The organism is Cupriavidus necator, assembly GCF_040578825.1.
Taxonomy (GTDB): Bacteria; Pseudomonadota; Gammaproteobacteria; order Burkholderiales; family Burkholderiaceae; genus Cupriavidus; species Cupriavidus necator_E.
Genome location: NZ_JBEFLI010000040.1, coordinates 1 through 57351, shown reverse-complemented (window position 1 = coordinate 57351; position 57351 = coordinate 1). Strand labels below are relative to the sequence as shown.

The following is a 57351-nucleotide window of genomic DNA, read 5'->3' as shown; positions in this document are numbered from 1 at the left end:
CGCCATCGTCCAGGAACTCGAACACCAGCGGCTCGCCCTTGGCGTTGCGCAGTGCACCGTCGGTATAGGTCCAGCCGGCTTGCGCCAGCAGACGCCGCGCCAGGCGCAGGTTGTCGCGCAGCGAACGCGGCGCCGCGGTGCTCGGCTGCGCCACGCTCGGACCAAACACTTCGGCCGGCAGCTCGGCGCGCATCGGCTCCAGCAGCGCCAGCTCGCCCGGGCCGGGACGGCCGTCGAGGGTGGCGCTGGCAGCCAGTTCGCTGTTGGAGAACCAGCTATCCAGCCGCTTGTAGGCGCCGAAGAACAGTTGCCGGTTCAGCCATTCGAAATCCAGCGCGAGGATCAGCGCCTGGCGCACGCGTACGTCCTGGAACACCGGCTTGCGCATATTCATCACGAAGCCCTGCATGCCCGCGCCGTTGCGGTGGGGGAACTCGGTCTTCATCAGCTCGCCGTTGCGAAAGCGCGTGCCCTGGTAGCTCTTGGCCCAGTTCTTGGCGCGGTATTCGACGATGGCATCGAACTCGCCCGCCTTGAAGGCCTCCAGCTTGGCGGTCTCGTCCTTGTACAGGCGGTAGACCACGCGCGCGAAATTGAAGGTGCCGCGGCGCGCTGCCAGGTCCTTGCCCCAGTAGTTGGGATCGCGCTTGAAGACGATGCCGCGGCCGGCGTCGTAGCGCTCGATCAGGTAGGGGCCGCTGGTGATCGGCGGCTCGAAGGTCAGCTTCGCGAACGGCACCTTGGCCGTCCATTTCTTCGAGAACACCGGCAGCGCGCCGACGATCAGCGGCAGCTCGCGGTTGCGCTGCTTGAACTCGTAGCGCAGCGTGCGCTCGCCGGTCACCACCACTTCCTTGACGTCGGTGCACATGCTGCGATAGCCCGGGCTCGAGGCCTTGCTCATCAGCATGTCATAGGAGTATTTGACATCCGATGCCAGCACCGGGTCGCCGTTGGAGAAGCGTGCCTGCGGGCGGATGCGGAAGGTGACGGACATTTCGTCGGGCGCCACCGTGACGTCGTCGGCCAGCAGGCCGTAGGCGCTGGCGGTCTCGTCGGCGCTGCTGACCAGCAGCGACTCGAACATCAGCGCATTGAGCCCGGGCGCCGAGGTGCCCTTCAGCGTGAACGGGTTGAACTTGTCGAAACTGGTGCGCCGGTCGGGATTGGCGAGCGTCAGCGTGCCGCCGACCGGTGCATTCGGATTGACGTAGTCGAAGTGCCGGAAATCCGCGTTGTACTTCAGGTCCCCGTGCAGCGCGAAGCCATGCGCCGCCATTGCAGAAACAGGAAACAGGGAGACCCCCGCCGCCAGCATCATCGCCAGCCAATACCGCAGTACCGCATCCCGCCGGAAGCACTGCCATGCCGCCTGAAGCGGCCAACGTGCTTGAATAGGCATCCCGTTGGATTCCTCCACTATGACCTCTGGGGGTCCCGGCGTTCTGCGGCCGGGCCAAGTATGAGACAATTTTACATGCGTCCGGGGTGGCCCCAGCCATCCGGACATTCCCTCTGCGCGGCGCAATAAAACGGCCGCAGGACAGCAAAGGCATGCGCACGGCCGCACGGCGGACGCAGGAAGCGTGCCTGATACACCACCTTGGAGAACTTATGGGATTTCTGGCAGGTAAGCGGATCCTTATCACCGGCTTGCTCTCGAACCGCTCGATCGCCTACGGCATCGCGTCGGCGTGCAAGCGCGAAGGCGCCGAGCTCGCCTTCACCTATGTCGGCGAACGGTTCAAGGACCGGATCAGCGACTTTGCCAAGGAATTCGGCAGCGACCTGGTGTTCGAGTGCGATGTCGGCAGCGACGAGCAGATCGCCGCGACCTTCGCCGCGCTGGGCCAGCGCTGGGAGAAGTTCGACGGGCTGGTGCACTCGATCGGCTTCGCGCCGCGCGAGGCGATCGCCGGCGACTTCCTGGAAGGCCTGTCGCGCGAAGGCTTCCGCGTCGCCCATGACATCTCCGCCTACAGCTTCCCGGCGCTGGCCAAGGCCGCGCTGCCGCTGCTGTCGGACAAGGCCTCGCTGCTGACGCTGACCTACCTGGGCGCCGAGCGCGTGGTTCCCAACTACAACACCATGGGCCTGGCCAAGGCCTCGCTGGAAGCCAGCGTGCGCTACCTGGCCTCGTCGGTCGGTCCGCGCGGCATCCGCGCCAACGGCATCTCGGCCGGCCCGATCAAGACCCTGGCCGCCTCGGGCATCAAGGGCTTCGGCAAGCTGCTCGGCCACTTCGAACAGGCCGCGCCGCTGCGCCGCAACGTGACCATCGAAGAAGTCGGCAACGTGGCCGCCTTCCTGCTGTCTGACCTGGCCAGCGGCGTGACCGGTGAGATCACCTATGTCGACGGCGGCTTCAACGTGGTCGGCGCCAGCGTGACGGACGCCGAATAAGCCTGCCCTTCAGGCTGGAACGAGCGCGCCGGGCACCGGCAGCCAGGCTGATGCAGATCAGCGGCTGGCCGCAGGAACTGCGCCAGGTCGGGAGGGAAAGGGTGGTCTCGCCGCGCGCTGACGGCTATGCCGCCGCGGTAGCGCCGCGCCGGTCCATGTCGAGCAGCGACCAGGCATAGATCACCAGCCCACCGAGCGCCAGCAGCAGCCCGACCCAGCCGGTCGAGGTCCAGCCATAGCCGGCGGCAATGGTCACGCCGCCCAGCCACGCGCCCAGCGCGTTGGCCATATTGAAGGCCGAGTGATTGAGCGCGGCCGCCAGCGTCTGCGCATCGCCCGCGACGTCCATCAGCCGGATCTGCAGCGCCGGGCCGAGCGCCACCGCGGTGCCGACCAGCAGCACATTGAAGGCCGCCAGCCACGCATGCGGCGCGGTGAAGGTGAAGGCGGCCAGCACCAGCGCGGTCCACGCCAGCACGCCGCCGATGGTCGGCATCAGCGCCTTGTCCGCCAGCCGCGCGCCGGCGAGGTTGCCCGCCACCATGCCGATGCCGAACAGCGCCAGCACCACCGGGATGCCCGCGGCCGGCATATGGGCCAGTTCCAGCATGGTCGGCTTGATATAGCTGAACACGGAGAACATGCCGCCAAAGCCGATCGCGCCGATGCCCAGCGTCAGCCACACCTGCTTGCGCCTGAACGCGGACAGCTCGCGCAGCGGGCTGGCATGCCGGTCGGCCGGCACGAACGGCACCCAGCGCCACACCAGCAGCGCCGTCAGCGCGCCGATCGCGCCGACGATCAGGAAGGCCGTGCGCCAGCCCAGCCAGGTGCCGACGGTCGCCGCGATCGGCACGCCGACCAGCGTGGCGATGGTCAGCCCCAGCATCACCAGCCCCACCGCCTGCGCGCGCCGCTCGCGCGGCACCAGGCTGGCGGCGACCAGCGAGGCCACGCCGAAATACGTGCCGTGCGGAAAGCCCGTCAGCAGCCGCGCTACCATCATCGACGGGTAGGCGGGCGCCAGCGCGCTGGCGATATTGCCGGCGGCAAACACCGCCATCAGCGCGATCAGCAGGTTGCGCCGCGGCCAGCGCGCGCCCAGCACCGCCAGCAGCGGCGCGCCGATGACCACGCCCAGCGCATAGGCGCTGATCAGGTGGCCGGCTTCGGGGATCGAGATGGCGAGGTCGCGCGCGGCATCGGGCAGCAGGCCCATGATGACGAACTCGCCGGTGCCGATGCCGAAGCTGCCGACGCCCAGCGCGAGCAAGGGCAGGCGGCCGTCACCGCGGGACGCTTCGGTGTCCGCGCCGGGAAGATGGGAGGACCGGGAGGAAGACTCAGGGAAAGACTGGGCGCCGCGGACGGTATCCGCGGCGGAATGTGCATGTGGGGCGGCCATGGACAGGATCGCAAGGTGTTCTTCGGATTGCCGCCCGCTGACGGGCGGGGTCCGTGCCCTCGCCTCTGCTGCTCCAGCGTGCTCCTGTGCGGCGCGCAGGGCGTATTGTGCGACAAATCGGCGAAACGTGCCGTGGCCGCCTCAGGCCACACGCCCGCGGGGGTACCGGCAGCACTCAAGAAGGATGATTGCCTCGACGGCCGCGATGGTGACGGACCGGATGTGCGTGACCAGCCCTACTTGGTCACATGGGCCACGCGATGCCACCAATACTGCAGCGAGTGCTTCGACATGCCGAACACCGGCTTGTGGTGGATGCCCACCCGGATAATGTAGCCATAGAGGGCGATCAACACGCCCAGGAAGACAAGGGACCAGATCAACATTCCAGCTCCTCAGCGCGTACTTCCCTTCATGCCCTCAGCCTCCATCGCGGCATGCCACTCCTCGTAAGCCTCGATCGGCTCCATGGCCTGGTCGACAAACGCGCTGGCGCGTTCAGCGGCGGCGGATGCACTGAGAGGGATGTCGGCCTGGCTGTCTTCCTCGGTACCGGGAGGCGACAACATGTCCTCGAGCATGCTGCGCAGCTCCGGCGTATTCCATGGCTGACCCAGCCGCGCCTTTCTTCTCAGGTAGTGACGGATCTCCGAGTCTTGTTCGTCGATAAGCGGAAGCCCTCGGAACGTAGCGGCCTTGTTGTGATCGATCATATGCGCCTCCCGACATGGTCTGCGCTTCCAATACAGGCATCTCGAATCTCGACGCCTTCTGTTGAACCGCATCGGCCGCGGGTAGTCATGGTTCCGCGCCCGCGCGGCAGGGTTCGCTTATTTCTTCTTTTTGCTGTCGTCGTGCCCGACACGGGACTGGACCGTGCTGAAGGGGCTCGCCGGCACCGACGGCTTCTTCGGCTGCTTGGGTTTCTTGGCTTCGCGGTTGCCGCGTAATTGACTCTTGGCCATGGTGGGACTCCTGTTGACTTGCCTGGAGAATCTGGCAATCCCAGCATACGCGCTAATGCTCCGGGAAAGGGAATATCTTTCCGGTCGCGGCGGTAAAGATCGCTATCAGACGGATTCTGGACGGAAACGCAAGCCGGTTCAGGAAAACGCGCGCATACTGGGTTCGTCAGCACCGGCCGGCGAACCGTGACCGGACAGGAGTCTGCCATGGCACTGATTTTTCCCAACCCGAGCCGCAGCCACGATGCGGCACGGCACTGCGTTTGCTTCTGGGGCTACGACAACGCGCGCGAAGTGGCATTCCAGGTCACTGACGATATTCTTCTGCGCCTGAGCCACCAGGCTGCGCTGGAAGAAGCCGCCCTTCTCGCCACCTTCGACCAGCACCGCGACCAGATCCTGGAGCTCGCAAGAGATATCTACGAGCCCGGGACGCGCACCACCTACACAATTGCCTGAGGGCAGCCGAAAGCGAGGGCAGCGCAATGCCATGCGGTGACAACGATGGTGAATGAGAGCGTGCCCGCACAAGACTGGGCCAGTGAATACCGGGGCTTCGAAATCCGCGTCGTGCTGGTACGCACGTCGGAGGATATGTTCGACGCCTGGTTCCAGATTGAGGGACCGATGAAGCCACCAGGCGTGGCTGCCATCGGCAAGCGCGTAAAAGTGCATGGCGGGCCGTTCAGCAAGCGCTGGGCGCACCTGGTCGGAGAACTCGCCGGCAGGGCCGCGGTGGATGTGATTCTTGGGGTGGAAGAGTGAAGCGGGGCTGGTGACTGGCGCGTCAGATCACGAAAAGGCTTGGCGCGTCCTAGAGGATTCGAACCTCTGACCGCTCGCTTAGAAGGCGAGTGCTCTATCCAACTGAGCTAAGGACGCGAAGGCGTGCATTCTACCGCAGCGCCGGGCCAGGGTGACAAGCGCGTAATGCAGGCGGGCCCGACTAGCACAACATGTCAGGACACCACCCGCGGCTCGCTGCGCGTGACGTAGCGGCCATTGGCCGCGGCGCCGTCATTGCGGGCATCGCTGCCGGCATCGCTACCTGAGGGGTGCATGGACACGCAGTTGCGCCCCTTCAGCTTGGCGTCGTACAGCGCGCGGTCGGCGCGGCGCATCAGCGCGTCGGCGCCCTCGCCGGGCTGGCGCGCGGCCAGGCCGATGCTGACGGTGTAGGCAATCGGGTCGGGCTCGGACGGGCACGGCGCGGCGCGCACCGAGGTGGCCAGCCGCATGCACGTGTGCCGGCCGTTCTCCAGCGGGGTATCGGGCATCACGATGGCGAATTCCTCGCCGCCCAGGCGGCCCGCCACGTCGCGGGGGCCACAGGCTTTGCGCAGCAGCCCGGCAAAATGCCGCAGCACGCTGTCGCCGGCCAGGTGGCCGTAGACATCGTTGATTGCCTTGAAGTGATCCAGGTCGACAAACGCCACCGTCAGCGGCCGGTGCAGGCGCTCGGCCTGCAGGCACGCCGCCTCCAGCTCTTCCCAGAACGCGCCGCGCAGCAGCACGTCGGTCAGGTCGTCATGCCGCGCGCGCCGCTCCAGCATGCGGCGCAGCCGGTCGTGCGCCATCAGCGCGAAGCTGACCGAGATGCCCACCAGCGCAAACACGTTGAGCATGGCCAGCTCGCCATCCCACGGCATCGGCCGTGGCAACGCGCCGCCGTGCACCACCTCGGCCAGCGGTCGCGCCATGGTCCAGGCATTGATGGCTGCCGCGGCGATAGCGATCAGCACCAGCGACAGCGCCGCAAGCCGGCCGGTGCCGCGCGTGGCCGGCACCGATGGCACGATGCTGCGCGCAAGGTCCAGCAGCAGCACGATATGGCAGCCCGTCAGCACCAGCGCCATTTGCGGCATGGCAGGCAGCGTGGCAAGGAATGGCGCCGACAGGTAGTACGGGGCGAGTTCAAGCCAGGCCACCGCGGCGGCAGCCGCCAGGTTCAGCACCAGCAGCGGCGCGGTGCGGCCAGACCGGCCCGCAAAGTGCCGCGCGCCCACGGCCATCACGGACAGCGCCGCCAGCAGCGCCAGGTCGGTCGACTCCGGCATCAGCCACAGCGGCCGCAATACCTGCACGGCTGACAGCACCGAAGCCAGCGCGACGAATACGTTGCCCAGCGCCCACGACGTCAGGCCGCTGCGCTCCATGCCGGCGGACCGGCGCAATACGACGCTAACCACCGCCATCTGCAAGGCGAACAGCCCCGCGATGAGCACAACTATGTGCGACTGAAACATCTTCATTCCCGTCCAAGGCGACAAGCGGCGCACCGCATGGCGCCACCGTTCCCATTTTTATGCCGGTCCTGCGCCGGACCGTGTTATCGATTGCCGCATATCCTGTATCCGGCCGTCCCGACGGCTGCCGGGCGGCGGGCGCAAACGCGCCGATGCGCTGTCCGGGGGGACCGGGCGCCGTTCTTGTTGTGGTGATCAGATCAGTCCGGAAGGAATACGCAAACCGGGCGTTCCCAATAACACGCCGGTCGGACTGGAGCGGTGTGCGGATTATCGCAGCGCGCAAACCCAAGTCAAGCCAAAGCGCCCCCGCCAGAAGGGGGAGCATGCCCGGGCACTTCCCTGCGGTGACCCGCGCGCCACCATATAAGTTTGACCGCGGTCGCGAGAGCGGGCTACAATGGCCGGCTTCGGGGCGTAGCGCAGCCTGGTAGCGCATCTGATTTGGGATCAGAGGGTCGCATGTTCGAATCATGTCGCCCCGACCAGTTTTAGCTTTGAGCAGTTAGCATTGAGAACAACGGCCTGGACAGCGATGTCCGGGCCGTTTTTCTTTGGGCGATGCAGTCGGGTGCAAGCGCGCGCGCTCACCACCTCGGCACCATGTCAGGCCAGATCAGCGCCGCCGCGGCCAGGATCAGGAACATCGCCACCAGCACCAGCCCCCGCATGGGCCGGTCATAGCGAGGCTCGCCCTGCGGCACCCATGGCTGGGCGCTTTCGTCCCGGGAATGCTGCGCCGGGCGGGGCGGTGCCGGCGCGAGCCCAGGCGCCTGCTTCGCGACACGCGCGACGAAATCAGGCTGGGCCAGCAGGAATCCCATCGGGGTAGCCTGGGTCACCGCCCCCATGTGCCGGAACAGCAATTTGGAGAGCGCAAGGCAGTCGTCCAGCGCAACCTGCGGGCGCGGCCGGAAGATGCGCAGATGGTCGCACAGGGTATCGAGCTTGTGATTGGGCACATGGAAGTACTGTGCCCAGCGCACCTGCCGCACCGAGCAGCGCCAGCGCTTGCGATGTACATCAGGCACGACTTTTTCAAGCATCCGGACATTGAACTCGGCACCGTGCGCGACCAGCACATCCGCCTCGTCAACGATGGCGCGGATGGCGTCCACGTCGAAACGCTGGCCGCGCAGCATCTCCGCGGTCAGGCCGTGCATGCCGGTGGCAGCGGCACTGATGGGCACACGGGGTTCCTGCGAACCGTAATACTCCGTAATCTCGCGCACGAGGCTGCCCGCCTTCGGCGCCACTTCAACTAGCAGCAGGCCGATGCTGACAGGCTCGTCCGCTGGCGTGAGCCCCGTGGTTTCGGTACTGACGATTGCGACCCGCATGGGCACTCCGGTGTGGCCGTCCGCTACGCTGGTTGACGGCGGCCGCTCTGATCGTTTTGCCTCTAAGGTTAGTGCGGGCGTGCCAAACGTCATATCAACCAGATGGGCTAGCCGATGGCGCCGGCCAGACGGATACCGGCCGGCGCAATGGCCCCATCCGGCCGGGCCGGGCCGTTCAGGCGGGCTGCTGCTGGTCTGCCGCGTCGGTGCGCCGTCGCTCCAGGTTGCAGTACACATCGGCCGCCACCAGCCCGAACAGCGCATGGGCGAACAGGCTTTCCCAGCCGCGCGCCTCGTCGAACCAGTTGAAATAGCGGCCGAACACGTAGAAGTTGATCATGTAGACCACCACGCCGAACACAATGCCGGCCACCGACGCGAGGGCCATGCTGGAATCGAGCCGGAACGACGACAGGATCATGGCCAGCACCGCCGACAGGATGATCGACAGCGCGAAGTGCACGGTAAATGCCGACAGCACCACCGTCCAGTTGAAGGCGTCCGCCGACAGTGCCTCGCGCCCCAGGATGATGGCAGCCACCATCTTCACCGTGCCCCAGGCACCCTGGTACAGCAGGAAACGCGCCGTCAGCAGCTCCAGCACCATATAAACCGCGCCGGCGATCAGGCCCGCCACCACGGCGGCGCGCCAGTCCGGCGTGCACCGTACAAAGCGGTGCGATTGCAGATGGAGTTCCATGGGAACCTCCTTGCGAAAGCCGGCCCGCGGGCCGTACCAGATAGTTCTAGCTCATACCGCGCAAATACCAAGGCACCTTCGCGCTTACAGGTGGATCATGCAGCACCCATAACCCGCCCGATATCGCGTTGCGCGTACGCGTGCTTGCCCACACTACGCCACCGCGACGGGTAATGCTGCAGGTGCGTACGTGGTATACTCCCATAGTAGCCCCCGGGGTGTCCGTGCATCCCTGTAACCGGGCGTTCTCACCAGCGCGCTCGGCCGAGCGCACAGCAGCCGCCGGCGCGGTCTTCCGCGACGACAAGAACTGGCGAACCACCGGGTACACCTGCCCGCCCACCCTGCGTAGCGAACGGCCTCCCCGGCCGTCACCGGCAAGGCCGGCGTCCACGCAATCCGCGCCCGCCGGACGAATCCGTTGACAGGATCGCGCTGCAGGACTGATCAAGCACCAGGCCACGCGCGCCTCAGACCGCGTGCGCTGGCTTCGAACAACCCCAGAGGCATGCTTCGCCGTCAACGGCGCATTGTGCCCCGGCCCGCGCCGCGCCAGGTTGGCCGGACGAGCCGACCGGAATTTTTGATAACGCAACCATGCAGCCTTCGCTGGCTGCCGCAAAGGAAGACAGATTGGCTAAGGAAGAACTCATTGAATTTGGCGGCGTGGTGTCGGAAGCCCTGCCTGACAACCGCTATCGTGTCACGCTGGAAAACGGCGTGGAAATCTGGGCATACGCTTCGGGCAAGATGCAGAAGCACCGCATCCGCATCCTGGCCGGCGACCGTGTCACCCTGGAAATGTCGCCCTACGACCTGACCAAGGGTCGCATCAACTTCCGCCACAAGTCCTGAGTTTCTGTACGGGCGGGGCGCCGCGCAGGCCGCCTCGCCCGCTACCCTTGCGCGCCGACGCGCTGTCACACCGCTGACACCGCGCCCGGACACACTCGCGGGCTGCCCGACAGACAGACTGTCATGCAGCCTGTTTTCGTTTACGGTTCCGTGCTGTTTTATGCATGACGCCTTGCGCTGCGCCTGCGCTTGCGCCGGTCGGGCCGCTTCACCATACTCGAAGCACGCATACTGCCCGCCCCGACATGAACCTGATCCTGTGGCGCCACGCCGAAGCCGAAGCCCTCCCCGACGCGCTCAGCCTGAGCCGCCATGCCGACCTGCAGCGACCGCTCACGCGCCGCGGACGCAAGCAGGCGGAATCCTCCGCCAAATGGCTGCGCGCGCATCTGCCGGCCGATTCCCGCGTGCTGTGCAGCCCCGCGCTGCGCGCGCGTGAGACGGCGGCAGCCCTGACGGGCGAGGCGGAGATCGTCGAAGCGCTCTCGCCCGGCGCCGACGTCAGCGCAGTGCTGGCCGCCGTCGAATGGCCGGAGCGCCCAGAGCACGTGGTGGTGGTAGGACACCAGCCGTGGATCGGCCGTGTCGCCAGCCTGCTGCTGGCCGGCACCGAGATGGACTGGAGCGTGCGCAAGAGCGGCGTCTGGTGGCTGACCGGCCGCACTCGCGAAAGCGAAGCACAGACCGTGCTGCGCGCCGTGATCAATCCAGAGTTCCTCTAAGCACAGGCTCGGGTATTTCGGAGGCGGTGCGCCGCCTCACACCTCTGCTGTACACCTCAGTCGCCGCCGAGCAGATTCGGAATTTGCTGATGGCCGGCGGAATCTCCCGTCACTAGAGTCGTTACGGCGCCGCCCGCCGCGGCGCTCACCCGCGCCCATCCCCCGGGCATGGGCGCCGACCGCAGGTGTCACGGAGATTCCCTCATGAACGGCCCGACCGACCGCCGGCCCTCCACCCCAGCCCCCCCGGCGCACACGTCAGCGCACACGTCAGCGCACACCTCGGCGCACACGTCCGCCCACGACACGGGGCACGACCCGTCACACGAAGATTCCCAGCCGGCCACTGTGACAGCGGGCGTCACGGAAGCGTCATCCCGGGGTCACGGCACTGTCACCGGGCCTCACTACATTGCATCGCAACAGTTTCGTCACCAAAAGGACATACTGATGCGAGACCTCCCGACGCCTACTCAGCCGCTCTTCGACTCTCTGCCCAATGGCCTCGGCGGCCAGACGGCGCGGAGGCGTCTTCCTCGTCAATCGGATACGCCAAATGAGTCGCCTGCTCTCAGCGTGGCGTGGGCGCGCCACCAGGACGAAGTAGTCGAAGCGCAGCGCCTGCGCTACAAGGTATTTGCCGAGGAGATGGGCGCACGCCTGACGTCCTCGGTGCCCGAGCTGGACATCGACATGTTCGATGCCTACTGCGACCACCTGATCGTGCGCGACCTGGCCACGCTGCGCGTGGTCGGCACCTACCGAGTCCTGCCGCCGCACCAGGCCAAGCGCCTGGGCTGCCTGTACGCGGAATCCGAATTCGACCTGGTGCGCCTGGCCCATCTGCGCCCCAAGATGCTGGAGCTGGGCCGCTCGTGCGTGCATCGCGACTACCGCTCGGGCAGCGTCATCATGGCGCTGTGGGGCGGCTTGGGCGAGTACCTGCAGCGCTGGGGCATCGAGTCGATGCTGGGCTGCGCGAGCGTGCCGATGAGCGATGGCGGCCACTATGCGGCCAGCCTGCACCGCCTGTTCACCGAGCGCTCGCTGGCGCCGATCGAATACCACGCGTTCCCGCGCCTGCCGCTGCCGGTCGAAGACCTGAACCAGCAGCTCGAGGTCGAACCGCCCGCGCTGATCAAGGGCTACCTGCGCCTGGGCGCGAAGATCTGCGGCCAGCCTGCCTGGGATCCCGACTTCAACGTGGCGGACTTCCTGACGCTGTTGCGCGTCAACGACATGAATCCGCGCTACGCCCGCCACTTCCTGGGCCTGAACAACGCCGCCTGAGCGGCGCCGCCCTGTCACCCACGATCGCCACGGCCGCCTGTGCGGCGGCCGCCTTCCGCGCTGTTAGTCGTAGATGACCTTGTAGCGCTTGCCGATCCGCTGCCACTCGTCGGCCTCCTGAGCAAGGCTGTACTCGATCAGCGGATTGGCCTCGATCCACGCCTTGGGCAGCTTCACGGTGAAGCCCTCGTCCAGCACCTCGGCAAGCTGGCTCACGCGGATATCGGGCAAGGCCACGTCCGAACGGCGCCGGCACAGCACGAAGGCCAGCCGCAGGCTGAACAGCATGCGCCAGTCGACAAACTTGCCGCTGCCTGAGAGCTTGCCGAGCTTGCCGGCATGGCCCAGCAGCAGCGTCGCCAGCCGGGCCTGGTCGGTCTTGGAAAACCCCGGCATGTCCGCGTGCGTGGCGATATAGGCCGAATGCTTGTGATAGCCGCTGTGCGAGATCGACATGCCGATCTCATGCAGGTTGGCGGCCCAGCCCAGCAACAGCAGGTTGTCCTCGCGCCGTTCGTTGGCGGGCTCCGGGAACTGTGACAGCAGCGCCTGCGCGGTGCCGCGCACGCGCGCCGATTGGGCACGATCGACGCCGTAGCGACGCATGAACTGGTCGACCGTGACCGTGCGCATGTCCTCGTGGTGGCTGCGGCCGAGCAGGTCGTACAGCACGCCCAGGCGCAACGCGCCGTCGGTGACGTCCATGCGGTCGATATCGAGTTCGGCGAATACGCCCAGCATGATCGACAGGCCGCCCGGCAGCACCGGGATGCGGTCCGCCTTGAGACCGGTCAGCTTGACGCGGTTGGTGTTCTCGGCCTTGATCAGCGCGCGCTTGAGCCGCTCCAGCCCTTCGCGCGTGATGCCATGCTCGGACGCGCTGTCGTTCATGCCGTTCAGCTCGATCAGCTCGGCCAGCGCCCGCGCGGTGCCCGACGAGCCCACCGCCTGCTCCCAGCCGGCGGCGCGGTACTGGCGCACCAGCACCTGGATCTCGCGGCGCGCGGCCAGCTCGGCCTGCTTCATCGCGTAATCATCGACATTGCCGCTGGGGAAGAACTGGCGGCTATGCGAGACGCAGCCGATATACAGGCTTTCCATCAGCTTGGACTGGTAGCCGCCGCCGATGATGAATTCCGTCGAGCCGCCGCCGATATCCACCACCAGCCGGTTGCCCTGGCACGCCGGCGCGTCATGCGAGGCGCCGAGGTAAATCAGCCGGGCCTCTTCGCGTCCGGCGATCACTTCGATCGGGAAACCGAGCGCGGTCTCCGCCTCGATCAGGAACTCCGACGCGTTCTTGGCCACGCGCAGGGTATTGGTTGCCACCGCGCGCACCTGTTCGGGCGCAAAGTCGCGCAGGCGGTCGCCGAAGCGCCGCAGCGCGTCGATGCCGCGACGGCGCGCCGGCTGGTCCAGGTATTTGTCGGGCGTCAGGCCGGCGGCCAGGCGCACCGGCTCGCGCAGCGCATCGACCTGGAAGATCTGGCTGGCGGGGCCATTGGCGGTAGGGGTCTCGTCCACCCGACCGATCATCAGGCGGAAGCTGTTCGACCCCATGTCGACGGCAGCCAGCAGGCGTGGTGAGTTGTTCATCGTCTGGTTGGAGGGCTGGTTCGCGTTGGCGTAGCGCGTTCAGCGCGACGGCCGCGGGTGCACGGTAGTGCCTCCGGCCGGCGCTTGCGCACCGGAAAAATATGTCGTTCTAATGTCGGCATCATGACAAAATCTAAATGTCATGAAAGTGACACGATTCTATGGAAAAGTCGCCACATTACCAAAAGAAGGTGGTCATGCTCATGTCGACGACTCCGTCCAGTACGCTGCTGAATCGCGAACTGGGCATTCTGGAATTCAATGCCCGCGTGCTGGCGCAGGCTGCGGACCCAAAGGTCCCGCTGCTGGAGCGACTGAAGTTCATCTGCATCGTGTCCAGCAATCTGGACGAGTTCTTTGAAATCCGCATGGCCGGCCTGAAGGAACAGATGCGCGACAACGCATCGGGGCTGACGCCGGACGGCCTCTCCTTCCAGCAGACCTATCAGCTTGTCACCGAGCGCACGCAAAGGCTTGTTGCTTCGCAGTATGACATGCTGCAGAACACCATATTTCCGCTTCTTGAAAAGGAAGGTGTCTTTTTCCATCTGACCACTACCTGGACCGATGCCCAGCGCGAGTGGGCGCGCGAGTTCTTCCAGCGCGAGCTGGCGCCGGTGCTGACCCCGATCGCGCTGGACCCGGCCCACCCCTTCCCGCGCGTGCTCAACAAGAGCCTGAACTTCGTGGTCGAGCTGTCGGGCAAGGACGCCTTTGGCCGCGAGGCCGACCTCGCCATCGTGCAGGCACCGCGTGCGCTGCCCCGCGTGGTCAAGATGCCGGAGAAGCTGTCGGCCTACCCCTTCGGCTTCGTGATGCTGTCGTCGTTCATGCAGGGCTTCGTGCACGAGCTGTTCCCGGCGATCGCGGTGCATGGCTGCTACCAGTTCCGCGTAACGCGCAATTCCGACCTGTTTGTGCAGGAAGACGAAATCACCGACCTGCGCGAAGCGCTGCAGGGCGAGCTGCCGACGCGCCATTTCGGCGACACCGTGCGGCTCGAAATTTCCTCCGACACGCCTGCCCCGCTGGCACGCCGCCTGCTGCTGGAATCGGGGCTGTCCGAACAGGACCTGTACCGCGTTTCGGGCCCGGTCAACCTGGTGCGGCTGATGCAGATCCCCGACATGGTGGACCGGCCCGCGCTGAAGTACCCGCCCTACCTGCCGGCGCCGGTCAGGGCCTTTGCCAACGGTGTGTCGATGTTCGACGTGATGCGCCAGCAAGACGTGCTGCTGCACCATCCGTACGAGAGCTTCAACTCCGTGCTCGACCTGCTGCAGCTTGCCGCGGCCGACCCCAATGTGGTCGCGATCAAGCAGACCGTCTACCGCACCGGCAACGAGTCGCTGGTGATGGAAGCGCTGATGACCGCCGCGCGCAACGGCAAGGAAGTGACGGTGGTGGTGGAGCTGCTGGCGCGCTTTGACGAGGAAACCAATATCAACTGGGCCGAGCGGCTGGAATCCGCCGGCGCGCACGTGATCTACGGCGTGGTCGGCCACAAGTGCCACGCCAAGATGCTGCTGATCGTGCGGCGCGAGCCCACGGGTCCGAAGGCCAAGCAGGTCAAGCTGCGCCGCTATGCCCACCTGGGCACCGGCAATTACCATCCGCGCACGGCGCGCCTGTACACGGACTTTGGCCTGCTGACCGCCAGCGAGGCGATCTGCGAAGACGTGCATCACGTGTTCCAGCTGCTGACCGGCACCGCCGGCACCATCCGGCTGAACCACCTGTGGCAGTCGCCCTTCACCATGCAGACCAACCTGGTCGACCATATCCGTGCAGAGGCCCGCAATGCCCGCGCGGGCAAGCCGGCGCGCATCATCGCCAAGATGAACGCGCTGCTGGAACCGTCGATCATCGACGAGCTGTACAAGGCCTCGCGCGCGGGCGTGAAGATCGACCTGATCGTGCGCGGCGTCTGTGCGCTGATGCCGGGTGTGCCAGGCATGTCCGAAAATATCTCGGTACGCTCGATCGTCGGCCGCTTCCTGGAACACCATCGGGTCTACTACTTCCTCGCCGACGGCGAGGAAGTGCTGTACCTGTCCAGCGCCGACTGGATGGACCGCAATTTGTTCCGCCGCGTCGAAGTGGCCTTCCCCGTGCTGGACAAGGCGCTGAAGGCGCGCGTGATCAAGGAAAGCCTGCAGGTCCACCTGCGCGACAATGCGTCGGCGTGGATCATGCAGCCGGATGGAAACTACGTGCGCGCGCAGACACGGTCGAAGCATCCGCATATCAGCCAGAACGATTTGCTGGTGACGTTTGGGGGGACGCCGTAAGCGCGGATCGACGGCTGACGAGATCTCGCACGCTGTCGGTGTGCCCCCTCTCCCGCATGCGGGAGAGGGGGCACACCAGCGGTGATTCAAAAACCTGCGGCCCTGCGCTCAGGCAGCCCGCCGCGAAGAATCCGGCGCCTGCGGCGAAGTCGTGACGCCAGTGGCAGGCGCCGCAGTTGTCGCGCCCTCGGCCGCCATACGCACGCTCCGCTCAACCGGAAACACCACCCGGAACACGCTGCCACGCCCCACTTCGCTGGTCACGCGCAATTCGGCATGGTGGCGCGACAGCACGTGCTTGACGATGGCCAGGCCGAGCCCGGTGCCGCCGGTATCGCGCGAGCGGCTGCGGTCGACGCGGTAGAAGCGCTCGGTCAGCCGCGGGATATGCTCGGGCGCGATGCCCAGCCCGGTATCGGCCACCGCGAACACCGCATGGCCGTCTTCCCAGCCCAGCCGCATGGTGATGCGGCCGCCTTCGGGTGTGTAGCGCACCGCGTTCGAGACCAGGTTGCCCAGCGCCGACAGCAGCTCGGTTTCCGCGCCGCGCAGGCCCACGGTGGGATCGATCTGTGCCGATACCTGGTGCCGGGCCTGCGACAGCGCCTCGGCATCGTGCATCAGGTGCGCCACCATCGCGTGCACCGGCACCAGGTCATTGCCCGGCGCCTGTTCATCGCTTTCCAGCTTGGCCAGCGCCAGCAGGTCCTCGACGATGCTCTGCATGCGCTCCGACTGCACCAGCATCATGTCGATATAGCGACGCCGGTCTTCTTCCGATACCGGCAGGTCGCGCACGGTTTCGAGGAAGCCGGTCAGCACCGTCAGCGGCGTCTTCAACTCATGCGAGACATTGGCGACGAAGTCGCGGCGCATGGCCTCGGTGTTCTCGAGCTTCGTGATGTCCTGCGTGATCACCAGCTTGCGGTTGTCGCCATAGGGCAGGATCTGCACCGCGATCACGCTGTGCTTGTGCTCGCCCATGTCACGCATCACCAGCGGCTCGTCAAAGTGCTGGCGGGTCAGGTAATGGACGAATTCGGGCCGGCGGATCAGGTGGGTGATGCGCTGGCGCACATCGCGGCGCGCGTTCAGGCCGAAGTGCTGCTCGGCGACGTCGTTGCACCATTCGATCTGGTCGGCGTCGTCCAGCATCAGCACGCCGTTGGGCGAGGCCTGGATCGCCTGGATAAAGCGCGTGTGCTGCTGCTCCACCTGCAGCACCTGGGTGCGCCAGCGCTTGACCAGCCGGTGCAGCCGGTAATAGACCTCGCCCCACAGGCCGAGCGCGCTCGGGATTTCGCCGTAGACCGGCGCATCCAGCACCTTCCACAGGCGGTTGATCTGGTACAGGTAGTAGCAAAGCAGCCCGAACAGCGAGACGCAGGCGAGCGCCAGCGCCGGCACCGGGCCAAACGCCAGGTAGATACCGGCGGACAGCACCAGCAGACCGGTCAGGATGGCCGCGGAACGGGCCCAGATGACATTCATGCGCAGGGTTCAGGCTCGCGGCCGCGTGTGTGCAGAGGCCGCTTGGTTGCGACGGGAGTGTGCCACGATTTCGCCGCGCCCTGCCAGCAGCGTGGGGATCGGTGGCCGGATCGGGCAACGCGCCCGCTCCGGCCGGCGGCGTCAGGCGCCGGGCGTACGCGCCAGCCGGTACCCGCTGCCGCGCACGGTTTCGATCATATTGCTGTAGCCCCCGGGGGTCAGCGCGGCGCGCAGGCGCTTGATATGGACGTCGACGGTGCGCTCCTCGACGAAGACATGGTCGCCCCAGACCTGGTCAAGCAGCTGTGACCGGCTGTGCACGCGCTCCGGATGCGTCATCAGGAAGTGCAGCAGGCGGAACTCGGTGGGACCGAGGTCGAGCTTGATCGGGCCGCTCTCGTCCTGGCCGGTGACGCGGTGCGTGGCGGGGTCCAGCCGCAGGCCGTTGATCGCCACCACGTCGTCGGTAAGCTGCGGCGCGCGGCGGCGCAGCACCGCCTTGATCCGCGCCAGCAGTTCCTTGGGCGAGAACGGCTTGGTGACGTAGTCGTCGGCGCCGGCTTCCAGCCCCATCACCTTGTCTTGCTCCTCGCCGCGCGCGGTCAGCATGATGATGGGGATCTGGCGGGTGCGATCGTTCGCCCGCAACTCCTTGGCGAAGATCGCGCCCGACTTGCCGGGAAGCATCCAGTCCAGCAGCACCAGGTCGGGCAGTACGTCGCTCATCAGCGACAGCGCCTGCTCGGCGTTGTAGGCCCGGATCGGATAGTGCCCCGCGTGCTGCAGGTTCACCGCGATCAGCTCGGCAATCGCCGGTTCGTCTTCGACAACGAGAATACTGCTTGGCATGTGTATCGTTCTCCGCAATCAGGCCGCTCAGCTCAGCGCTTCGCGCTCCATGTCCTCGCGCGAGACATGGCGGACGTCAGTCCCCTTGACAATGTAAATGATAAATTCGGCGATGTTCTTGGCGTGATCGCCGATGCGCTCCACCGCCTTGGCGATAAACAGGAAGTCCAGCGCCACCGAGATCGTGCGCGGGTCTTCCATCATGTACGTGATCAGCTTGCGCACGAAGCCGCGGAATTCCTCGTCGATGGCCTTGTCGTCCTTGACGATGCGCGCCGCCGCCACGGTGTCCAGGCGGGCAAAGGCGTCCAGCGCCTGGCGCAGCAGCGCGATCGCCATCTCGCCAGACAGCTTGACTTCGGCGTAGTTGATGCTGTGCGCCGACGCGTCTTCCATGATGTGCTTGGTGCGCTTGGCGATCTTCTCGGCCTCGTCGCCGGCACGCTCCAGGTTGGTGATGGTCTTGGAGATGGCCATCACCAGGCGCAGGTCGCGCGCGGTGGGCTGGCGCCGGGCGATGATGTTGCCGCAGTCGGCATCGATCTCGACTTCCAGCGCATTGAGCTGCAGCTCGCGGGCAATGACCTGGTCGGCGATCTCGCCGTCGAAGTCGGACAGCGCGCGCATGGCGAGCTCGATCTGCGACTCCACCAGCCCGCCCATCTGCAGCAGCTTGGTGTTGATCGCGTTAAGGTCGGCGTCGAACTGGGTCGACAGGTGCTTGTCTGTCATGGAAATCTCCTGGCCGCTTATGGATATGCTAGTCCCTGCTCTGCCTGTCAGCCGAACCGGCCGGTAATGTAGTCTTCCGTTTCCTTGCGGTGCGGCTTGATGAAGATCTTCTCGGTCTCGCCGAACTCGATCAGCTCGCCCAGGTACATGTAGGCGGTGTAGTCCGAACAGCGCGCCGCCTGCTGCATGTTGTGGGTAACGATCACCACGGTGTACTCGTCCTTCAGCTCGGCGATCAGTTCTTCGATGCGGCCGGTGGAAATCGGGTCCAGCGCCGAGCACGGCTCGTCCAACAGCAGCACTTCGGGGCGGATGGCGATGCCGCGCGCGATGCACAGGCGCTGCTGCTGGCCGCCGGACAGGCCGTAGCCGGACTGGTGCAGCTTGTCCTTGGCCTCGTTCCACAGCGCCGCCTTGGTCAGCGCCCATTCCACGCGGTCGTCCATCTCGGAGCGCGACAGCTTCTCGAACAGGCGCACGCCGAAGGCGATGTTGTCATAGATCGACATCGGGAACGGCGTCGGCTTCTGGAACACCATGCCGACCTTGGCGCGCAGCAGCGCGATGTCCTGGCGCGCGGTCAGCAGGTTGTCGCCGTCCATGTTGATCTCGCCCTCGGCCCGCTGCTCGGGGTACAGCGCATACATCTTGTTGAAGGTGCGCAGCAGCGTCGACTTGCCGCAGCCCGACGGCCCGATAAAGGCCGTGACCTTGCGGTCGGGGATCGACATGTTGATGTTCTTCAGCGCATGGAACTGGCCGTAGTAGAAGTTCAGGTTGCGCACGTCGATCTTGGCGCGTACCGAATCGGGAATGTCGATGACGGTGGAGGTCATTGCGTTTCTCGCTTGCAGTCTTTGGGCGGGACGGTTTGCGTGGTCCCGCCGCTTACTTCTTGAACAGGATGCGCGCCAGGATATTCAGGGCCAGCACGCCGATCGTAATCAGGAACACACCCGCCCAGGCCAGTTGCTGCCATTCGGTGAACGGGCTCATGGCGAAGCGGAAGATCGTCACCGGCAGGTTGGCCATCGGCTTGTTCAGGTCGCTGGTCCAGAACTGGTTGGACAGCGCGGTGAACAGCAGCGGCGCGGTTTCGCCGGCGATACGGGCCACAGCCAGCAATACCCCGGTCACAATCCCGGCGTACGATGACTTCACCGTGATCGACATCACCATCTTCCACTTGGGCGTGCCCAGCGCGAAGGCGGCCTCGCGCAGCGCGTTGGGCACCAGGTTCAGCATGTTCTCGGTGGTGCGCACCACAATCGGCACCTGCAGCAGCGCCAGCGCGCAGATCCCGGCCCAGCCCGAGAAGTGGCCCATGCGGGTCACCACCAGCGCGTAGACGAAGAGGCCGATCACGATCGACGGCGCCGACAGCAGGATGTCGTTGATAAAGCGGATAAGGCTGGCCAGCGGCGAACGCTTGCCATACTCGGCCAGGTAGATGCCGGCCAGGATACCCAGCGGCGTGCCGAACAGCGTGGCCATGCCGACCATCACAAAGCTGCCGAAGATGGCATTGGCCAGACCGCCGCCGGCAGTATTGGGCGCCGGCGTCATCTGCGTGAACAGGTCCAGCGACAGGCCGCCCACGCCCAGCGTGACGGTGGTCCAGAGGATCCACGCCAGCCAGAACAGGCCGAAGCCCATCGCCACCAGCGAGGCGGTCAGCGCGTACAGGTTGACGCGGCGGCGGCGCGCCTGCAGCCGGCCGCGGATGGCATCGGCGTCGGGGCGGACCGCCGGGATCGATACGGTAGTAGTAGACACGGCTTGGCTCGCGTGGCTCATTTGGTCCCCTCGTTCTTTGCCAGGCGCAGCAGCAGCAGCTTGGACATCGCCAGCACCACGAAGGTAATGAAGAACAGGATCAGGCCCAGCTCCATCAGCGCGGCGGTGTGCAGGCCGGCGCCGGCTTCGGCGAACTCGTTGGCGAGTGCCGAGGTGATGCTGTTGCCCGGCGAAAACAGCGAGGCGTTGTCGAGCAGGTTGGTGTTGCCGATCACGAAGGTGACGGCCATGGTCTCACCCAGCGCGCGGCCCAGGCCCAGCATCACGCCGCCGATAACGCCGGCGCGGGTATAGGGCAGCACCACGTTCCACATCACTTCCCAGGTGGTGCAGCCCACGCCGTAGGCGGATTCCTTGAGCAGCACCGGGGTGACTTCGAACACGTCGCGCATCACCGAGGCGATGTACGGGATGATCATGATCGCCAGGATCACGCCCGCGCACAGCAGGCCGATGCCCAGCGGCGCGCCCTGGAACAGCTTGCCGACCACCGGCAGCTGGCCCACCGTGGCGGCCAGGGGCTTCTGGAAATACTCGCCGAAGATCGGCGCGAACACGAGCAGCCCCCACATGCCGTAGACGATCGACGGCACCGCGGCCAGCAGCTCGATGGCGGTACCGAGGGGGCGGCGCAGCCAGGCCGGCGACAGCTCGGTCAGGAACAGCGCGATGCCGAAGCTCACCGGCACCGCAATGATCAGCGCGATCAATGAGGTCACGACGGTGCCGTAGATCGGCACCAGCGCGCCATAGACATCGGCGGGAGGATCCCACTCCGCGGTCCACAGGAAGCGCGCGCCAAAGGTCTGGATCGAAGGCCAGGCGCTGATCGCGAGCGAAACGATGATGCCGCCCAGCAGCAGCAGCGTCACGATCGCGGCGCCGCGCGTCAGGCCGCCGAACAGGATATCGCCGGTGCGGCTTGGGGGCTGGACGTTGCGGATCTCGGAGGGGGTAGTCGCCATGTCGGGAATTCAGGGTGGATCGCCGCTCCCGCCTGGGCGGGAGCCCGGTGTCCGGGCGATTTCGGGCGGCCCGGCACCGGCCCCGCGCTCATGCAGGGCCGGCGATACCGTCAGATCAGTACAGCGCCTTGCCCGAGGCGTCCTTGACGGTAGTCTTCCAGGTCGAGCGGATCTGGTTCACCACGTTTTCCGGCAGCGGCACGTAGTCCAGGTCGGCGGCCATGTTGGCACCGCTCTTGTAGGCCCAGTCGAAGAACTTCAGCACTTCCGCGCCCTGCGCCGGCTTTTCCTGGTTCTTGTGGACCAGGATAAAGGTGGCGCCGGCGATCGGCCAGGCTTCCTTGCCCGGCTGGTTGGTCAGGATCTGGTAATAGGTCTTGCTCCAGTCCGCACCGGCGGCGGCGGCCTTGAAGGCATCGTCGCCCGGCTTGACCACGGCACCCGACGCGTTCTTCATGTTCACGTGGGTCATCTTGTTCTGCTTGGCGTAGGCGTACTCGACGTAGCCGATGGCGCCGTTCAGGCGCTGCACGAAGGCGGCCACGCCTTCGTTGCCCTTGCCGCCGGTGCCGCCGCCCGGCCAGTTGACCGTGGTGCCCTCGCCCACCGCGCTCTTCCAGTCCGGGCTGACCTTGGACAGGTAGTTGGTGAAGATGAAGGTGGTGCCCGAACCGTCGGCGCGGCGGACCGGCAGGATGTCCTGGTTCGGCAGCTTGGCTTGCGGGTTCAGCGCCTTGATGGCGGGATCATCCCACTTCTTGATCTTGCCCAGGTAGATATTGGCCAGCACCTCGCCAGTGATGGTCAGCTCGCCCGGCTTCACGCCTTGCAGGTTGATCACCGGCACCACGCCGCCGATCACCGTCGGGAACTGGACCAGGCCCTGCTTGTTCAGGTCCTCGTCCTTCAGCGGCGCGTCCGAAGCACCGAAATCGACCGTCTTGGCGCCAATCTGCTTGATGCCGCCCGACGAGCCGATGGATTGATAGTTGACCTTGTTGCCCGTTGCTTTTTGGTATGCGTCGGCCCACTTGGAATACACGGGCGCCGGGAAGGAAGCGCCTGCACCGGTAATTTCCGCCGCGAACGCAGTACCCGCTACGACCATCGAAACGATGCCTGCCACGGCAGTCTTGACCAGCTTCATATGTCCTCCGGAGAACATTGGTTGGGAATGACAAATTTTTGACAAGACGAACTCTATGCTCCCTGTATGACAATTCCGTGACATCTTTAAATCTTCTTGAAGCCCGCTGCCAGTCTGGGTTTGGGGCTGCCATCGAGTCGTCATGGCGGCGGAATATGGCGGCGGTTAATTGCGTTATCGAGTGGAAGCCGTCATAAAAAACGCCGGGACGGGCCCGGCGTTCTGGTAAGGGGTGCGGCGTATCAGGCGCCCAGCGCATCCGCCAGCGTTTTGGCGGCGCGTTCCGCCATCTCGGCCTGTTCGGCCTCGACCATCACGCGTACCACCGGCTCGGTGCCCGAGGCGCGGATCAGCACCCGGCCACGGCCTTCCAGCTCCGGCTCCACCGCCGCACGCGCGGCCTGCAGGCCGGCGTGCGACTGCCAGTCAAAGCCCTTCTGCACGCGCACGTTGATCAGCGTCTGCGGGAACAGAGTCACGCCCTCCAGCAGTTGCGCCAGCGTCTTGCCGCTGCGGCGCAGCGCGGCCAGCACCTGCAGCGCCGAGACGATGCCATCGCCGGTGCTGTGGCGGTCCAGGCACAGCAGATGGCCGGAGCCCTCGCCGCCCAGCGTCCACTTGCGCTTGTTCAACTCTTCCAGCACATAGCGGTCGCCCACCTTGGCGCGCACGAACTCCACCCCCTGACGCTTGAGTGCCAGCTCGACCGCCATATTGGTCATCAGCGTGCCCACGGCGCCCGGCACGGCATGGCCGGCGGCCTGCCGGTCACGCACGATCAGATACAGCAGTTCATCGCCGTTGTAGAGCCGGCCGTTGGCGTCCACCACCTGCAGCCGGTCGGCGTCACCGTCGAAGGCCAGGCCCAGGTCGGCGCCGTTGGCCTTGACCGCTTCGATCAGCTTGCCCGGCGCGGTGGCGCCGTAGCCGTCGTTGATATTGCGGCCGTCCGGCTGGGTGCCGATGGAAACCACGTCGGCGCCCAGCTCATGGAACACGTGCGGGGCAATGTGGTACGCCGCGCCATGCGCGCAGTCGACCACCAGCTTCAGGCCGTGCAGGTCCTGTTCGTGCGGGAAGGTGCTCTTGCAGAATTCGATATAGCGGCCGGCGGCATCGTTGATGCGGCGTGCGCGGCCCAGCTCCTCGGACGGTGCGCATACCATCGGCTCCTCGAGCGCGGCTTCGATCTCGGCCTCGACCTCATCGGGCAGCTTGTCGCCATCGGCGGAGAAGAACTTGATGCCGTTGTCGTAGTACGGGTTGTGGCTGGCGGAGATCACCACCCCGGCCGACAGCCGCAGCGCCCGCGTCAGGTAGGCGATGCCAGGCGTCGGCAACGGACCGGTCAGCAGCACATGCACGCCCGCCGAAGTAAAACCGGCTTCGAGCGCGGCTTCCAGCATATAGCCGGAGATGCGGGTGTCCTTGCCGATCAGCACGGTCGGGCGACCCTGGCCGGTCCTGGCGCCATGGGCCAGCACCTTGCCGGCGGCATGGCCCAGGCGCATCACGAAGTCCGGAGTGATCGGCGCCTCGCCGACCCTGCCCCGCACGCCATCGGTCCCGAAATACTTGCGTGTCATTCGCTGATTCCCTTTCTGTTCTGTTTTCGTTGCTTTGTCCGGCGCCCGGTCCGGCGCCATACCTGGGTTGCCGCGTCCGGCTCAGGCTGCGCCGACGGACTCGTTGCGCACCGCCCACCAGGTCTTCACGGCATCCACGGTCTGCTCCACATCATGCACGCGTACGATAAATGCTCCGCGCTCTACCGCACACACCGCGGCGGCAATACTGGCCGCGACGCGCTGCTGCGGCGGGCGTCCGCCCAGGATTGCGCCCAGCGTGGACTTGCGCGAGATGCCGGCCAGCACCGGCAGGCCCTCCACCGCCAGCCGCGGCAGCTGGCCGAGCAGGCGCAGATTATGATCGGGCGTCTTGCCAAAGCCAAACCCCGGATCGAGGGATAAACGGGTGCAATCGATGCCAGCGGCGCGCAGCACGGCGATGCGCTCCGCCAGGAAGTCCACCACCTCGGCCACCACGTCGTCGTAGTGCGGGTCTTCCTGCATGGTCTGCGGATCGCGCTGCATATGCATCACGCACAGGCCCGCCTGGCCGGCTTCCGGCGCTGCCAGCGCTTGGACCGCGCCCGGCATGCGGAAACCCCAGATATCGTTGATGAGATCCGCTCCGGCCGCAAGCGCGGCGCGCATCACCTCGGGCTTGTAGGTATCGATCGACAGCGGCTTGCCACAGTCGCGCAGCGCTTCGACCACCGGGATCACGCGCGCCAGCTCGTCATCCAGCGGCAAGGCGGCGGAACCGGGACGGCTCGATTCTCCGCCGATATCGATGATGTCCACGCCCTCGGCGATCATCTGTTCGGCATGACGCAGCGCTGTATCGCGGGTGGCGTGCTGACCGCCGTCGGAGAACGAATCGGGCGTGACGTTGAGAATGCCCATTACCAGCGGGCGCTGGTCCAGCGCGAAGCGGTAACGGCCGCACTGGAAGTACCGGGTCTGAGAAGTCTGCGGCAAGGTCGGAATACTGAGGATAAGTCTGAGCGCGAAGGTGTCGCGCAAAAGGAAAAGCCGGTGCACCAGGCACCGGCTTCAGCTACAGCCCACAGCCATCACTACAGGCGCCGCTACGGTGTCGTCAGCCTGACGACGCCGCGGGATCAGGCCGTGGCAGGCGCGTTGGTCGGCGCCACCGGCGAGCCGCCCGGAGGCGTGCTGCCGCCACCGTTCGGCCCCGACACGCCGCGCGGCGGGCGCGGCGGCTTGCCGGCCATGATGTCGTTGACCTGGTCGGCATCAATGGTTTCCCATTCCATCAGCGCGTTGGTCATGGCCTCGACCTTGTCGCGGTTCTCTTCGAGCAGGCGCTTGGCCAGCGCGTATTGCTCGTCGATGATGCGGCGGATCTCGGCGTCGACCTTCTGCTGCGTGGCTTCCGACACGGTCTTGGACGACAGCTTGCCGAACATGCCATCCTGCTCGGTATCCACGTAGACCATGGCGCCGAGCGAATTGCTCATGCCGAAGCGGGTCACCATATCGCGCGCGATCTTGGTGGCGCGCTCGAAGTCGTTGGACGCGCCGGTGCTCATGGCGTTGAGGAAGACCTCTTCCGCCGCGCGGCCGCCGAACAGGATCGCGATCTCGTCCAGCATGTTGTCCTTGTACTTCGAATACTTGTCATGCTCCGGCAGTTGCCAGGTCACGCCCAGCGCCCAGCCACGCGGCATGATGGTGACCTTGTGCACCGGGTCGGCCTTGGGCAGCAGCTTGGCCACCACCGCATGGCCGGACTCGTGATAAGCCGTGGCCTTGCGCTCTTCTTCGCGCATGACCGTCGACTTGCGCTCCGGACCCATGTAGATCTTGTCCTTGGCATCCTCGAAGTCCTGCATGTCGACCACGCGCTTGCTGCGGCGGGCGGCGAACAGCGCGGCCTCGTTGACCAGGTTGGCCAGGTCGGCGCCCGAGAAGCCCGGGGTACCGCGCGCGATCACCGAAGCATCGACGTCGTTGCCGATCGGCACCTTGCGCATATGGACCTTCAGGATCTGCTCACGGCCGCGGATATCCGGCAGGCCCACATAGACCTGACGGTCGAAGCGGCCCGGACGCAGCAGCGCCTTGTCCAGCACGTCGGCACGGTTGGTCGCGGCGATCACGATCACGCCCGAGTTGGCCTCGAAGCCGTCCATTTCGACCAGCATCTGGTTCAGGGTCTGCTCGCGCTCGTCGTTGCCGCCGCCCATGCCGGCGCCACGATGGCGGCCGACCGCGTCGATTTCATCGATGAACACGATGCAGGGCGCCTGCTTCTTGGCGTTCTCGAACATGTCGCGCACGCGGGCCGCGCCCACGCCGACGAACATTTCGACGAAGTCAGAACCCGAGATGCTGAAGAACGGCACCTTGGCTTCGCCGGCGATGGCGCGCGCCAGCAGCGTCTTGCCGGTACCCGGAGGGCCAACCAGCAGCACGCCGCGCGGGATGCGTCCGCCCAGCTTCTGGAACTTCTGCGGGTCCTTCAGGAAGTCGACCAGTTCGACCACTTCTTCCTTGGACTCGTCGCAGCCGGCCACGTCCTGGAACGTGACGGCGTTCTGGTTCTCATCGATCAGGCGCGCACGCGACTTGCCGAATGAGAAAGCGCCGCCTTTGCCGCCCCCCTGCATCTGGCGCATCATGTAGAACCAGAACACGATGATCAGCAGGGTCGGCCCGAGGTAATACAGGGCTTGGACCAGCACGTTGGGTTCGTCATCCGCCTTGCCGGTCACCTGGACGCCGTACTTCATCAGGTCGCCGACCATCCAGATGTCGCCTGGCGAGATGATGGTGTACTTGGCGCCTTCTTTAGGCGAGACCACCAGGTTGCGGCCCTGCACGTCGACACGCGACACCTTGCCGTTCTTGGCGTCATCCATGAACTGCGAATAGGTGACGCTGTCCTGCGCACGGGGCTTGTCGAACTGCTTGAAGACGGTAAACAACACCAGCGCGATCACGAGCCAGATTGCCGCCTTTTGAAACAGGTTGTTATTCAAGGCCGAACTCCTTTGCAAATGCCTTGCCAACGGATAGCTGCATTGTAATGCAGCGCCCGCCCTCGGGGGGAAACAGCGAAACTATGACGCCGATAGCAGCGGGTGGGGCACTTTCCCCTTCTTATTTCGCCCAGGCTTGTATCGAGATCGGTCAATCCACCGCTTTCAGGTAGCGCCCAAGGATAAAGGTTTCGGAAGACTTGTCGCGCGACGCCTTGGGCTTGCGTTTCGCGACCACTTTGAACTGCCGTTTGAACTTCTCCACGATCTGGCTGTAGCCGCTCCCGTGGAAACACTTTACCAGCAATGCCCCTTCCGGCTTAAGGTGAGCCTGCGCAAATTCAAGCGCCAGGTCGCACAGGTACTCGATCCGGGCCGAATCGGCCGAGGATACACCCGACAAGTTGGGGGCCATGTCGGACAATACAAGGTCGATTTTGTCGCCGCCAGAGGCCTCCAGCACCACACTTTCAAGCTGGCGGAACACTTCTTCCTCGCGGAAATCGCCCTGGATGAAAGTGACGTCAGCGACAGCCTCCATCGGCAGAATGTCAATGGCGACCACGGCGCCGTCGATCTTGCCATCTTTTGCCCGCGGCGACGCCGCCAGCTTGTTGCGCGCGTACTGGCTCCAGCTGCCTGGCGCGGCACCCAGGTCGACAATGACCTGGCCGGGCCGGATCAGCTTGTCCTGCTCGTCGATCTCCTTGAGCTTGTACGCCGCGCGCGCCCGATAGCCCTCGCGTTGCGCCATCTTCACGTACGGATCGTTGATGTGGTCGTGCAGCCACGAATGGTTGAACTTGTTTTTTGCCATGCCTGATACAGCCCCGTTTGCAGCCTTGTTTGCAGCCCGTTTGCAGCCTTGTTACCAGCCGGTTCCCCGCCCCCCGTTGCCGGCACACGCCGTTTGACGAGGGTTTTTCTACTGTTTTGATGATTTTGCCGCCCGTCAGTGCCGGATTGACGGATAATACGCGCCAATCCGCATCCCGACCCGCCAGCGCGCCTTATCAGCCGCTGGCCAGCTGCCCCTGGCGGCCGTCGGCAGCCTGTCCTTGCCCGACCCGCCGTGTCACGACCGGTGCGGGCTGCAGCGCCCGATTTCCAGCGCCTCAGCGCTCTATCCCTATTTACAGCGCCCAATCATCCAGCGCCAACCTATGCCTGCTCTACAACTCGTTCCTGCCCAGCGCTCCGACCTGCGCTCCCGTGCCCATGCCCTGAACCCGGTCGTGATGATCGGCGCCGAAGGCCTGACCCGCAACGTGCTCGCCGAGATCGACCGCAGCCTGGCTGCCCATGACCTGATCAAGATCCGCGTATTCGGTGACGACCGCGAGGCCCGCGTCGCCATCTACGAAGAAATCTGCGACGCACTGAGCGCCGCGCCGATCCAGCATATCGGCAAGCTGTTGGTGATCTGGCGCCCGGGCGAGGCGCGCCTGAAGGAAAACCAGCCGGAAGACCTGGGCCGCCACACGCCGGTTCGCCGTGGTGGCGCCGCGCCGCGCACGGTCACGGTCAAGAAGCCCAGCGCCGCGCCGAACCGCCGCCCGACCCGCAAGGAAGTCACGGTGCTCGGCAACGAGCGTGTCACCGCCGGCGGCAACGTGAAGCGTTCGCGCGCCCGCCCGACCAGCCAGAAGAAGAAGGCGCTGGGGTAAGACCCCGCCGCACGACGGGACCGCCGCCCGGCGGTCCTTAGCATTTTGAAGCCGGCACGCCACCAACGTGGTCGTGCCGGCAACGCCGGACTCACTCCCCGGCCGATCGCGGCGCCGAAGCGCGCCACACCAGCACCAGCGCCAGCAGGCTCTGCACAAGGTATAAGGCGCTCGACACGCCGTGCAGCATGCCGAACTGCGCCTTGTACGGCGACTCGGACACGCCGAGGCCCAGCGCCAGGGCCTTTTCCTTCAGGCTGCCCATGAACGGCTGGGTGCCGAAGTAACCTACCAGCACGCAGCAGAGCATGCCCAGCACCAGCCAGCGCAGCGCGCGGTAGCGGTTGGCGCCGCGCCGGATCATCACGTTGCACAGCACCAGCTGCAGCACGCCGATGGTGACGCCGACGATGGCCTCGGTATGGAACAGGTGACCGGCGATCATGCCCGCCATCTCGCGGCTGGGCAGCAGGGAAAACAGTGTCGGCGCCACCATGTAGCCAACCGTCCAGAGGCTGCCCGCCCATACCACCGTCAGCAGCAGGAAGATGCGGTGCGGCAGCGGCGGCAGGCTGTTATAGGAAGAAGAGAACACGAGCCGGTCTTTCCGGCGGCCGGGCAAGCATGAAGCAAGCCGGCCGGACCGGCGTCAGATGTAGCGGACAGTAATGACTTCGTACTCGCGCTCGCCGCCAGGGGCCAGCACGGTCGCGACGTCGCCTTCGAACTTGCCGATCAGCGCGCGCGCAATCGGCGAGCTGACCGAAATCTTGCCGGTTTCGAGGTCGGCCTCGTCATCGCCCACGATCTGGTAGCTGACGGGCTTGCCCGACTCCAGGTCTTCCAGGTCAACGGTGGCGCCAAAGACGATGCGGCCGTCGGTGTCGAGCTGGGTCGGGTCAATGATCTGCGCAGCGGACAGCTTCGACTCCACTTCCAGAATGCGACCCTCGATAAAGGCCTGCTTCTCCTTGGCGGCGTCGTACTCGGCATTTTCCGAGAGATCGCCCTGGGCGCGGGCTTCCGAAATGGCATTGATCACCGCCGGACGCTCGACAGCCTTGAGGCGCTGGAGCTCTTCCTTCAGGAGCTCGGCGCCACGCTTGGTAATCGGAATGGTGCTCATGTCTTCGTTCAACAAAAAAATGAGCCGCAGCGGAGCTGGAGCCATCCCCGGGCAAATGCTGCCAGGGCACTTCCGCTCAACCGCGGCTTTCAGACAGGATCGAACGCGGGCACGCCGTTCGATCGACGAATTTGACGTAGTTTAGGCCAGGAAGCCCGCCGGCATCAACTCCGGCGGGCTTCCCGGCCTGGATCTGGCACCAGCGCGGGCACCAGCGCCCGGCCAGGTGGCGAGGTGCCACCTGCCTGACTTGCGGGCCGTGGCTTACGCCAGCGAGGCGTGCAGGCCCTGCAGGTCATAGACCTCCAGGCTCTGCATATGCTTCAGGCCCTCCACCGCGGCGCGGGCGCCGGCGATGGTGGTGTAGTAAGGCACGCGGTTGGCCAGCGCCGAAGTGCGGATCGAACGCGAATCGGCAATGGCGCCGCGGGTTTCGTCCACCGTGGTGAACACCAGCGCCAGCTCACCGTTCTTGATCATGTCCACGATATGCGGACGGCCGTCCTTGACCTTGTTGACCACCTTGACCGGGATGCCGGCGGCTTCGATGGCCGACGCGGTGCCGCGCGTGGCGATGATCGGGTAGCCCATGTCGTGCAGCATGCGGGCCACGCTGACGGCGCGCGGCTTGTCGCTGTCCTTCACGGTGATCAGCACGTTGCCCTTCTCCGGCAGGCGCGAACCCGCGGCCAGCTGGCTCTTGAACAGCGCCTCGCCGAAGGTCTTGCCCACGCCCATCACTTCGCCGGTCGAACGCATTTCAGGTCCGAGCACCGGGTCGACGCCAGGGAACTTGTTGAACGGGAACACCGCTTCCTTGACGCTGTAGTACGGCGGGATGACCTCTTCACCGATGCCCTGCTCGTCCAGCGACTGGCCGGCCATGCAGCGCGCGGCGATCTTGGCGAGCTGCATGCCGGTGGCCTTGGACACGTAAGGCACGGTACGCGAAGCGCGCGGGTTCACTTCCAGCACGTAGACGGTATCGACGCCGTTGTTCTGCTGGATCGCGAACTGCACGTTCATCAGGCCGACCACGTTCAGCGCCTTGGCCATCGCGGCGGTCTGGCGCTTCAGTTCAGCGACGGTCTCGGCCGACAGCGAGTACGGCGGCAGCGAGCACGCAGAGTCGCCCGAGTGCACGCCGGCCTGCTCGATGTGCTCCATCACGCCGCCGATAAACACGCGCTTGCCGTCGCACAGCGCGTCGACGTCGCACTCGATGGCGTCGTTCAGGAAGCGGTCCAGCAGTACCGGCGAATCGTTCGACACCTTGACGGCCTCGCGCATATAGCGCTCGAGGTCGCGCGGCTCGTGCACGATTTCCATTGCGCGGCCGCCCAGCACGTACGACGGGCGCACCACCAGCGGGTAGCCGATTTCTTCGGCCAGGCGCAGCGCTTCGTCCTCGGCACGCGCGGTGCGGTTGGGCGGCTGGCGCAGGCCCAGGTCCTGCAACAGCTTCTGGAAGCGTTCGCGGTCTTCGGCCGCGTCGATCATGTCGGGGCTGGTGCCGATGATGGGCACGCCGTTGGCTTCCAGGTCCAGCGCCAGCTTCAGCGGGGTCTGGCCACCGTACTGCACGATCACGCCGACCGGCTTCTCGATCGCGACGATCTCCAGCACGTCTTCCAGCGTCAGCGGCTCGAAGTACAGGCGGTCGGAGGTGTCATAGTCGGTCGACACGGTTTCCGGGTTGCAGTTGACCATGATGGTCTCGTACCCGTCTTCGCGCAGCGCCAGCGCGGCGTGCACGCAGCAGTAGTCGAACTCGATGCCCTGGCCGATCCGGTTCGGGCCGCCGCCCAGCACCATGATCTTCTTCTTGTCGGTCGGCTGCGCCTCGCACTCGCCATGCTCGGCCTCGTAGGTCGAGTACATGTAGGCGGTGTTGGTGGCGAACTCGGCCGCGCAGGTGTCCACGCGCTTGTACACCGGACGCACGTTCTGGGCGATGCGCGCCTCGCGCACCGCCTTGGCGTCGGTCTTCAGCAGTTTTGCCAGACGGCGGTCCGAGAAACCCTTCTGCTTCAGGAAACGCAGCTCGGCGGTCGACAGGGTGTCCAGCGTGCGCGCCTTGACCAGGCCTTCGGTCTTGACGATGTCCTCGATCTGGGCCAGGAACCACGGGTCGATATCGGTCTCGCGGTACACCTCTTCCAGCGACATGCCGATGCGGAAAGCATCGCCCACGTACCAGATGCGGTCCGGACCCGGCTCGCCGATTTCCTCGACGATTTCGTCGCGGTCGGCGGACTTCTCGTCCAGCCCGTCCACGCCCACTTCCAGGCCGCGCAGCGCCTTCTGGAACGATTCCTGGAAGGTGCGGCCCATCGCCATCACTTCACCGACCGACTTCATCTGCGTGGTCAGGTGGCTGTCGGCCTGCGGGAATTTCTCGAAGGCAAAACGCGGCACCTTGGTGACCACGTAGTCGATCGACGGCTCGAACGAAGCCGGGGTCGCGCCGCCGGTGATCTCGTTCTTCAGCTCGTCCAGCGTGTAGCCCACGGCCAGCTTGGCCGCGACCTTGGCGATCGGGAAGCCGGTGGCCTTGGAGGCCAGCGCCGACGAACGCGACACGCGCGGGTTCATCTCGATGACGATCATGCGACCGTCCTTCGGGTTGATCGAGAACTGCACGTTGGAGCCGCCGGTGTCGACACCGATCTCGCGCAGCACGGCGAGAGACGCGTTGCGCAGGATCTGGTATTCCTTGTCGGTCAGCGTCTGTGCCGGGGCCACGGTGATCGAGTCACCGGTGTGGATGCCCATCGGGTCCAGATTCTCGATCGAGCAGATGATGATGCAGTTGTCCTTCTTGTCGCGGACCACTTCCATCTCATACTCTTTCCAGCCCAGCAGCGATTCCTCGATCAGCAGCTCGCGCGTCGGCGACAGGTCCAGGCCGCGCTTGCAGATCTCTTCGAACTCTTCGCGGTTGTAGGCGATGCCGCCGCCGCTGCCGCCCAGCGTGAACGACGGGCGGATCACGATCGGGTAGCCGCCGGTGCCGGTTTCCTGGGCAATGCGCGACTGCACGGCCATGGCTTCGTCCATCGAGTGGGCGATGCCAGACTTGGCCGAACCCAGACCGATCTTGGTCATGGCGTCCTTGAACTTCTGGCGGTCCTCGGCCTTGTCGATGGCCTCGGGCGAGGCGCCGATCAGCTCGACCTTGTACTTGTCCAGCACGCCGTGACGGTGCAGGTCCAGCGCGCAGTTCAGCGCGGTCTGGCCACCCATGGTCGGCAGGATCGCATCCGGGCGCTCCTTCTCGATGATGCGCTCGACCACTTCCCAGGTGATCGGCTCGATGTAGGTCACATCGGCCGTGTTGGGATCGGTCATGATGGTTGCCGGGTTCGAGTTGACCAGGATGACCTTGAAGCCTTCCTCGCGCAGCGCCTTGCAGGCCTGGGCGCCGGAGTAGTCGAACTCGCACGCCTGGCCGATGATGATGGGGCCCGCGCCGATGATCAGGATGCTCTTGATGTCTGTGCGTTTTGGCATTGCACGCTCTCTTTATGGGCCGGCCCGCTTGCATGCGGGCCGCACCGGTAATCAGGGAATCCGTCCGGATTCGAAATTGTCAGTTTGTCCGACGCCTTGTGCTCAGTTCATGGTGGCAGTCGCCAGCTTGGCGCCAAAGCCGATGAACATCGCGCCCACCCCGCTCGCCATGCCGGCCGACAGGCGGCGCCGGCGCCGGAACGCCTCGGCCAGCTTCGCGCCCACGAAGATGATCGTGGTCAGGTAGGCAAAGCTGCAGATCTGGCAGACCAGACCCAGCACGCCGAACGACAGCACCGGGTACGCGAAGGCCGGGTCGACAAACTGGATGAAGAACGAGATGAAGAACAGGATCGCCTTCGGGTTCAGCAGGCTGATCAGCAACGCCTTGCGGAACGGGTCGGACTGGTCTGCCGGGGCCGCTGGCGCCGCGGCTGCGGCCGTATCGCCGCGCGCCGCCCAGTTGCGCAGCGCGCCGCGCAGCATGTTGAAGCCAATCCAGGCCAGGTAGGCCGCGCCGATGTACTTCACCACATAGAACAGCGCCGGGCTGGCCTTGAGCAGCGAGGCCACGCCCGCCGCCGACAGCACCATCAGCACGAAGTCGCCCAGGAACACCCCGCATGCGCCCTTGTAGCCGGCGCGCACGCCGCGCTGCGCCGCCACCGACAGCACGTACATCGAGTTCGGACCCGGCAGCAGCACGATGAAGATCGTGCCCAGCACATAGGTCCAGAAGTCGGTGATGCCGAAAGCGGTATGCATGAAGGCGTTCATGGGGTGTCCGTGAGGGCTGCGCTGCTCTTCTTGTGTTGGCTTACTAGCGCGATGCCTTGCGCGCGTCCGTCATCTGCTGGATGAAGCGGTCGAACAGGTAAGCCACGTCGTTCGGGCCGGGCGATGCTTCCGGGTGACCCTGGAAGCAGAAGGCCGGCTTGTCGGTCAGCGCGAAGCCCTGCAGCGAACCGTCGAACAGCGACTTGTGCGTCACGCGCACGTTCGACGGCAGCGTGTCGGCATCGACAGCAAAACCGTGGTTCTGCGACGTGATCACCACGCGGCCATCGTCCAGGTCCTTGACCGGGTGGTTGGCGCCGTGGTGGCCGAACTTCATCTTCAGCGTCTTGGCGCCAACTGCCAGCGCCATGATCTGGTGACCCAGGCAGATGCCGAAGGTCGGGATGCCGCGCTCGATGAACTCGCGCGTGGCGGCGATGGCGTAGTCGCACGGCTCGGGGTCGCCAGGGCCGTTGGACAGGAACACGCCATCCGGATTCAGCGCCAGCGCGTCGGCGGCGCTCGCCTGCGCGGGCAGCACCGTCACCTTGCAGCCGCGTTCTGCCAGCATGCGCAGGATGTTGTATTTGACGCCGTAGTCATAGGCGACCACGTGGAACTGCGGCTGGTCCTGCTTGCCGTAGCCCTCGCCCAGCTTCCATTCGGACTGGGTCCACTCGTACGGTTCCTTGACCGAAACCACCTTGGCCAGGTCCATGCCGGCCAGGCCGGGGAACGAGCGGGCCAGGTCGATGGCCTTCTGGACATTGTCTTCGCCGGCCAGGATGCAGCCGTTCTGGGCACCCTTCTCGCGCAGGATACGCGTGAGCTTGCGGGTATCGATGCCGGCGATCGCCACCACCTTTTCCTGCTTCAGGTAGTGCGCGAGGGTGTGCTCCTTGCGGAAGTTGGAGGCCAGGATCGGCAGATCCTTGATGATCAGGCCGGCGGCATGGACTTTCGTGGCTTCGACATCCTCAGGATTGACCCCGTAGTTACCGATATGCGGATACGTCAGCGTGACGATCTGCCGCGAGTAACTCGGGTCGGTGAGGATTTCCTGGTAACCGGTGATGGCGGTGTTGAACACCACTTCACCGATGGTATGGCCGGAAGCGCCAATGGAATAGCCACGAAAGACCGTGCCGTCTGCTAGCGCGAGAATGGCGGACGGGAAAGACGGTAACACGGGTAGGCTCCTGCTGGACTCACCCCGTGACCGACCAATCGACGCCTCGTGCCCCCCAGGCTGGATCCGGCGCGGTGGCAGCGGCAGTGTCGCCGTTGCGGTCGGGCTCGGTCGCTGCATGCTCTTTGCATCACACCAACGGATGCTGGCAAAGGCTGCGCGGATGGGGGCGGCGGAAGGTGGAAAGCGGTTGGCGCTAGGGTGAAGGGTTCTGAAAGCGAAACTTTCAAATTATATCCTGCGCCACCCAATTTCTCAAGTTTTCAAGGACTTGCATGAGCCGGGGGCAGGCTTGCCACCCGGCTTGCGATGCGACTCGACGGTAGCTCTGCGGTCAGGCCGGGGGCGGTACCACGGCAGTCACCTCGATTTCCACCTTGGCACGCGGCTCGACGAGGTTGGACACTTCGACCGCGGTCATCGCCGGGAAGTGCCGGCCGATGATAGCGCGGTAATGCTCGCCGATGGCGCCATAGGCGCCGACGTATTCGGCCTTGTCCTTCACATACCAGGTCATGCGCACGATATGTTCCGGGCGCGCCTCGCCCGCGGCCAGCACCGCGACCACATTGCGCAGCGCCTGCGCCACCTGCAGGCCGAAATCGTCGGTCTCGAACTCGCACTTGCCGTTCCAGCCGATCTGGCCGCTGACAAAGATCAGGCGGCTGCCGACCTGCATCTCGGTCAGCACGCCGTTGGCGTAGCCACGCGGGGGCGCCCAGTCGGGCGGCTGCAGGATCTTCATGGTGCTTTCCTGTTGGTATCTGTGGGAATGAATGGAATATGGGGGTCTGGCGCGGCTTCAGGCGCTGGCGACCAGGTAGGCCGACATGGCCTCGCGCACTGCCTCGGGCAGCGGCTGTGGCGCAATCGATCCGGTGTCGACACAGACCAGCCGCTGCGTCACTTCCATCCGGGTATCGTCATGCGGGCCGGCGAAGCGGATGGCGAGGGTAAAACTGGACTGGCCGAGCTGCAGCACGCGCAGCTCGCGCGTCAGCACCTCGCCCAGCCGGCTCGGCGCCAGGAAGCGGCACTCCAGCTCGGCGGTCGGCACACCGGCGCGGCCCTCGCCATGCATGGCGTCGAAGGGCCAGCCCAGCGCCTCGCCGAACCAGTCCTCGATCAGGTCGTTGAGCATCTCGAAATAGCGCGGGTAGAACACGATCCCGGCCGCGTCGCAGTGCTTGAAGCGCACCTGCACGGTGTTGCGGAAGACTTCACTCATGGCTGCCCCGCGCTGTTGTTGTGAGCGGCATTGCCACCCGGGCTGGCGTCATTCGCCTGCTGCGCCATCTGCCGCAGCCGGAAGCGCTGCAGCTTGCCGGTCTCGGTGCGCGGCAGCGCCGGCACGAACTCGATGCGGCGCGGGTACTTGTAGGGTGCGATCTGGCGCTTCACGTATTCCTGCAGCGCGGTGCGGGTGGCGTCGTCCGCGGCCACGCCCTCGCGCAGCACCACGTAGGCCATCACCACCTGGCCGCGCCCATCGTCGGGCGCGCCGACCACGCCGCATTCGGCCACCGCCTCGTGCTGCATCAGCGCACTCTCCACTTCCGGCCCGGCGATGTTGTAGCCGGCCGAGATGATCATGTCGTCGGAGCGCGCCTGGTAGAAGTAATAGCCGTCCTCGTCGACGACAAAGGTATCGCCCGGCAGGTTCCAGCCGGCCTTGACGTAGTTGGCCTGGCGCGGGTCGTCGAGATAGCGGCAACCGGTCGGGCCCTGCACCGCCAGCTTGCCGACCTGCCCCGGCGGCAGCGGCTGCATGTTGTCGTCGACGATCTGCGCGACATAGCCGGGCACCACGCGCCCGATCGCGCCGGGCTTCACCTCGGCGCCGGCGCTGGAGATAAAGATATGCATCATCTCGGTGCCGCCGATGCCGTCGGTCATCTCGATGCCGGTGGCCGCCTTCCAGCTTTGCCGCGTGGCGTCGGGCAGCGCCTCGCCGGCCGACACGCTCTTCTTCAGGCTGGACAGGTCATAGCGTGGCGCCAGCGTTGCCATCTGCCGGTAGAACGTCGGCGCGGTGAAGACGATGGTGGCGCGGAAGTCCTGGATCAGTTCGAGCAGCGTCTCGGGCGTCAGCTTCTCCGCCAGCACGGTGCTGGCGCCGATGCGCAGCGGGAAACACAGCATGCCGCCCAGCCCGAAGGTAAAGGCGATTGGCGGCGTGCCGCAGAAGATATCGTCCGGCTGCGGGCGCAGCACATGGCGCGGAAACAGGTCGCACATCGCCAGCACGTCGCGGTGGAAGTGCATGGTGCCCTTGGGCTGGCCGGTAGTGCCGCTGGTGAAGGCGATCAGGCAGATATCGTCGCGGGCGGTGTCGCAGGCGTCGACGGTATCGGGCTTGCCCGCCATCGCGGCTTCGAGCGAGTCCTCGCCTGCGCCGTTGAAGTACAGCGCGTGCGCCAGGCTCGGGCAGTGGTATTCGCCGCCCGCCTGCTGGTTGGCGTCGAGCTCATCCCGCAGCCGCGCATCGCACAGCGCGGCGCTCACCTGCGCCTTGTCGATGATCTGCTTCAGTTCCTTGGCACGCAGCAGCGGCATGGTCGGCACCGCGATCAGGCCGGCCTTGATGGTGGCAAGCCAGCTCGCGGCCATCATCAGGTTGTTGGGGCCGCGCAGCAGCACGCGGTTGCCGGGCACCAGCCCCATGTCCTCGGCCAGCACATGGGTGATGCGGTTGACCAGCGCCGCCAGCTGCGCATACGTGACCGTCTCGATCTGTCCGTCGCGGCGATGGCGGATGGCGATGCGCTCGCCGCGGCCTTCGCGCACGTGCCGGTCGACCAGTTCCACTGCGGCATTCACCCGCTCCGGGTAGTCGGTATCGGCATTGAAGCGGAACACCGGCCACATATCTGGCGGCGGCAGGCGATCGCGCGCGAAGGTATCGAGGTGGGCTGTGGTCGCCATGGCTTGTCTCCTGTCTGCTCTGTATCGGTACGGCAGTTCCTGGTGGCGCTCAGGCCTTGCGGCCGGCCAGCGTCTCGCGCGCGATGATCAGCTTCTGCACTTCGGTGGCGCCCTCGTAGATCCGCAGCGAGCGGATCTCGCGGTACAGGCTCTCCACGCGCGTGCCGACCTTGACGCCAAGGCCGCCGAACATCTGCACCGCGCGGTCGATCACCTGCTGCGCATTCTCGGTGGCCACCATCTTGGCCATGGCCGCTTCGCGGGTGGTGCGCTGGCCTTTCACATCGCGCAGCCATGCGGCGCGATAGGTCAGCAGCGCCGCCGCGTCGATCGCGGTGGCCATATCGCCGATGGCGGCCTGCGTGAGCTGCAGGTCGGCCAGCACGCCGCCGAACATCGGCCGCTCGCAGGCACGCGCCAGCGCATCATCCAGCGCAGCGCGGCCGAACCCCAGCGCCGCCGCGGCAACCGAGGCGCGGAAGATATCGAGCGTCATCATCGCCACCTTGAAGCCCTGCCCCGCTTCGCCAAGCCGGTTGCCTGCCGGCACGCGGCAGTTGTCGAAGCGCAGCGTGGCGAGCGGGTGCGGCGCGATCACGTCGATGCGCTCGGCAATGGTCAGGCCCGGTGTATCGGCATCGACCACGAAGGCCGAGATGCCGCGCGCGCCGGGTGCCTCGCCGGTGCGCACGAACACGCAATAGAAATCGGCGATGCCGCCGTTGGAGATCCAGGTCTTGGCGCCGTCGATCACATAGTGGCTGCCGTCGTCCGACAGCCGCGCGCTGCATTGCATCGCGGCGACGTCGGAACCGGCATCCGGTTCGGACAGCGCAAAGGCGGCGATCGCTTCGCCGCGGGCCACGCGCGGCAGGTAGCGCGCACGGATCGCATCACTGCCGGCCAGCGAGATCGCGCCCGAGCCCAGCCCCTGCATCGCAAAGGCAAAGTCGGCCAGGCCGTCGTGGCGCGCCAGCGTTTCGCGCAGCAGGCACAGCGAGCGTGAATCCAGCGCGGGCAACGCGCCGCCGTGCGCGGCCGGCACGCAGTAGCGCAGCCAGCCGGCTTCGCCGAGCTGGCGCACCAGCGCGCGGCAGGCGGCGTCGGTATCGCTGTGGTCGACATGCAGGTGCTGCGCGCACCAGGCATCGAGCTCGCGCTCCAGCGTGCGGTGCGTGTCGTCGAACAGCGGCAGGTCGAGATAGGTCTTGTCTGACATCGCGGCTCCCCGGCTCAGTCGCCTTCGAACACAGGCTTCGACTTGGCGACGAAAGCCTCGTAGGCGCGGCGGAAGTCGCGCGTCTGCATGCAGATGGCCTGGGCTTCGGCCTCGGCTTCGATGGCCTCGTCCAGCCCCATATTCCATTCCTGGTGCAGCAGCTTCTTGGTCACGCCGTGGGCGAAGGTCGGGCCGGCGGCCAGTTGCACGGCTAGCGCCTGCGCCTGCGCCAGCACCGCCTCGGACGGATGCAGCGCATTGAAAAAGCCCCACTGCAGCCCTTCTTCCGCGCTCATCGAACGGCCCGTGTAGAGCAGCTCGCTGGCGCGGCCCTGCCCGATCACGCGCGGCAGCAGCGAGCACGCGCCCATGTCGGCGCCGGCCAGCCCGACACGCACAAACAGGAATGCGGTCTTGGCCTGCGCCGTACCCAGCCGCATATCGGACGCAAGCGCCATCATCGCCCCGGCGCCGGCACAGATGCCATCGATGGCGCTGATCACGGGCTGCGGGCACGCGCGCATGGCCTTGACCAGGTCGCCGGTCATGCGCGTGAAGTCGAGCAGCTCAGGCATCGTCATCTTCGTCAGCGGCCCGATGATCTCGTGCACGTCGCCGCCCGAGCAGAAATTGCCGCCGGCGCCGGTCACCACCACCGCCTTGATATCGCTGGCGTAGCACAGCCCGCGGAACAGGTCGCGCAGCTCGGCATAGGAATCGAAGGTCAGCGGATTCTTGCGCTCCGGCCGGTTCAGCGTGATGGTGCCCACCTTGCCGTCGTCCGACACCGACCACAGGAAATGCCTGGGCTCGTAGCCGGCAAAGCTGCGCTTGTGGTGGCGCATGTCGAGTGCGATCTCTGTCATGGTTCTCTCTCGTTTATGTGCGGATTCAGCCGGCCATCACCTCGCCGCCGGCCACCGGAATGGCCTGCCCGGTGATCGCGGCCGCGGACGGCTGGCACAGCCACGCCACGGCGTCGGCGACCTCCTCGGGCTGCACCAGGCGGCGCTGCGGGTTGCGCGCGGCCAGTTCGGCGCGGGCTTCGGCTTCGGTGCGGCCGGTCTTGCCGACGATATTGGCCACCGCGTCGCGCACGATATCGGTTTCGGTATAGCCGGGGCAGACGGCATTGACGGTAACGCCCTTGGCGGCAGTCTCCAGCGCCAGCGCGCGCGTCAGGCCGATCACCCCATGCTTGGCCGCGCAATAGGCGCTGACATAGCCGTAGCCGATCAGCCCTGCCGTGCTGGCCACGTTGACGATGCGGCCCCAGCCGGCGTCGAGCATCGCCGGCAGCGCGGCCTGCGTGCACAGGAAGGTGCCGGTCAGGTTGACGTCGAGCATGCGCTGCCACAGCGCGGCGTCCGTCTTCAGGAACGGCGCGCTGTGCGCCTGGCCGGCGTTGTTGACCAGCAGCGCCACCGGTCCCGCCTGTTCGGTGGCGGCGGCAAAGGCGTGCGCCACGCTGTCGGCATCGGCGATATCGGCCGTGACAGAGGACACGACGGCGCCTCCAGGGGCATGCTCACGCAGCGTCTGCACCGTTGCCTGCAACGTACCGGCATCGCGCCCCAGCAGCGTGACGCTGGCGCCATCGGCCAGCAACCTGCGTGCGATCGCGGCGCCGATGCCGCGCCCGCCGCCGGTGACCAGCGCGTGGCGCCCGGCCAGTGAAGCTGTGCTGCCCGTCATCCCTGCTTCTCCTGCGCGGCCGCGCGTTCGAGGTTGGTTTCCAGCTGCCGCTTGCCCGACAGGTACTGCTTGGGCCAGGCGATATCGCGGTAGCCGATGCGCGCCGCTTCGTGCAGCGTCCACGCCGGGTTGGCCAGGTGCGGCCGTGCGATCGCGCACAGGTCGGCGCGGCCGGCGGCGACGATCGAATCGACGTGATCCGCCTCGAAGATCGCGCCCACGGCGATGGTGGCGATGCCCGCTTCGTTGCGGATGCGGTCGGCAAACGGAGTCTGGTACATGCGCCCGTAGACCGGCGCCTGGTCGGGGCTGACCTGGCCGGACGAGCAGTCGATCATGTCGGCGCCGGCGGCCTTGAAGGCGCGCGCGATTTCCACCGCATCGTCGGGCGTGATGCCGCCTTCAACCCAGTCGTGCGCGGAGATCCGTACCGACATCGGCTTGTCTTGCGGCCACACCGCACGCACCGCGCTGAACACTTCCAGCGGATAGCGCAGCCGCGCCTGGAGCGAGCCGCCGTATTCGTCCTCACGCTGATTCGTCAGCGGCGAGATAAAGCTCGACAGCAGGTAGCCGTGCGCGCAGTGCAGTTCGAGCCAGTCGAAGCCGGCTTCTGCGGCGCGCCGCGCGCTGGCGACGAAGTCATCGCGCACGCGCTCCATGTCGGCGCGCGTCATCTCGCGCGGTGTCTGAGATTCGCCCGGCAGGTAGGGCAGCGGCGAGGCCGAGATCACCGGCCAGTTGCCTTCCGGCAGCGGATGGTCCATCGCTTCCCAGCCGAGCTGCGTCGAACCCTTGCGGCCCGAGTGGCCGATCTGCATGGCGATGCGTGCATCGCTGTTGGCATGCACAAAGTCGACGATGCGCCGCCAGGCGTCGCGCTGCGCGTCGTTCCACAAACCCGGGCACCCCGGCGTGATGCGCGCGTCGGGCGACACGCAGGTCATCTCCGCCACCACCATGCCGGCGCCGCCGAGCGCGCGCGAACCCAGGTGGACCAGGTGGAAGTCGCCCGGCACGCCATCGGTGCACGAATACATCGCCATCGGCGACACCACCACGCGGTTCTTCAGCGTCACGCCGCGCACGCGGAACGGCGTGAACATCGGCGGCAGCGGCTCGTGCTCGCGCAGCTGCAGGCTTTGCGCCGGCACGCCGGCCTGTTGCGCGAGCCAGTGCTCGAACTGCGCCACATATTCCGCATCGCGCACGCGCAGGTTCTCGTGCGAGATGCGCTGCGAGCGCGTCAGCAGCGAATAGGCGAACTGCTCCGGCGGCAGGCTGCCCGCATAGCGCTCGACATTCTCGAACCACTCGGTAGAATTGCGCGCCGCGTTCTGGATCTTCAGCACTTCCACGCCGCGCGTGGCTTCGTAGCGCGCCAGCGCATCGGGCAGCCCGTCATGGCCCTTGCCGCGGATTTCTCCGGCCAGGTCGATGGCGTCTTCCAGCGCCAGCTTGGTGCCGGAGCCGATCGAGAAATGCGCGGTGTGCGCGGCATCGCCCATCAGCACCACCGGCACGCGGCGGCCGTCGGGCAAGGTGTTCCAGTGCACCCACTGCCGGCAGATCACGCGCGGGAAGCGGATCCAGATCGCCGAGCCGCGCAGGTGGGCCGCATTGGTGATCAGCTTGTTGCCGTCGAGATAGCGCGCGAACAGCTTCTCGCAATACGCCACGCCCTCTTCCTGGCTCATCTGGTCGATGCCGGCGGCGCGCCAGACCGCTTCCGGGGTCTCGACGATAAAGGTCGAGGTGTTGTCGTCGAAGCGGTAGGCATGCGCCTGGAACCAGCCGTGCTCGGTCTTCTCGAAGGCAAAGGTGAAGGCGTCGAACAGCTTGTGCGTGCCCAGCCAGACAAAGCGGCACTGGCGGGTGTCGATATCGGGCTGGAAGGTCTGCGCGTAGCGGGTGCGGATGCGGCTGTTCAGGCCGTCGGAGGCGATCACCAGGTCGGCCTGGTATTGCATCGCCAGCGCCTGGTCGTCGCTGACATCGGTCTCGAACACCAGCCTGACGCCCAGCGCCTCGCAGCGGGCCTGCAGGATATTGAGCAGGCGCTTGCGGCCGATGCCGATAAAGCCATGGCCGCCGGAGCGGATGGTGCGCCCGGCGATATGGATATCGATATCGTCCCAATGGTTGAAGGCGGCGTTGATCTCGGCGGCGCTCGCCGGATCGGCCTGTTTCAGGTTGTCCATGGTGGCGTCGGAGAACACCACGCCCCAGCCGAAGGTGTCGTACGGCCGGTTGCGCTCGACCACGATCACCTCGTTGGCCGGGTCCTGCAGTTTCATCAGCAGGCCGAAGTACAGTCCTGCCGGGCCGCCGCCAATACAAAGCACTCGCATCTGTTGCCTCCTGCCGGCCGCGCCGGCTGAATTGCCGGCCCGCCACTAGATCACGCCTAAATATTTTATGCTTCAAATATTAGACTGCATCACGAGCCATGGCAAGTGCGCGGCGCGGAGTGCCGGGCAAGACACCCCGCCCCGCCGGCCGCTTCCGCCCTCAGCCCTTCACTTCTTCACCCCTTCAGCGCCGCCTGGATCTGCTCCAGCGCACCCGGGTCCTCGATCGTGGTCAGGTCGCCGGGGTCGCGCCCTTCGGCCACCGCCTGCATCGCGCGTCGCAGCAGCTTGCCGGAACGCGTCTTGGGCAGCGCATTGACAAACAATACGCGCGCCGGCCGCGCCACGGCGCCGAGCTGCTGCTCCACCGTTTTCATCAGTTCGCCTTCCAGCCCCAGCCGGTCCTGGGGCGTGGCAGTGCGTGCCGGATCGCGGGCGATGCAGAACGCCATGGCCACCTGGCCCTTGAGCGCGTCCTGTACCCCCACCACCGCCACCTCGGCCACGGCCGGACTGGACGACAGGCTTTCCTCGATCTCGCGCGTGCCCAGCCGGTGGCCGGCCACGTTGATCACATCATCGGTGCGGCCCAGGATAAAGACGTAGCCGTCCTCGTCGCGCACGCCCCAGTCGAAGGTGGAATAGCACAGCCGGTTCGGCACCGCCTGCCAGTAAGTGCGCTCGAAGCGGTCGTCATCGCCCCACACGGTGCTCATGCAGCCCGGCGGCAGCGGTCCGTCGATGGCGACCACGCCCTTCTGCCCCGGCGGGCATTCCACCCCGGTGTTCTCGTCAACGATCTTCAGGTCATAGCCATAGGCCGGCACGCCCGGCGAGCCCAGCTTGGGCGGCAGCGGTTCGATGCCGCGCTGGATCGCGATAATCGGCCAGCCGGACTCGGTCTGCCAGTAGTTGTCGACCACCGGTTTGCCCAACCCGTCCTGGATCCAGCGCGCGGTGGGCTCGTCCAGCGGCTCGCCGGCCAGGAACAGCAACCGCAGGCTGGACAGGTCGTAGCGCGTGAGCCAGGCCGGGTCCTGCTTCTTCAGCACGCGGATCGCGGTCGGCGCGCTGAACATCAGGTTGACCTTGTAGTCCTGCACCAGCCGCCACAGGATGCCGCCGTCCGGCCGGATCGGCGTGCCTTCGTACATCAGCGTGGTCATGCCGGCCAGCAAGGGGCCATAGACGATATAGCTGTGCCCGACCACCCAGCCGATATCCGACGCAGTGAACATGGTGTCGCCGGGCTTGCCGCAGAAGATGTATTCCATCGACGTGGCCAGCGCCACCGCATAGCCGCCGGTATCGCGCTGCACGCCCTTGGGCTTGCCGGTGGTGCCGGAGGTGTAGAGCACGTAGGAGGGCTCACCTGATTCGAGCCATACGCAAGGCACCTGCGCGCCGGCGACGCGCTCGCGCCAGGCGGCGTAGTCTTCGTCGCGGCCTTCGGTGCGCGGCATGTCGGCAAGCTGGCGATCCACCAGCAGCACCTTCTCCGGCTGGTGCGACGACAGCCGGATGGCCTCGTCCAGCAGCGGCTTGTACGGCACCACCTTGCCGGCGCGCGAGCCGGCGTCGGCGCTGATCACCACGCGCGGCTGCGCATCGTCGATGCGCGCCGCCAGGCTGACCGAGGCGAAGCCGCCGAACACCACCGAATGGATCGCGCCGATGCGCGCGCACGCCAGCATCGCGAAGGCGGCCTGCGGGATCATCGGCATATAGATCAGCACGCGGTCGCCCTTGTGCACGCCCAGCCCCTGCAGGATCGCGGCCATGCGGTTGACCTCGTCGTGCAGCTCGGCATAGGTGTAGCTGCGGGCCTGGTCGGTCTCGGTGGAGACCCAGTGCAGCGCGGGCTGGCTGGCGCGGGTCGCCAGGTGGCGGTCGACCGCGTTGTGGCACAGGTTGGTGCGCCCGCCCACGAACCAGCGCGTAAAGGGCGCGCGGCTGTTGTCGAGTACCTGGTCGAACGGGGTTTCCCAGTCGATGCGCGCCGCCTGTTCGGCCCAGAACCCTTCAGGGTCGGCCAGCGAACGGGCATGCACGGCATGGCTTGCCGTCATGGCTGTCTCCTCCGCGTCAGCGGTTGTTGTGATGATGACGGTAGTTTGCCACCGGCGCGGGCGCACCGGGATGGACTTTGGGAGGGGGGCGCGGCGCCGTGCTGCTGAGCCGGCACAAATCCGGGCACAGGCGAGGTCACAAAATAAAAGAGGGCGTGCCGCCGGCATCGCCCTCCTTCTTGTACCGCGCCGGACGGCACCGGCGCTTGCGTGGCTTCAGCGGGCCTTGGAGCCCTTGGCGCTGGCCTTGACGGTGGTCTTGGCCGACGCCTTGACGGCGGCGGCCGGCTTGGACGTGCGCCGCGATGAGGCCTCGACCACCACACGCTTGCGCGGCTCAGCCTTGCCGCCCTTGGCGGACACGCGCACGATCTCGCCCTTGGCACCCTTGCCGGCGCGCTCGGCCCGCTCCGGACGCTCGGTGCGCTCGGCCCTTTCCGCGCGTTCGGCTCGGTCAGCCTGTTCGGCGCGCGCCGCCCGCACCGCGCCGGCGCCGCGCACCGGCACCATCAGCACCAGGCTCTGGCCCGCCACCAGCTTGGTGCCGGACAGCTTGTTCCACGACTGCACCTGCCGCGCCGATACGCCATAGCGCCGCGCCACCGAGGCCACGGTATCGCGCCGGCCGGCGCGTACCACGACACGGCGCGCGTCCGGCAAGTCCGGCTCCATCGCCAGTATCGCGCTGTCGGCCAGGCTCGCGCTGATGTCCTGGTCGTGGCGGCCCGAGCGCGGGATCATCACCGTCGAACCCGCCTTCAGCCGCATGCCCTTGGGGATGCTGTTGATCTCGCGCAGCGTATCGGCGTCAACGTTCAGCCGCGCCGCCAGCGCCTCGACGCGCTCGCGGCCATCCACCGTCACCGCGGTCCAGCTCGACAGCCCGCCGCGGTAAGTGTTCAGGTTGTACTGGAAGCGCTCGGCATTGTCGAACGGCAGCAGGATCTGCGGATTGGACGCGCCCAGGATCACCGGCCGGTTGAACGACGGGTTCAGCGCCTTGAACTCTTCCACCGACATGTCCGCCAGCTTGGCCGCCAGCTTGACGTCGATATCGCGCGAGGTGGTCACCGTGACGAAGTACGGGTGGTCCGGGATCTCGGGCAGCTTGACGCCGTATGCCGCCGGGTTGGCGATAATGTTCTTGACCGCCTGCAACTTCGGCACGTAGTAGCGCGTTTCGTTGGGCATGGTCAGGCTGGCGTAGTCGGTCGGCAGCCCGCGCGCCTGGTTGCGCGCGATCGCGCGCGACACCGCGCCCTCGCCCCAGTTGTACGCCGCCAGTGCCAGGTGCCAGTCGCCAAACATGTCGTAGAGCCGCGCCAGGTAGTCCAGCGCGGCATCGGTCGAGGCCAGCACATCGCGGCGCTCGTCGCGGAACATGTTCTGCTTGAGGTTGTAAAACTTGCCCGTGCTCGGGATGAACTGCCACATGCCGGCCGCCTTGGCGCTGGATTGCGCCTGCGGGTTGAACGCGCTTTCGACGAAAGGCAGCAGCGCCAGCTCGGTCGGCATCTTGCGCCGTTCCAGCTCCTCGACGATGTGGTACAGGTAAAGGCTCGAACGCCCGACCATCCGCTCCATGTATTCCGGCCGCTGCGAGTACCACTGGGCGCGGTCGTCGACCAGCGTGCCCTCGAGATCCGGCATGGCAAAACCACGGCGGATGCGATCCCAGATATCGGTGGACGGACCACGCAGCCAGTTCAGGCCGCCCTGGTCGACATTGATGGTGGTAGTGGAGGAAGGCGCCGACTTGTCGCTGAGCGTGTTGAGCGGATCCTGGCGCTTGGCAGTCTGGGCGGTCGCGGCGCCGTTGGCATCGGCGTCAGGCGGCGTGGGGGTGCTGGCGCAGGCTGCAAGCAGCGCCGCGCAGGCCACCACCGCCAGTAATCGACCAATTTTCATTAAGTTCTCGAATCGTGACGCTAAAAGGTTGCGTGATGCTAAAAAAAACGGCCTATCGCGTCAATCAGATTTTCTACATAGCGCACCGGGGCGGTGCGCCGGCAATATCTCAGCGGAAATTATCCTTCCAGCCGCGCAGCGCGCCAAAGGCTTTCGCGTCGCTGTCGACGGCACCGCCCTGCGCCGACACCGCGGCGCGCACCGCCGGTTCGCGCGAGCGCAGGAACGGGTTGACCGCGCGCTCGTGGGCGATGGTGGTGGGCAGCGTCGGCACACCGGCCTCGCGCAGTTCTGCCACGCGCTGGTCCCATGCCGCCAGCGCGGCGTTGCCGGGCTCCACCGCCCGGGCAAAGCGCACGTTGCTGCGCGTGTACTCGTGCGCGCAATAGACGCGGGTATCGCCGGGCAGCGCCGCCAGCTTGTCCAGCGACTCCAGCATCTGCGCCGGCGTGCCCTCGAACAGCCGCCCGCAGCCGCTGGCAAAGAGGGTATCGCCGCAGAACACCGCCGGACCGGCCTCGCCCAGATCGCCGCGGTCCCCGAAGTAAGCGATATGGCCGGCGGTATGGCCCGGCACGTCCAGCACGCGCAGCGTCAGCGCCGGCGCCGCCAGCGTCACGACGTCGCCTTCGCGCAGCGCCCGGGTGCGCCCGCCGATGCGCTCGCTGGCCGGGCCCAGCACCGGCATCGGCTCGCCCGACGGGGTGCGCGGGTGTGCCGCCAGCAGCTCCGCCACGCCGCCCTGGTGATCGCCGTGGTGATGGGTGATTACAATAGCGCCCAGAGCCAGACCCTTTTGCGCCAGGAAGCGCTCCACCGGCGCGGCCTCGCCGGGATCGACCACGGCGGCGCGATGCCCGTCGTGGATGGCCCAGATATAGTTATCCTGGAAGGCCGGGATCGGCTCAACCTTCAACATGCGCATGCTCCTATGTCCAATCGTCCCAATCGCACCAATCGCCCGATTGTAAGCTGGGAAGACTGGCTGGCCTCGCCTCCCGGTGAGTACATGCTGCGCTGGGAGGCGCAGCAGTACGACCGGACCGTGGCCGATATCTTCGGCTACCACGCGGTGCAGCTCGGCCTGCCCTACATCGACACCCTGCGAGAGAACCGGATGCCGTTCTCGGCGCTGGCGCTGGACCCGTCCAGCGGCCCCCACGGGCCGCGCGCCGCACATCCGGACGCGCGCCAGTTGCTGTGCCGTTTCGACGAGCTGCCGTTCGACACGCAAAGCCTCGACCTGGTCACCCTGCCCCATATTCTCGAGTTCACCGACGATCCGCACGAAGTGCTGCGCGAGGTCTCGCGCGTGCTGATGCCCGAGGGGCGCGTGGTGGTCAGCTGCTTCAACCCGATGAGCCTGTGGGGTGCGCGCCAGGGCATGAACCGGCTCGGCGCCACGCCGTTCCTGCCGACCGATGCCCAGCAGATCGGCTTCGTGCGCATCAAGGACTGGCTCAAGCTGCTGGGCTTCGATATCATCCGCGGCCGCTTCGGCTGCTATTGCCCGCCCTACCGCACCGAGCGCTGGCTGCAGCGCGCCGCCTTCATGGAAAAAGCCGGCGATCGCTGGTGGCCGATCTTCGGCGCGGTCTATATGATCTCGGCGATCAAGCGCGTGCGCAACATCCGCCTGGTCGGCCCGGCCTGGAAGACCAAGCCGGCGCTGGCGCCGGTGGCATCGCCCGTGGCCTCGCCCACCGGCACGCACGGCAAGACGCCCGGCGACGAGCGCTGACGCGTTTCTTGCCCGCCGTCACGCCATCGCGCCAGCCCCTTCAATGCGCCGCCCGCCATGCGGGCGGCCACTACGGAAATATATGGAAGAAGTCACGATCTACTCCGACGGCGCCTGCAAGGGCAATCCCGGCCGCGGCGGCTGGGGCGCGGTGCTCGTCGCCGGCACCAGCGAGAAAGAACTGTTCGGCGGCGAAGCCAACACCACCAACAACCGCATGGAAATGACGGCCGTGATCGAAGCGCTGCGCGCGCTCAAACGGCCATGCACGGTGCGCGTCTACACCGACTCGCAATATGTGCAGAAAGGCATCAGCGAATGGCTGCCCGGCTGGAAGGCGCGCGGCTGGAAGACCGCCGAAAAGAAGCCGGTCAAGAATGCCGACCTGTGGCAGGAGCTGGATGCGCTGGCGCAGCAGCACCAGGTCTCGTGGCACTGGGTGCGTGGCCATAACGGCCACCCCGGCAACGAACGCGCCGATGCGCTGGCCAATCGCGGCGTGGATTCGATCGGCCGCTGATCCGGTTTTTCGCAGCAAGCCAACAACAAGCAACAAGAACCGCGGGGCGCACGCGCCGCTCCGCTAGAATGCCCGCCATGCGACAAATCGTTCTCGATACCGAAACCACCGGCCTGAATGCCGCCACCGGCGACCGCCTGATCGAAATCGGCTGCGTCGAGCTGATGAACCGCCGCCTGACGGGACGCCACCTGCACTTCTACGTCAACCCGGAACGCGATATCGACGAAGGCGCGATCGCCGTGCACGGCATCACGCTCGAATTCCTGGCCGATAAACCGCGCTTTGCCGACGTCGTTCACGACATCCGCGAATTCGTCCAGGATGCCGAGCTGATCATCCACAACGCGCAGTTCGACCTGGGCTTCCTCGACATGGAATTCCAGCTGCTGGGCCTGCCGCCGTTCCGCCAGCATGTCGGCAGTGTGATCGATACGCTGCGCGAAGCGCGGCAGATGTTCCCCGGCAAGCGCAACTCGCTCGACGCGCTGTGCGATCGCCTGGGCATCAGCAACGCCCATCGCACACTGCACGGCGCACTGCTCGATGCCGAACTGCTGGCCGAGGTCTACCTGGCGATGACGCGCGGCCAGGACTCGCTGGTCATCGACATGCTCGACAGCTCCGCCAGCCACGGCAGCGCCGTCGCTGCTGCTGACCTGTCGCGGCTGGCGCTGCCGGTGCTGCGTGCCAGCGACGCCGAACAAGCCGCCCACCTCGAAGTGCTCAAGGCGCTGGACAAGGCCAGCGGCGGCAAGACGGTGTGGCAGGAAGCCGCCGTGGAAGAGCCGGGAACCCTGGCCGCCTGAACAAAAATTTCGAAAAAGGGCTTTACAAGATACAACAGCCTCGGCATAATCTCATTTCTCTGCTGCACGACGGCAACGACGACGCAGACAGGGGTGGTTAGCTCAGCGGTAGAGCACTGCCTTCACACGGCAGGGGTCACAGGTTCAATCCCTGTACCACCCACCAGATTCGGAAAAGCCAGCCTTGCGCTGGCTTTTCTCATTTCTGCACGCCATTCGCCCGGCGACCCTGCTCCTACCCCTCCCCTGCGGCCCCGACACACTCGCGTTGTCGCCAACAAGGCTCGTCTCATTTCGCACCCGCCGCGCGGCGAATAACTTGAAGACTCCGTTTGCCACCGGAGCCCGCTGTGTCGTTCGCCAACACCCTGGCCATCCCGCCCGCCGCCCCTTACGTCCACGCCGCGCCAGAACCTGCCCTGGCCTGGACCGGCCACAACCCGGTCTGCGCCGGCTGGTTCGAGCTGCGCCCCGCGCGCGTGCCGCGCGACGCCCGGCCGGTTTATGACGAGGACATGGATTGCATCATCGGCTACCACCGCAGCTTTGCCGCGGTGGCCGCGTCCTACGACCTCGCCGGCGACCTGGCAGCGCTTGCCGAATGCGGGGCGGACGATGGCGCCACAGCGGCACCCCTGCTGGTCGCCGGCACGCTTTGGCAGCCGCGCGTGCGCGGCATGACGCGCAGCGGTGAGGAAGGTGAAGGACTGGCGGCGCCCGCCACGACGCTGGCGCGTCTGCGTGAGCGTTTTATCGGGCTGGCACGGCAGCCGCTGCATTTCACGCTGGCAGCGCTTGCCGACATGCAGGAGCCTGAGCGATTCGTGCCGCTGCATATCCTGCGGCTGGCGATACGCTGCGGCACGCGCCTGGCTGCCGGCGGCACGGCGGCAACCGATGCCGTCCGGTTTATTGCGCCGATCACGCGGCGCGGGGCGCAGGCGGTTCTGGAACTGACGTTGCGCCCGAGCGACCACACCGTGCTGCGCGTGCGCACCTGGCCCATCGCGGGAGCGACCACATGAGCCCCTATAGCCACCTACGCGGCGCAGACCGCCGTCCCGTTTGCACCGCGTTGCAAACAGTTTCGATTTTGCCCTTGACATCTGCTAATCTCAGCAGCATGTCCCAAAAATGGGCGGGGTCGGCAAAACAATGCCCCTGGGACCAGAACACGGGTCAGTGCGCACACAGAAGAAGTAAATCATGCAGCACTCTTTGAAGTACAGGATGGCGCTCGCCACTGCGGGAGTGGTGACGCTGATCATCGTGCTGCGCGCCCTCTACGCGCAGTACTACGCCTACGACAGCCTGAAGGGCCTGCTGCAGGACCAGCAGGACAACCTGGTCCAGCTGGTTGCCGAACAGCTCGACCAGAAACTGCAAACCCGCGCCGCGGCGCTGCACCGCGTGGCGCGCCAGCTCTCGCCAATGCTGGCTGCCCGGCCGGCCGAACTGCGCCGTGCCGCCGAAGCCATGGTCGACATGCCAGACAGCTTCAATGCCATCTTCCTGGCCGCGCCGGACGGACACCTGGTGTTCAGCACCGCCGTGCCAGACGGCGTGCGGCCGCGCGTGGATGACCGCGACTATTTCCGCGATATCGTGCGCGGCCAGCCGTTCGCGGTCTCGGACCTGATCCAGGGCAAGTTCACCAACGCACCGGGCGTGGTGCTCGCGGTGCCGTTGCACGGGCCGGGCGGAGAACTGCGCGGCGTGGTCGGCGGTGTGCTGAACCTGTCGGCCAGCAATTTCCTGGGCGAACTGGCGCAAAGCCGGGTCGGTGTCACCGGCAGCTTCTGCCTGGTGTCATCGGGTCCCAACCCCCGTTATGCGCTGCATCCCGATCCCTCGCGCGTGCTGACACCGGCCCTAGCTGTGGGCGAAGCATGTGGCGCCGAGCAGTTGCCCTCTTACTCAGAGGTGCTGCACCCGCGGCAGCCGATCGTGGCGCGTTACCTGCTGGAGTCCAACGGCTGGGAGGTGGTGGCGGTGCTGCCGGCGGCCGAAGCCTATGCGCCGCTGGTCGACGTACGCCACCGAACCTTCATCGTCGCCGCGCTGTCCCTGTTGGCAGCCGCCGCGCTGATGTGGCTGGTGATGCGCCGGCTGCTCGAACCGCTGCAGCGGCTGCACCGGGCCGTGCGCCAGATCGCCGCCGACCCGGCCGCGCTGGCGGACCTGCCGACCGGCCGCCCGGACGAGATCGGCGAGCTGGCCACTACCTTTGCCGAGGTGGTGGCGCAGTTGTCTGAGCGCGAAGCCGCGCTGAAGGCGGCCAAGGACCGTACCGCGGAGAGCGAGAAGCGCATCGAGGCGATCGCCAACCATGTGCCGGATTTCGTTTCGTTCATCGACATGCAGCAGCGCTATGTCTTCGTCAACCAGGCGTACGCGCAGCACTACGGCGTGCCGGCGCAACAGATTGTCGGGCTGTCGCTGCGCGAGCTGTGGGGCACGCAGGAGTACCTGGCGTGCCAGTCCTACCTGGAGCAGGCCTGCGCCGGCCACGCGGTAACCTTCACGCGCGAGGGCGCCGACGGCAAGCAGTGCCTGGAGTTCACCTACCAGCCGGCGTGGAACGATGCGCAGGACACGGTGATCGGGCTGCATATGTTCGGGCGCAACGTCACCGACGAACGCGAGAAGCTGCGCAGCCTGGAAGCGCAGACCGTCTCCGATTACCTGACCGGCCTGCTCAACCGCAAGGGCTTCGACCGCCGCCTGGCCGAATGCATGGCGCCCACCAGCGCGCGGCCGCTGGGGCTGCTGCTGGTCGACCTGGACGACTTCAAGGCCGTCAACGACAGCTACGGCCACCCGGTGGGCGACCGGCTGCTGGTGGCGTTCGCGCAGCGATTGCGCGCGTGCGTGCGCAAGGTCGACGCGGTGGCGCGTATCGGCGGCGACGAGTTCGCGGTCATCCTTGAGGGGGTGGCCGACCGGCATGGCATGGAAACCGTCGCCAACAACATCGTGCAGGCTGCGCGCATGCCGTTCATGGTCGAGGGCCATACCCTGCAAGCCACGGCCAGCGTGGGCTCGGCGATCCACGGTGCGGGGCAGGCGATGACGGTCAGCGAGTTGTTCATGCATGCCGACATGGCGCTGTACGAGGCGAAGCGGCATGGGAAGGCTTGCCATGCGGCTCGGGTGATGGCGGAGACGCGGACCGGTCAGGAAGCAAATGGCGAAATCACGCCCTGCGCTGAGCCCTCGTGCCTGGCAACCTAGACCAAAGCCGTCGCGCAACCGCGAATCTACGAATCACGGTTTGGGTGCTCCCTCTCCCGCACGCGGGAGAGGGGAGCAAACCCGCGGCGCGCGAAGCGTGTCACCGCACCTTGCCTTCCTTCCACGCCTGCAACAGCTTGTCGTAAGCGATGGTTTCCCCCTTCGGCTTCTCGTTGTCCAGCTTCTTCCACGGCGCGTGCTCGGCCGACAGCCACTTGGCCGCATCGCCCTTGCCGTTGAGCTTGGGCGCGCAGTGGCTCATGCCGGCGCGCTGCAGCCGGGACATCACCTGGTCCATTTCCTCGGCCAGCGTGTCCATCGCCGCCTGCGGAGTCTTCTCGCCGGTGACCGCGGTGGCGACATTCTTCCACCAGAGCTGGGCCAGCTTGGGATAGTCAGGCACGTTGTTGCCGGTCGGAGTCCACGCCACGCGCGCCGGGCTGCGGTAGAACTCCACCAGGCCGCCGTACTTGGCCGCGTTCTTGGTCAGGTAGTCGTGGTGGATATCGCTGTCACGGATAAAGGTCAGCCCGGTCAGCGACTTCTTCAGCGACACCGTCTTCGACGTGACGAACTGCGCGTACAGCCAGGCGCCGGCCAGCTTGTTGGGATCGGTGTTCTTGAAGAACGTCCACGAGCCCACGTCCTGGTAGCCGTTCTGCATGCCCTGCTTCCAGTACGGGCCGTACGGCGACGGCGCCATGCGCCACTTGGGCGAGCCGTCGGCGTTGACCACCGGCAGGCCCTTCTTGGTCATGTCGGCGGTGAAGGCGGTGTACCAGAAGATCTGCTGCGCCACCTGGCCCTGTGCCGGCACCGGGCCGGCTTCGGAGAAAGTCATGCCCATCGCCTGCGGCGGCGCGTACTTCTTCATCCAGTCGATGTACTTGGTCAGCGCATAGACCGCCGCCGGGCTGTTGGTGGCGCCGCCGCGCGACACCGACGCGCCCACCGGCGTGCACTTGTCATCGGCCACGCGGATGCCCCATTCGTCGACCGGCAAGCCGTTGGGCAGGCCCCGGTCGGCGGTGCCGGCCATGGACAGCCAGGCGTCGGTAAAGCGCCAGCCGAGCGACGGGTCCTTCTTGCCGTAGTCCATATGGCCGTAGACCTTCTTGCCGTCGAGCTCCTTCACATCATTGGTGAAGAAGTTGGCGATGTCTTCGTAAGCGGACCAGTTGGTCGGCACGCCCAGGTCATAGCCATACCTGGCCTTGAACTTGTCCTGCAGGTCCTTGCGCGCGAACCAGTCGGCGCGGAACCAGTAGAGGTTGGCGAACTGCTGGTCGGGCAACTGGTACAGCTTGCCGTCGGGCGCGGTGGTGAACTTGGCGCCGATAAAGTCCTTCACATCCAGGCCGGGGTTGGTCCACTCCTTGCCGGCGCCGTTCATATAGTCGGTCAGCGGCAGGATCGCGCCATAGCGGTAGTGCGTACCGACCAGGTCCGAGTCCGAGATCCAGCCATCGTAGATCGACTTGCCGGACTGCATCGAGGTCTGCAGCTTCTCGACCACGTCGCCTTCCTGGATCAGGTCGTGCTTGACCTTGATGCCGGTGATTTCCTCGAACGCCCTGGCCAGCGTCTTCGATTCATACTCGTGCGTGGTGATGGTCTCGGACACGACGCTGATCTGCGTGACGCCCTTGGCCTTGAGCCTGGCGGCGGCATCGATAAACCATTTCATTTCCGCCTGCTGCTTGTCCCTGGACAGCGACGAGGGCTGGAACTCGTTGTCGATCCACCTCTTCGCCTCGGCCTCGCCCGCCCACGCGGACTGGCCGCAAGCCAGCGCGGCCGCGCAGGCAAGGGCTGACATCCCCAACTTCACGTGCACATTCATCGGTGTCTCCTCAAGATTTCCCCTCCCCGGCTATGGTCATGGTGGCGGCCCCGGGGCAGGGATAAGCCGCAAACCTTGCTAAAACCCGATCCATCCGGCCCTTGCGTGATACCGCCCGCAGTGGCCTAGCCCTTGCGCAGGATCAGCGCCAGCACCAGCATCGACACGACGAAGCTGATCCAGACCGACGGCGCCTCGGCCAGCGACAGCCATGCAGCGACCTTCTCGCCCAACCCGACCCACGCCAGGTTGATCCATGCCGCGCACATCAGCCCGATAAACAGGCGGTCGCCGCGCGTGGTGGCGATCGGCAGGAAGCCCTTGCGCAGCACCGAGGGCGCGCGTATTTCGAGGATCGTCATGCCGATCAGCATCACCACGATGCAGCCGAAGAACACCGCCACCGGCGTCGTCCACACCATCCAGCTCAGCATTGCGCCGTCTCCTTGTCATGTAGTGATTAGCGTTGCGCCGTGCGCTTACACGCGACCCATCGCGAAGCCCTTCGCGATGTAGTGCCGCACGAACCAGATCACGATGCCGCCCGGCACGATCGTCAGCACGCCGGCCGCGGCCAGCACGCCCCAGTCCATCCCCGACGCCGATACCGTGCGCGTCATGGTGGCGACGATCGGCTTGGCGTTCACCGACGTGAGCGTGCGCGCCAGCAGCAGCTCGACCCAGCTGAACATGAAGCAGAAGAACGCCGCCACGCCCACGCCGGCCTTGATCAGCGGCAGGAAAATGGTCAGGAAGAAGCGCGGGAACGAGTAGCCGTCGACATAGGCGGTTTCGTCGATCTCGCGCGGCACGCCCGACATGAAGCCTTCGAGAATCCACACCGCCAGCGGCACATTGAAGACCAGGTGCGCCAGCGCCACGCCCAGGTGCGTGTCCATCAGCCCGATGGTGCTGTAGAGCTGGAAGAACGGCAGCAGGAACACCGCCGGCGGCGTCATCCGGTTGGTCAGCAGCCAGAAGAACACATGCTTGTCGCCGATGAACTGGTAGCGCGAGAATGCATACGCCGCGGGCAACGCCACCGAGATCGAGATCGCTGTGTTCATCGCCACGTAAAGCATCGAGTTGATGTAGCCCGAATACCACGACGGATCGGTAAAGATGGTCCGGTAGTGCTGCAGCGTGAATTCGGCCGGCCACAGCGACAGCGTGGAGACGATCTCCTCGTTGGTCTTGAACGACATGTTCACCATCCAGTAGATCGGCACGATGGCGAACAGCAGGTAGGGGGGGGGGGGGGGGGGGGGGGCGCGGGGGGGGGGGGGGGGGGCGGGGGGGGGGGGGGGGGGGGGGGGGGGGGGGGCGGGGCGGGGGGGCGGGGGGGGGGGGGGGGGGGCGCCGCCCCCCCCCCCCCCCGGCGGGGGGGGGGGGCGGGGGCGG

At 66.3% G+C, this 57351-nt stretch carries 51 protein-coding genes and 3 tRNA genes (1 of these 54 only partly in view); 15 read left to right on the top strand and 39 right to left on the bottom strand.

The features are described from left to right. Positions 1 to 1402 carry the 5' portion of an extracellular solute-binding protein gene (locus AB1I47_RS19955; protein WP_354685461.1) on the bottom strand. 488 nt of this gene lie to the left of the window's left edge, so 1402 of the gene's 1890 nt are visible here — the first part of the coding sequence; it begins with the start codon at positions 1400 to 1402; its stop codon lies off the left edge, out of view. Positions 1403 to 1614: 212 nt separating this feature from the next. Here AB1I47_RS19955 and fabI point away from each other — a divergent pair, with 212 nt between their 5' ends. Next, on the top strand, positions 1615 to 2403 hold the full coding sequence (fabI, locus tag AB1I47_RS19950; RefSeq protein ID WP_354685460.1) for an enoyl-ACP reductase FabI: 789 nt from the start codon (positions 1615 to 1617) through the stop codon (positions 2401 to 2403). 124 nt (positions 2404 to 2527) lie between these two features. Here the strand turns inward: fabI and AB1I47_RS19945 are convergent, their stop codons facing one another. The 4 genes from AB1I47_RS19945 to AB1I47_RS19930 form a co-directional block, all read right to left on the bottom strand. Continuing rightward, the gene (locus tag AB1I47_RS19945; RefSeq protein ID WP_354685459.1) at positions 2528 to 3808 is read right to left on the bottom strand and encodes an MFS transporter; all 1281 of its coding nucleotides are present in this window, start codon (positions 3806 to 3808) and stop codon (positions 2528 to 2530) included. A gap of 236 nt (positions 3809 to 4044) precedes the next feature. Then, the gene (locus AB1I47_RS19940) at positions 4045 to 4194 is read right to left on the bottom strand and encodes a hypothetical protein (RefSeq protein ID WP_354685458.1); all 150 of its coding nucleotides are present in this window, start codon (positions 4192 to 4194) and stop codon (positions 4045 to 4047) included. A 9-nt stretch (positions 4195 to 4203) separates the two neighbouring features. Continuing rightward, a complete protein-coding gene (locus AB1I47_RS19935; RefSeq protein ID WP_354685457.1) occupies positions 4204 to 4521 on the bottom strand; it encodes a hypothetical protein in 318 nt (105 codons plus the stop codon). Between the two features lie 117 nt (positions 4522 to 4638). Then, positions 4639 to 4773 (bottom strand): hypothetical protein, encoded by a 135-nt coding sequence (locus AB1I47_RS19930; RefSeq protein ID WP_354685456.1) that lies wholly within the window; start codon positions 4771 to 4773, stop codon positions 4639 to 4641. 207 nt (positions 4774 to 4980) lie between these two features. On the opposite strand from AB1I47_RS19930, the gene AB1I47_RS19925 reads away from it, so the two are divergent. Both AB1I47_RS19925 and AB1I47_RS19920 read left to right on the top strand, forming a co-directional pair. Next, on the top strand, positions 4981 to 5232 hold the full coding sequence (locus AB1I47_RS19925) for a DUF1488 family protein (RefSeq protein WP_354685455.1): 252 nt from the start codon (positions 4981 to 4983) through the stop codon (positions 5230 to 5232). A gap of 45 nt (positions 5233 to 5277) precedes the next feature. Then, complete coding sequence (locus AB1I47_RS19920) at positions 5278 to 5538, top strand: hypothetical protein (protein ID WP_354685454.1); 261 nt, start codon at positions 5278 to 5280, stop codon at positions 5536 to 5538. A 40-nt stretch (positions 5539 to 5578) separates the two neighbouring features. Here the strand turns inward: AB1I47_RS19920 and AB1I47_RS19915 are convergent. Beyond that, positions 5579 to 5655: transfer RNA gene (locus AB1I47_RS19915), tRNA-Arg, on the bottom strand. Between the two features lie 77 nt (positions 5656 to 5732). Beyond that, positions 5733 to 7019: a GGDEF domain-containing protein gene (locus tag AB1I47_RS19910; RefSeq protein WP_354685453.1), complete on the bottom strand. Its 1287-nt coding sequence runs from the start codon at positions 7017 to 7019 to the stop codon at positions 5733 to 5735. Between the two features lie 411 nt (positions 7020 to 7430). Between AB1I47_RS19910 and AB1I47_RS19905 the strand changes: the two genes are divergently transcribed. Then, positions 7431 to 7507 (top strand) — tRNA-Pro (locus AB1I47_RS19905). 99 nt (positions 7508 to 7606) lie between these two features. Here AB1I47_RS19905 and AB1I47_RS19900 read toward each other — a convergent pair. Then, complete coding sequence (locus tag AB1I47_RS19900; protein WP_354685452.1) at positions 7607 to 8359, bottom strand: DNA polymerase III subunit epsilon; 753 nt, start codon at positions 8357 to 8359, stop codon at positions 7607 to 7609. A gap of 175 nt (positions 8360 to 8534) precedes the next feature. Then, complete coding sequence (locus tag AB1I47_RS19895) at positions 8535 to 9059, bottom strand: hypothetical protein (RefSeq protein WP_354685451.1); 525 nt, start codon at positions 9057 to 9059, stop codon at positions 8535 to 8537. 633 nt (positions 9060 to 9692) lie between these two features. On the opposite strand from AB1I47_RS19895, the gene infA reads away from it, so the two are divergent. From infA to AB1I47_RS19880, 3 genes are all read left to right on the top strand, one after another. Further along, complete coding sequence (gene infA, locus AB1I47_RS19890) at positions 9693 to 9914, top strand: translation initiation factor IF-1 (protein WP_008641674.1); 222 nt, start codon at positions 9693 to 9695, stop codon at positions 9912 to 9914. A gap of 245 nt (positions 9915 to 10159) precedes the next feature. Beyond that, positions 10160 to 10636 (top strand): SixA phosphatase family protein, encoded by a 477-nt coding sequence (locus AB1I47_RS19885; protein ID WP_354685450.1) that lies wholly within the window; start codon positions 10160 to 10162, stop codon positions 10634 to 10636. A 450-nt stretch (positions 10637 to 11086) separates the two neighbouring features. Beyond that, entirely contained in the window at positions 11087 to 11926 is an 840-nt protein-coding gene (locus tag AB1I47_RS19880) for a GNAT family N-acetyltransferase (RefSeq protein WP_354685449.1), read from the top strand. 63 nt (positions 11927 to 11989) lie between these two features. Here AB1I47_RS19880 and ppx read toward each other — a convergent pair whose 3' ends face one another. Beyond that, complete coding sequence (ppx, locus tag AB1I47_RS19875; protein WP_354685448.1) at positions 11990 to 13522, bottom strand: exopolyphosphatase; 1533 nt, start codon at positions 13520 to 13522, stop codon at positions 11990 to 11992. Between the two features lie 161 nt (positions 13523 to 13683). On the opposite strand from ppx, the gene ppk1 reads away from it, so the two are divergent. Continuing rightward, on the top strand, positions 13684 to 15813 hold the full coding sequence (gene ppk1, locus AB1I47_RS19870) for a polyphosphate kinase 1 (protein ID WP_354685447.1): 2130 nt from the start codon (positions 13684 to 13686) through the stop codon (positions 15811 to 15813). A 108-nt stretch (positions 15814 to 15921) separates the two neighbouring features. Here ppk1 and phoR read toward each other — a convergent pair whose 3' ends face one another. The 11 genes from phoR to AB1I47_RS19815 form a co-directional block, all read right to left on the bottom strand. Then, positions 15922 to 17304, bottom strand: coding sequence for a phosphate regulon sensor histidine kinase PhoR (gene phoR, locus AB1I47_RS19865; RefSeq protein WP_354685446.1), 1383 nt, complete (start codon positions 17302 to 17304; stop codon positions 15922 to 15924). Positions 17305 to 17445: 141 nt separating this feature from the next. Then, entirely contained in the window at positions 17446 to 18153 is a 708-nt protein-coding gene (gene phoB / locus AB1I47_RS19860; protein ID WP_354685445.1) for a phosphate regulon transcriptional regulator PhoB, read from the bottom strand. Between the two features lie 27 nt (positions 18154 to 18180). Continuing rightward, the gene (phoU, locus tag AB1I47_RS19855) at positions 18181 to 18885 is read right to left on the bottom strand and encodes a phosphate signaling complex protein PhoU (protein WP_354685444.1); all 705 of its coding nucleotides are present in this window, start codon (positions 18883 to 18885) and stop codon (positions 18181 to 18183) included. 47 nt (positions 18886 to 18932) lie between these two features. Then, a complete protein-coding gene (pstB, locus tag AB1I47_RS19850) occupies positions 18933 to 19721 on the bottom strand; it encodes a phosphate ABC transporter ATP-binding protein PstB (protein ID WP_018007822.1) in 789 nt (262 codons plus the stop codon). A 52-nt stretch (positions 19722 to 19773) separates the two neighbouring features. Continuing rightward, entirely contained in the window at positions 19774 to 20682 is a 909-nt protein-coding gene (gene pstA, locus AB1I47_RS19845; protein ID WP_354685443.1) for a phosphate ABC transporter permease PstA, read from the bottom strand. After that, the gene (gene pstC / locus AB1I47_RS19840; RefSeq protein ID WP_354685442.1) at positions 20679 to 21647 is read right to left on the bottom strand and encodes a phosphate ABC transporter permease PstC; all 969 of its coding nucleotides are present in this window, start codon (positions 21645 to 21647) and stop codon (positions 20679 to 20681) included. Before pstC ends, pstA begins: the two co-directional genes overlap by 4 nt. Positions 21648 to 21762: 115 nt before the next feature. After that, on the bottom strand, positions 21763 to 22794 hold the full coding sequence (pstS, locus tag AB1I47_RS19835; protein ID WP_354685441.1) for a phosphate ABC transporter substrate-binding protein PstS: 1032 nt from the start codon (positions 22792 to 22794) through the stop codon (positions 21763 to 21765). A gap of 242 nt (positions 22795 to 23036) precedes the next feature. Further along, entirely contained in the window at positions 23037 to 24380 is a 1344-nt protein-coding gene (glmM, locus tag AB1I47_RS19830; RefSeq protein WP_354685440.1) for a phosphoglucosamine mutase, read from the bottom strand. Between the two features lie 81 nt (positions 24381 to 24461). Continuing rightward, positions 24462 to 25337 carry a dihydropteroate synthase gene (folP, locus tag AB1I47_RS19825; protein ID WP_407935872.1) on the bottom strand — a complete coding sequence of 292 codons (876 nt, stop codon included), beginning with the start codon at positions 25335 to 25337 and terminating at the stop codon, positions 24462 to 24464. Positions 25338 to 25480: 143 nt separating this feature from the next. Continuing rightward, entirely contained in the window at positions 25481 to 27364 is a 1884-nt protein-coding gene (ftsH, locus tag AB1I47_RS19820; protein ID WP_354685439.1) for an ATP-dependent zinc metalloprotease FtsH, read from the bottom strand. Between the two features lie 151 nt (positions 27365 to 27515). Next, entirely contained in the window at positions 27516 to 28181 is a 666-nt protein-coding gene (locus AB1I47_RS19815) for an RlmE family RNA methyltransferase (protein ID WP_354685438.1), read from the bottom strand. Positions 28182 to 28527: 346 nt separating this feature from the next. Between AB1I47_RS19815 and AB1I47_RS19810 the strand changes: the two genes are divergently transcribed. Next, complete coding sequence (locus AB1I47_RS19810; protein ID WP_354685437.1) at positions 28528 to 29031, top strand: YhbY family RNA-binding protein; 504 nt, start codon at positions 28528 to 28530, stop codon at positions 29029 to 29031. Between the two features lie 91 nt (positions 29032 to 29122). Here the strand turns inward: AB1I47_RS19810 and AB1I47_RS19805 are convergent, their stop codons facing one another. The 15 genes from AB1I47_RS19805 to gloB all read right to left on the bottom strand — a co-directional run bounded on the left by AB1I47_RS19805 (position 29123) and on the right by gloB (position 48722). Next, complete coding sequence (locus AB1I47_RS19805; protein WP_354685436.1) at positions 29123 to 29626, bottom strand: DUF4149 domain-containing protein; 504 nt, start codon at positions 29624 to 29626, stop codon at positions 29123 to 29125. Between the two features lie 54 nt (positions 29627 to 29680). After that, entirely contained in the window at positions 29681 to 30157 is a 477-nt protein-coding gene (gene greA, locus AB1I47_RS19800; protein ID WP_354685435.1) for a transcription elongation factor GreA, read from the bottom strand. A 264-nt stretch (positions 30158 to 30421) separates the two neighbouring features. Further along, positions 30422 to 33670 carry a carbamoyl-phosphate synthase large subunit gene (gene carB / locus AB1I47_RS19795; RefSeq protein WP_354685434.1) on the bottom strand — a complete coding sequence of 1083 codons (3249 nt, stop codon included), beginning with the start codon at positions 33668 to 33670 and terminating at the stop codon, positions 30422 to 30424. 102 nt (positions 33671 to 33772) lie between these two features. Beyond that, entirely contained in the window at positions 33773 to 34447 is a 675-nt protein-coding gene (leuE, locus tag AB1I47_RS19790; RefSeq protein WP_354685433.1) for a leucine efflux protein LeuE, read from the bottom strand. Between the two features lie 43 nt (positions 34448 to 34490). Next, a complete protein-coding gene (gene carA, locus AB1I47_RS19785; RefSeq protein ID WP_354685432.1) occupies positions 34491 to 35636 on the bottom strand; it encodes a glutamine-hydrolyzing carbamoyl-phosphate synthase small subunit in 1146 nt (381 codons plus the stop codon). A gap of 334 nt (positions 35637 to 35970) precedes the next feature. Beyond that, positions 35971 to 36381 (bottom strand): RidA family protein, encoded by a 411-nt coding sequence (locus AB1I47_RS19780; RefSeq protein ID WP_354685431.1) that lies wholly within the window; start codon positions 36379 to 36381, stop codon positions 35971 to 35973. A gap of 57 nt (positions 36382 to 36438) precedes the next feature. Further along, positions 36439 to 36864 (bottom strand): acyl-CoA thioesterase, encoded by a 426-nt coding sequence (locus AB1I47_RS19775; RefSeq protein ID WP_354685430.1) that lies wholly within the window; start codon positions 36862 to 36864, stop codon positions 36439 to 36441. Further along, positions 36861 to 38561 carry an AMP-binding protein gene (locus AB1I47_RS19770; protein ID WP_354685429.1) on the bottom strand — a complete coding sequence of 567 codons (1701 nt, stop codon included), beginning with the start codon at positions 38559 to 38561 and terminating at the stop codon, positions 36861 to 36863. The genes AB1I47_RS19775 and AB1I47_RS19770 overlap by 4 nt, the downstream gene beginning before the upstream one ends. A 49-nt stretch (positions 38562 to 38610) precedes the next feature. After that, entirely contained in the window at positions 38611 to 39780 is a 1170-nt protein-coding gene (locus tag AB1I47_RS19765; protein WP_354685428.1) for an acyl-CoA dehydrogenase family protein, read from the bottom strand. A gap of 14 nt (positions 39781 to 39794) precedes the next feature. Continuing rightward, positions 39795 to 40646, bottom strand: a complete 852-nt coding sequence (locus AB1I47_RS19760; protein ID WP_354685427.1) for an enoyl-CoA hydratase family protein — start codon at positions 40644 to 40646, stop codon at positions 39795 to 39797. Between the two features lie 25 nt (positions 40647 to 40671). Then, positions 40672 to 41475, bottom strand: a complete 804-nt coding sequence (locus tag AB1I47_RS19755) for an SDR family NAD(P)-dependent oxidoreductase (protein WP_354685426.1) — start codon at positions 41473 to 41475, stop codon at positions 40672 to 40674. Further along, a complete protein-coding gene (locus AB1I47_RS19750) occupies positions 41472 to 43826 on the bottom strand; it encodes a bifunctional salicylyl-CoA 5-hydroxylase/oxidoreductase (protein WP_354685425.1) in 2355 nt (784 codons plus the stop codon). The genes AB1I47_RS19755 and AB1I47_RS19750 overlap by 4 nt, the downstream gene beginning before the upstream one ends. 176 nt (positions 43827 to 44002) lie before the next feature. Next, entirely contained in the window at positions 44003 to 45928 is a 1926-nt protein-coding gene (locus AB1I47_RS19745) for a propionate--CoA ligase (RefSeq protein ID WP_354685469.1), read from the bottom strand. Between the two features lie 183 nt (positions 45929 to 46111). Further along, on the bottom strand, positions 46112 to 47803 hold the full coding sequence (locus AB1I47_RS19740) for a transglycosylase SLT domain-containing protein (protein ID WP_354685424.1): 1692 nt from the start codon (positions 47801 to 47803) through the stop codon (positions 46112 to 46114). 109 nt (positions 47804 to 47912) lie between these two features. Further along, positions 47913 to 48722, bottom strand: a complete 810-nt coding sequence (gene gloB, locus AB1I47_RS19735) for a hydroxyacylglutathione hydrolase (protein WP_354685423.1) — start codon at positions 48720 to 48722, stop codon at positions 47913 to 47915. 12 nt (positions 48723 to 48734) lie between these two features. On the opposite strand from gloB, the gene AB1I47_RS19730 reads away from it, so the two are divergent. The 6 genes from AB1I47_RS19730 (at position 48735) to AB1I47_RS19705 (ending at position 54107) form a co-directional block, all read left to right on the top strand. Next, complete coding sequence (locus AB1I47_RS19730) at positions 48735 to 49544, top strand: class I SAM-dependent methyltransferase (RefSeq protein WP_354685422.1); 810 nt, start codon at positions 48735 to 48737, stop codon at positions 49542 to 49544. Positions 49545 to 49626: 82 nt separating this feature from the next. Further along, entirely contained in the window at positions 49627 to 50064 is a 438-nt protein-coding gene (gene rnhA / locus AB1I47_RS19725; RefSeq protein WP_354685421.1) for a ribonuclease HI, read from the top strand. A 68-nt stretch (positions 50065 to 50132) separates the two neighbouring features. Further along, positions 50133 to 50873 (top strand): DNA polymerase III subunit epsilon, encoded by a 741-nt coding sequence (dnaQ, locus tag AB1I47_RS19720; RefSeq protein WP_407935871.1) that lies wholly within the window; start codon positions 50133 to 50135, stop codon positions 50871 to 50873. 91 nt (positions 50874 to 50964) lie between these two features. Next, a tRNA-Val gene (locus AB1I47_RS19715) sits at positions 50965 to 51039 on the top strand. A gap of 184 nt (positions 51040 to 51223) precedes the next feature. After that, positions 51224 to 51898 (top strand): hypothetical protein, encoded by a 675-nt coding sequence (locus AB1I47_RS19710; protein WP_354685419.1) that lies wholly within the window; start codon positions 51224 to 51226, stop codon positions 51896 to 51898. Between the two features lie 181 nt (positions 51899 to 52079). Beyond that, positions 52080 to 54107, top strand: a complete 2028-nt coding sequence (locus tag AB1I47_RS19705) for a sensor domain-containing diguanylate cyclase (RefSeq protein WP_354685418.1) — start codon at positions 52080 to 52082, stop codon at positions 54105 to 54107. A gap of 100 nt (positions 54108 to 54207) precedes the next feature. Here AB1I47_RS19705 and AB1I47_RS19700 read toward each other — a convergent pair whose 3' ends face one another. The 3 genes from AB1I47_RS19700 to AB1I47_RS19690 form a co-directional block, all read right to left on the bottom strand. Beyond that, positions 54208 to 55938, bottom strand: coding sequence for an ABC transporter substrate-binding protein (locus AB1I47_RS19700; protein ID WP_354685468.1), 1731 nt, complete (start codon positions 55936 to 55938; stop codon positions 54208 to 54210). A gap of 137 nt (positions 55939 to 56075) precedes the next feature. Next, on the bottom strand, positions 56076 to 56384 hold the full coding sequence (locus AB1I47_RS19695; RefSeq protein WP_354685417.1) for a DUF2160 domain-containing protein: 309 nt from the start codon (positions 56382 to 56384) through the stop codon (positions 56076 to 56078). A 45-nt stretch (positions 56385 to 56429) separates the two neighbouring features. Continuing rightward, the gene (locus tag AB1I47_RS19690; protein ID WP_354685467.1) at positions 56430 to 57194 is read right to left on the bottom strand and encodes a carbohydrate ABC transporter permease; all 765 of its coding nucleotides are present in this window, start codon (positions 57192 to 57194) and stop codon (positions 56430 to 56432) included. Positions 57195 to 57351 lie beyond the last annotated feature (157 nt).

Coding starts and splice junctions, on each gene's coding strand:
- fabI (WP_354685460.1), top strand. CDS start 1,615: ATGGGATTTCTGGCAGGTAAGCGGATCCTTATCACCGGCTTGCTCTCG.
- AB1I47_RS19945 (WP_354685459.1), bottom strand. CDS start 3,808: ATGGCCGCCCCACATGCACATTCCGCCGCGGATACCGTCCGCGGCGCC.
- AB1I47_RS19940 (WP_354685458.1), bottom strand. CDS start 4,194: ATGTTGATCTGGTCCCTTGTCTTCCTGGGCGTGTTGATCGCCCTCTAT.
- AB1I47_RS19935 (WP_354685457.1), bottom strand. CDS start 4,521: ATGATCGATCACAACAAGGCCGCTACGTTCCGAGGGCTTCCGCTTATC.
- AB1I47_RS19930 (WP_354685456.1), bottom strand. CDS start 4,773: ATGGCCAAGAGTCAATTACGCGGCAACCGCGAAGCCAAGAAACCCAAG.
- AB1I47_RS19925 (WP_354685455.1), top strand. CDS start 4,981: ATGGCACTGATTTTTCCCAACCCGAGCCGCAGCCACGATGCGGCACGG.
- AB1I47_RS19920 (WP_354685454.1), top strand. CDS start 5,278: ATGGTGAATGAGAGCGTGCCCGCACAAGACTGGGCCAGTGAATACCGG.
- AB1I47_RS19910 (WP_354685453.1), bottom strand. CDS start 7,019: ATGTTTCAGTCGCACATAGTTGTGCTCATCGCGGGGCTGTTCGCCTTG.
- AB1I47_RS19900 (WP_354685452.1), bottom strand. CDS start 8,359: ATGCGGGTCGCAATCGTCAGTACCGAAACCACGGGGCTCACGCCAGCG.
- AB1I47_RS19895 (WP_354685451.1), bottom strand. CDS start 9,059: ATGGAACTCCATCTGCAATCGCACCGCTTTGTACGGTGCACGCCGGAC.
- AB1I47_RS19885 (WP_354685450.1), top strand. CDS start 10,160: ATGAACCTGATCCTGTGGCGCCACGCCGAAGCCGAAGCCCTCCCCGAC.
- AB1I47_RS19880 (WP_354685449.1), top strand. CDS start 11,087: ATGCGAGACCTCCCGACGCCTACTCAGCCGCTCTTCGACTCTCTGCCC.
- ppx (WP_354685448.1), bottom strand. CDS start 13,522: ATGAACAACTCACCACGCCTGCTGGCTGCCGTCGACATGGGGTCGAAC.
- ppk1 (WP_354685447.1), top strand. CDS start 13,684: ATGGAAAAGTCGCCACATTACCAAAAGAAGGTGGTCATGCTCATGTCG.
- phoR (WP_354685446.1), bottom strand. CDS start 17,304: ATGAATGTCATCTGGGCCCGTTCCGCGGCCATCCTGACCGGTCTGCTG.
- phoB (WP_354685445.1), bottom strand. CDS start 18,153: ATGCCAAGCAGTATTCTCGTTGTCGAAGACGAACCGGCGATTGCCGAG.
- phoU (WP_354685444.1), bottom strand. CDS start 18,885: ATGACAGACAAGCACCTGTCGACCCAGTTCGACGCCGACCTTAACGCG.
- pstB (WP_018007822.1), bottom strand. CDS start 19,721: ATGACCTCCACCGTCATCGACATTCCCGATTCGGTACGCGCCAAGATC.
- pstA (WP_354685443.1), bottom strand. CDS start 20,682: ATGAGCCACGCGAGCCAAGCCGTGTCTACTACTACCGTATCGATCCCG.
- pstC (WP_354685442.1), bottom strand. CDS start 21,647: ATGGCGACTACCCCCTCCGAGATCCGCAACGTCCAGCCCCCAAGCCGC.
- pstS (WP_354685441.1), bottom strand. CDS start 22,794: ATGAAGCTGGTCAAGACTGCCGTGGCAGGCATCGTTTCGATGGTCGTA.
- glmM (WP_354685440.1), bottom strand. CDS start 24,380: ATGACACGCAAGTATTTCGGGACCGATGGCGTGCGGGGCAGGGTCGGC.
- AB1I47_RS19815 (WP_354685438.1), bottom strand. CDS start 28,181: ATGGCAAAAAACAAGTTCAACCATTCGTGGCTGCACGACCACATCAAC.
- AB1I47_RS19810 (WP_354685437.1), top strand. CDS start 28,528: ATGCCTGCTCTACAACTCGTTCCTGCCCAGCGCTCCGACCTGCGCTCC.
- greA (WP_354685435.1), bottom strand. CDS start 30,157: ATGAGCACCATTCCGATTACCAAGCGTGGCGCCGAGCTCCTGAAGGAA.
- carB (WP_354685434.1), bottom strand. CDS start 33,670: ATGCCAAAACGCACAGACATCAAGAGCATCCTGATCATCGGCGCGGGC.
- leuE (WP_354685433.1), bottom strand. CDS start 34,447: ATGAACGCCTTCATGCATACCGCTTTCGGCATCACCGACTTCTGGACC.
- AB1I47_RS19780 (WP_354685431.1), bottom strand. CDS start 36,381: ATGAAGATCCTGCAGCCGCCCGACTGGGCGCCCCCGCGTGGCTACGCC.
- AB1I47_RS19775 (WP_354685430.1), bottom strand. CDS start 36,864: ATGAGTGAAGTCTTCCGCAACACCGTGCAGGTGCGCTTCAAGCACTGC.
- AB1I47_RS19770 (WP_354685429.1), bottom strand. CDS start 38,561: ATGGCGACCACAGCCCACCTCGATACCTTCGCGCGCGATCGCCTGCCG.
- AB1I47_RS19765 (WP_354685428.1), bottom strand. CDS start 39,780: ATGTCAGACAAGACCTATCTCGACCTGCCGCTGTTCGACGACACGCAC.
- AB1I47_RS19760 (WP_354685427.1), bottom strand. CDS start 40,646: ATGACAGAGATCGCACTCGACATGCGCCACCACAAGCGCAGCTTTGCC.
- AB1I47_RS19755 (WP_354685426.1), bottom strand. CDS start 41,475: ATGACGGGCAGCACAGCTTCACTGGCCGGGCGCCACGCGCTGGTCACC.
- AB1I47_RS19750 (WP_354685425.1), bottom strand. CDS start 43,826: ATGCGAGTGCTTTGTATTGGCGGCGGCCCGGCAGGACTGTACTTCGGC.
- AB1I47_RS19740 (WP_354685424.1), bottom strand. CDS start 47,803: ATGAAAATTGGTCGATTACTGGCGGTGGTGGCCTGCGCGGCGCTGCTT.
- gloB (WP_354685423.1), bottom strand. CDS start 48,722: ATGTTGAAGGTTGAGCCGATCCCGGCCTTCCAGGATAACTATATCTGG.
- AB1I47_RS19730 (WP_354685422.1), top strand. CDS start 48,735: ATGTCCAATCGTCCCAATCGCACCAATCGCCCGATTGTAAGCTGGGAA.
- rnhA (WP_354685421.1), top strand. CDS start 49,627: ATGGAAGAAGTCACGATCTACTCCGACGGCGCCTGCAAGGGCAATCCC.
- dnaQ (WP_407935871.1), top strand. CDS start 50,133: ATGCCCGCCATGCGACAAATCGTTCTCGATACCGAAACCACCGGCCTG.
- AB1I47_RS19705 (WP_354685418.1), top strand. CDS start 52,080: ATGCAGCACTCTTTGAAGTACAGGATGGCGCTCGCCACTGCGGGAGTG.
- AB1I47_RS19695 (WP_354685417.1), bottom strand. CDS start 56,384: ATGCTGAGCTGGATGGTGTGGACGACGCCGGTGGCGGTGTTCTTCGGC.